This is a genomic window from Allomuricauda sp. CAU 1633 (assembly GCF_017313225.1).
GTDB lineage: Bacteria > Bacteroidota > Bacteroidia > Flavobacteriales > Flavobacteriaceae > Flagellimonas.
The window spans coordinates 115,344-173,014 of sequence record NZ_JAFLNE010000004.1 but is presented as its reverse complement, the minus strand read 5'-3'; the positions used below and the strand labels follow the sequence as shown (position 1 = coordinate 173,014).

General features: G+C 42.0%; 56 protein-coding genes (2 of these 56 cut by a window edge). 31 read left to right on the top strand and 25 right to left on the bottom strand.

The window, feature by feature from the left end:
• The 6 genes from J0X14_RS12865 to J0X14_RS12840 all read right to left on the bottom strand — a co-directional run.
• Positions 1–267: the start of a helix-turn-helix domain-containing protein gene (locus J0X14_RS12865; RefSeq protein WP_207098202.1), read on the bottom strand. It extends 615 nt beyond the left edge of the window; the window shows 267 of its 882 coding nt (coding positions 1–267); its start codon is at positions 265–267; its stop codon lies beyond the left edge, outside the window.
• A 151-nt stretch (positions 268–418) separates the two neighbouring features.
• On the bottom strand, positions 419–835 hold the full coding sequence (locus J0X14_RS12860) for a nuclear transport factor 2 family protein (protein WP_207098201.1): 417 nt from the start codon (positions 833–835) through the stop codon (positions 419–421).
• A gap of 59 nt (positions 836–894) precedes the next feature.
• Positions 895–1,353, bottom strand: a complete 459-nt coding sequence (locus J0X14_RS12855; RefSeq protein WP_207098200.1) for a YHS domain-containing (seleno)protein — start codon at positions 1,351–1,353, stop codon at positions 895–897.
• 39 nt (positions 1,354–1,392) lie between these two features.
• Positions 1,393–1,938 carry a carboxymuconolactone decarboxylase family protein gene (locus J0X14_RS12850; RefSeq protein WP_207098199.1) on the bottom strand — a complete coding sequence of 182 codons (546 nt, stop codon included), beginning with the start codon at positions 1,936–1,938 and terminating at the stop codon, positions 1,393–1,395.
• Positions 1,939–2,248: 310 nt separating this feature from the next.
• Complete coding sequence (locus J0X14_RS12845; protein WP_207098198.1) at positions 2,249–2,980, bottom strand: cysteine hydrolase; 732 nt, start codon at positions 2,978–2,980, stop codon at positions 2,249–2,251.
• A 148-nt stretch (positions 2,981–3,128) separates the two neighbouring features.
• Positions 3,129–5,219, bottom strand: coding sequence for an adenylate/guanylate cyclase domain-containing protein (locus tag J0X14_RS12840; protein ID WP_207098197.1), 2,091 nt, complete (start codon positions 5,217–5,219; stop codon positions 3,129–3,131).
• A 35-nt stretch (positions 5,220–5,254) separates the two neighbouring features.
• Between J0X14_RS12840 and J0X14_RS12835 the strand changes: the two genes are divergently transcribed.
• Complete coding sequence (locus J0X14_RS12835) at positions 5,255–5,980, top strand: JAB domain-containing protein (RefSeq protein WP_242528023.1); 726 nt, start codon at positions 5,255–5,257, stop codon at positions 5,978–5,980.
• A gap of 2 nt (positions 5,981–5,982) precedes the next feature.
• Here J0X14_RS12835 and J0X14_RS12830 read toward each other — a convergent pair whose 3' ends face one another.
• The 5 genes from J0X14_RS12830 to J0X14_RS12810 form a co-directional block, all read right to left on the bottom strand.
• Positions 5,983–7,008 (bottom strand): hypothetical protein, encoded by a 1,026-nt coding sequence (locus J0X14_RS12830; protein ID WP_207098196.1) that lies wholly within the window; start codon positions 7,006–7,008, stop codon positions 5,983–5,985.
• 2 nt (positions 7,009–7,010) lie between these two features.
• Positions 7,011–7,232 carry a KTSC domain-containing protein gene (locus J0X14_RS12825; protein WP_207098195.1) on the bottom strand — a complete coding sequence of 74 codons (222 nt, stop codon included), beginning with the start codon at positions 7,230–7,232 and terminating at the stop codon, positions 7,011–7,013.
• The gene (locus tag J0X14_RS12820) at positions 7,229–9,013 is read right to left on the bottom strand and encodes an ATP-binding protein (RefSeq protein ID WP_207098194.1); all 1,785 of its coding nucleotides are present in this window, start codon (positions 9,011–9,013) and stop codon (positions 7,229–7,231) included. The genes J0X14_RS12825 and J0X14_RS12820 overlap by 4 nt, the downstream gene beginning before the upstream one ends.
• Positions 9,000–10,277: an SIR2 family protein gene (locus J0X14_RS12815; RefSeq protein WP_207098193.1), complete on the bottom strand. Its 1,278-nt coding sequence runs from the start codon at positions 10,275–10,277 to the stop codon at positions 9,000–9,002. Before J0X14_RS12815 ends, J0X14_RS12820 begins: the two co-directional genes overlap by 14 nt.
• A gap of 170 nt (positions 10,278–10,447) precedes the next feature.
• Positions 10,448–13,573: a WD40/YVTN/BNR-like repeat-containing protein gene (locus tag J0X14_RS12810; RefSeq protein WP_207098192.1), complete on the bottom strand. Its 3,126-nt coding sequence runs from the start codon at positions 13,571–13,573 to the stop codon at positions 10,448–10,450.
• Positions 13,574–13,907: 334 nt separating this feature from the next.
• Between J0X14_RS12810 and J0X14_RS12805 the strand changes: the two genes are divergently transcribed.
• The gene (locus tag J0X14_RS12805) at positions 13,908–14,372 is read left to right on the top strand and encodes a hypothetical protein (protein ID WP_207098191.1); all 465 of its coding nucleotides are present in this window, start codon (positions 13,908–13,910) and stop codon (positions 14,370–14,372) included.
• Positions 14,373–14,403: 31 nt separating this feature from the next.
• Here J0X14_RS12805 and J0X14_RS12800 read toward each other — a convergent pair whose 3' ends face one another.
• Positions 14,404–15,612 (bottom strand): PQQ-dependent sugar dehydrogenase, encoded by a 1,209-nt coding sequence (locus tag J0X14_RS12800; RefSeq protein ID WP_242528022.1) that lies wholly within the window; start codon positions 15,610–15,612, stop codon positions 14,404–14,406.
• A 175-nt stretch (positions 15,613–15,787) separates the two neighbouring features.
• Between J0X14_RS12800 and J0X14_RS12795 the strand changes: the two genes are divergently transcribed.
• Together J0X14_RS12795 and J0X14_RS12790 are read left to right on the top strand one after the other, a co-directional pair.
• The gene (locus J0X14_RS12795; protein WP_207098190.1) at positions 15,788–16,297 is read left to right on the top strand and encodes a hypothetical protein; all 510 of its coding nucleotides are present in this window, start codon (positions 15,788–15,790) and stop codon (positions 16,295–16,297) included.
• Positions 16,298–16,453: 156 nt separating this feature from the next.
• Positions 16,454–17,101, top strand: a complete 648-nt coding sequence (locus J0X14_RS12790; protein WP_207098189.1) for a LytR/AlgR family response regulator transcription factor — start codon at positions 16,454–16,456, stop codon at positions 17,099–17,101.
• Between the two features lie 2 nt (positions 17,102–17,103).
• Here the strand turns inward: J0X14_RS12790 and J0X14_RS12785 are convergent, their stop codons facing one another.
• A complete protein-coding gene (locus J0X14_RS12785; RefSeq protein ID WP_207098188.1) occupies positions 17,104–17,658 on the bottom strand; it encodes a DUF4251 domain-containing protein in 555 nt (184 codons plus the stop codon).
• 94 nt (positions 17,659–17,752) lie between these two features.
• On the opposite strand from J0X14_RS12785, the gene J0X14_RS12780 reads away from it, so the two are divergent.
• A complete protein-coding gene (locus J0X14_RS12780; RefSeq protein WP_207098187.1) occupies positions 17,753–19,972 on the top strand; it encodes a carbohydrate binding family 9 domain-containing protein in 2,220 nt (739 codons plus the stop codon).
• On the opposite strand, the gene J0X14_RS12775 is transcribed toward J0X14_RS12780, so the two are convergent.
• Complete coding sequence (locus J0X14_RS12775) at positions 19,969–21,087, bottom strand: MFS transporter (protein ID WP_242528021.1); 1,119 nt, start codon at positions 21,085–21,087, stop codon at positions 19,969–19,971. The two genes, J0X14_RS12780 and J0X14_RS12775, sit on opposite strands and share 4 nt — an antisense overlap.
• A gap of 151 nt (positions 21,088–21,238) precedes the next feature.
• Between J0X14_RS12775 and J0X14_RS12770 the strand changes: the two genes are divergently transcribed.
• Positions 21,239–21,811, top strand: coding sequence for a Crp/Fnr family transcriptional regulator (locus J0X14_RS12770; protein WP_207098185.1), 573 nt, complete (start codon positions 21,239–21,241; stop codon positions 21,809–21,811).
• Between the two features lie 3 nt (positions 21,812–21,814).
• On the opposite strand, the gene J0X14_RS12765 is transcribed toward J0X14_RS12770, so the two are convergent.
• The 5 genes from J0X14_RS12765 to J0X14_RS12745 all read right to left on the bottom strand — a co-directional run bounded on the left by J0X14_RS12765 (position 21,815) and on the right by J0X14_RS12745 (position 26,578).
• Entirely contained in the window at positions 21,815–22,732 is a 918-nt protein-coding gene (locus tag J0X14_RS12765; protein WP_207098184.1) for an EamA family transporter, read from the bottom strand.
• 119 nt (positions 22,733–22,851) lie between these two features.
• Positions 22,852–23,181 (bottom strand): hypothetical protein, encoded by a 330-nt coding sequence (locus J0X14_RS12760; protein WP_207098183.1) that lies wholly within the window; start codon positions 23,179–23,181, stop codon positions 22,852–22,854.
• A gap of 152 nt (positions 23,182–23,333) precedes the next feature.
• The gene (locus tag J0X14_RS12755) at positions 23,334–24,026 is read right to left on the bottom strand and encodes an OmpA family protein (protein WP_207098182.1); all 693 of its coding nucleotides are present in this window, start codon (positions 24,024–24,026) and stop codon (positions 23,334–23,336) included.
• 4 nt (positions 24,027–24,030) lie between these two features.
• Positions 24,031–24,513: a lipocalin family protein gene (locus tag J0X14_RS12750; protein ID WP_207098181.1), complete on the bottom strand. Its 483-nt coding sequence runs from the start codon at positions 24,511–24,513 to the stop codon at positions 24,031–24,033.
• Between the two features lie 88 nt (positions 24,514–24,601).
• A complete protein-coding gene (locus J0X14_RS12745; protein ID WP_207098180.1) occupies positions 24,602–26,578 on the bottom strand; it encodes a thiamine pyrophosphate-dependent enzyme in 1,977 nt (658 codons plus the stop codon).
• Positions 26,579–26,690: 112 nt separating this feature from the next.
• On the opposite strand from J0X14_RS12745, the gene J0X14_RS12740 reads away from it, so the two are divergent.
• From J0X14_RS12740 to J0X14_RS12720, 5 genes are all read left to right on the top strand, one after another.
• Positions 26,691–27,641: an isopenicillin N synthase family dioxygenase gene (locus tag J0X14_RS12740; protein WP_207098179.1), complete on the top strand. Its 951-nt coding sequence runs from the start codon at positions 26,691–26,693 to the stop codon at positions 27,639–27,641.
• Positions 27,642–27,644: 3 nt separating this feature from the next.
• Positions 27,645–27,974: a translation initiation factor gene (locus J0X14_RS12735; protein ID WP_207098178.1), complete on the top strand. Its 330-nt coding sequence runs from the start codon at positions 27,645–27,647 to the stop codon at positions 27,972–27,974.
• A 123-nt stretch (positions 27,975–28,097) separates the two neighbouring features.
• Positions 28,098–29,030: a DUF1835 domain-containing protein gene (locus J0X14_RS12730; protein WP_207098177.1), complete on the top strand. Its 933-nt coding sequence runs from the start codon at positions 28,098–28,100 to the stop codon at positions 29,028–29,030.
• Between the two features lie 4 nt (positions 29,031–29,034).
• Positions 29,035–29,916, top strand: coding sequence for a nucleoside phosphorylase (locus J0X14_RS12725; protein ID WP_207098176.1), 882 nt, complete (start codon positions 29,035–29,037; stop codon positions 29,914–29,916).
• Between the two features lie 79 nt (positions 29,917–29,995).
• Positions 29,996–30,850, top strand: a complete 855-nt coding sequence (locus J0X14_RS12720; RefSeq protein ID WP_207098175.1) for a substrate-binding domain-containing protein — start codon at positions 29,996–29,998, stop codon at positions 30,848–30,850.
• Here J0X14_RS12720 and J0X14_RS12715 read toward each other — a convergent pair.
• The gene (locus J0X14_RS12715) at positions 30,840–31,247 is read right to left on the bottom strand and encodes a response regulator (RefSeq protein WP_207098174.1); all 408 of its coding nucleotides are present in this window, start codon (positions 31,245–31,247) and stop codon (positions 30,840–30,842) included. The two genes, J0X14_RS12720 and J0X14_RS12715, sit on opposite strands and share 11 nt — an antisense overlap.
• A gap of 72 nt (positions 31,248–31,319) precedes the next feature.
• On the bottom strand, positions 31,320–31,985 hold the full coding sequence (locus J0X14_RS12710) for a uracil-DNA glycosylase (protein ID WP_207098471.1): 666 nt from the start codon (positions 31,983–31,985) through the stop codon (positions 31,320–31,322).
• A gap of 162 nt (positions 31,986–32,147) precedes the next feature.
• Between J0X14_RS12710 and J0X14_RS12705 the strand changes: the two genes are divergently transcribed.
• The 5 genes from J0X14_RS12705 (at position 32,148) to J0X14_RS12685 (ending at position 39,439) form a co-directional block, all read left to right on the top strand.
• Positions 32,148–34,319: an endonuclease MutS2 gene (locus J0X14_RS12705; protein ID WP_207098173.1), complete on the top strand. Its 2,172-nt coding sequence runs from the start codon at positions 32,148–32,150 to the stop codon at positions 34,317–34,319.
• A gap of 230 nt (positions 34,320–34,549) precedes the next feature.
• The gene (locus J0X14_RS12700; protein WP_207098172.1) at positions 34,550–36,007 is read left to right on the top strand and encodes a Gfo/Idh/MocA family protein; all 1,458 of its coding nucleotides are present in this window, start codon (positions 34,550–34,552) and stop codon (positions 36,005–36,007) included.
• A 162-nt stretch (positions 36,008–36,169) separates the two neighbouring features.
• The gene (locus J0X14_RS12695) at positions 36,170–36,472 is read left to right on the top strand and encodes an ArsR/SmtB family transcription factor (protein WP_207098171.1); all 303 of its coding nucleotides are present in this window, start codon (positions 36,170–36,172) and stop codon (positions 36,470–36,472) included.
• 112 nt (positions 36,473–36,584) lie between these two features.
• Positions 36,585–37,385: a 4-hydroxy-tetrahydrodipicolinate reductase gene (gene dapB / locus J0X14_RS12690; protein ID WP_207098170.1), complete on the top strand. Its 801-nt coding sequence runs from the start codon at positions 36,585–36,587 to the stop codon at positions 37,383–37,385.
• A 197-nt stretch (positions 37,386–37,582) separates the two neighbouring features.
• Complete coding sequence (locus J0X14_RS12685) at positions 37,583–39,439, top strand: hypothetical protein (RefSeq protein ID WP_207098169.1); 1,857 nt, start codon at positions 37,583–37,585, stop codon at positions 39,437–39,439.
• A gap of 71 nt (positions 39,440–39,510) precedes the next feature.
• Here J0X14_RS12685 and J0X14_RS12680 read toward each other — a convergent pair whose 3' ends face one another.
• Complete coding sequence (locus J0X14_RS12680) at positions 39,511–41,121, bottom strand: thiol-activated cytolysin family protein (RefSeq protein WP_207098168.1); 1,611 nt, start codon at positions 41,119–41,121, stop codon at positions 39,511–39,513.
• Between the two features lie 312 nt (positions 41,122–41,433).
• Between J0X14_RS12680 and J0X14_RS12675 the strand changes: the two genes are divergently transcribed.
• The 5 genes from J0X14_RS12675 (at position 41,434) to J0X14_RS12655 (ending at position 47,026) form a co-directional block, all read left to right on the top strand.
• Positions 41,434–43,323, top strand: coding sequence for a hypothetical protein (locus J0X14_RS12675; RefSeq protein WP_207098167.1), 1,890 nt, complete (start codon positions 41,434–41,436; stop codon positions 43,321–43,323).
• Positions 43,324–43,402: 79 nt separating this feature from the next.
• A complete protein-coding gene (locus J0X14_RS12670) occupies positions 43,403–44,905 on the top strand; it encodes a S10 family peptidase (RefSeq protein ID WP_207098166.1) in 1,503 nt (500 codons plus the stop codon).
• A 67-nt stretch (positions 44,906–44,972) separates the two neighbouring features.
• On the top strand, positions 44,973–45,677 hold the full coding sequence (locus J0X14_RS12665) for a hypothetical protein (RefSeq protein WP_207098165.1): 705 nt from the start codon (positions 44,973–44,975) through the stop codon (positions 45,675–45,677).
• 260 nt (positions 45,678–45,937) lie between these two features.
• Positions 45,938–46,351 carry an EthD family reductase gene (locus J0X14_RS12660; protein ID WP_207098164.1) on the top strand — a complete coding sequence of 138 codons (414 nt, stop codon included), beginning with the start codon at positions 45,938–45,940 and terminating at the stop codon, positions 46,349–46,351.
• A gap of 252 nt (positions 46,352–46,603) precedes the next feature.
• Positions 46,604–47,026, top strand: coding sequence for a lipocalin family protein (locus J0X14_RS12655; protein WP_207098163.1), 423 nt, complete (start codon positions 46,604–46,606; stop codon positions 47,024–47,026).
• Positions 47,027–47,073: 47 nt separating this feature from the next.
• On the opposite strand, the gene J0X14_RS12650 is transcribed toward J0X14_RS12655, so the two are convergent.
• Positions 47,074–47,355, bottom strand: coding sequence for a hypothetical protein (locus J0X14_RS12650; RefSeq protein WP_207098162.1), 282 nt, complete (start codon positions 47,353–47,355; stop codon positions 47,074–47,076).
• A 308-nt stretch (positions 47,356–47,663) separates the two neighbouring features.
• On the opposite strand from J0X14_RS12650, the gene J0X14_RS12645 reads away from it, so the two are divergent.
• Positions 47,664–48,407, top strand: a complete 744-nt coding sequence (locus tag J0X14_RS12645) for a hypothetical protein (protein ID WP_207098161.1) — start codon at positions 47,664–47,666, stop codon at positions 48,405–48,407.
• A 122-nt stretch (positions 48,408–48,529) separates the two neighbouring features.
• Here the strand turns inward: J0X14_RS12645 and J0X14_RS12640 are convergent, their stop codons facing one another.
• On the bottom strand, positions 48,530–49,906 hold the full coding sequence (locus J0X14_RS12640; protein WP_207098160.1) for a hypothetical protein: 1,377 nt from the start codon (positions 49,904–49,906) through the stop codon (positions 48,530–48,532).
• Positions 49,907–50,146: 240 nt separating this feature from the next.
• Here J0X14_RS12640 and J0X14_RS12635 point away from each other — a divergent pair, with 240 nt between their 5' ends.
• The 5 genes from J0X14_RS12635 to J0X14_RS12615 all read left to right on the top strand — a co-directional run bounded on the left by J0X14_RS12635 (position 50,147) and on the right by J0X14_RS12615 (position 54,889).
• Positions 50,147–51,193 carry a DUF6090 family protein gene (locus tag J0X14_RS12635; protein ID WP_207098159.1) on the top strand — a complete coding sequence of 349 codons (1,047 nt, stop codon included), beginning with the start codon at positions 50,147–50,149 and terminating at the stop codon, positions 51,191–51,193.
• A complete protein-coding gene (locus J0X14_RS12630; RefSeq protein ID WP_207098484.1) occupies positions 51,190–51,927 on the top strand; it encodes a DUF6090 family protein in 738 nt (245 codons plus the stop codon). Before J0X14_RS12635 ends, J0X14_RS12630 begins: the two co-directional genes overlap by 4 nt.
• A gap of 35 nt (positions 51,928–51,962) precedes the next feature.
• Positions 51,963–52,715, top strand: a complete 753-nt coding sequence (locus J0X14_RS12625; protein ID WP_207098483.1) for a DUF6090 family protein — start codon at positions 51,963–51,965, stop codon at positions 52,713–52,715.
• A 63-nt stretch (positions 52,716–52,778) separates the two neighbouring features.
• Positions 52,779–54,401, top strand: coding sequence for a M28 family metallopeptidase (locus J0X14_RS12620; RefSeq protein ID WP_207098158.1), 1,623 nt, complete (start codon positions 52,779–52,781; stop codon positions 54,399–54,401).
• Positions 54,402–54,430: 29 nt separating this feature from the next.
• Positions 54,431–54,889, top strand: a complete 459-nt coding sequence (locus tag J0X14_RS12615; protein WP_207098157.1) for an SRPBCC family protein — start codon at positions 54,431–54,433, stop codon at positions 54,887–54,889.
• A 29-nt stretch (positions 54,890–54,918) separates the two neighbouring features.
• On the opposite strand, the gene J0X14_RS12610 is transcribed toward J0X14_RS12615, so the two are convergent.
• Positions 54,919–55,176: a hypothetical protein gene (locus J0X14_RS12610; protein ID WP_207098156.1), complete on the bottom strand. Its 258-nt coding sequence runs from the start codon at positions 55,174–55,176 to the stop codon at positions 54,919–54,921.
• Between the two features lie 162 nt (positions 55,177–55,338).
• On the opposite strand from J0X14_RS12610, the gene J0X14_RS12605 reads away from it, so the two are divergent.
• The 4 genes from J0X14_RS12605 to J0X14_RS12590 form a co-directional block, all read left to right on the top strand.
• Complete coding sequence (locus J0X14_RS12605; RefSeq protein ID WP_207098155.1) at positions 55,339–56,232, top strand: LysR family transcriptional regulator; 894 nt, start codon at positions 55,339–55,341, stop codon at positions 56,230–56,232.
• Between the two features lie 67 nt (positions 56,233–56,299).
• The gene (locus J0X14_RS12600; protein WP_207098154.1) at positions 56,300–56,707 is read left to right on the top strand and encodes a thiol-disulfide oxidoreductase DCC family protein; all 408 of its coding nucleotides are present in this window, start codon (positions 56,300–56,302) and stop codon (positions 56,705–56,707) included.
• A gap of 50 nt (positions 56,708–56,757) precedes the next feature.
• A complete protein-coding gene (locus tag J0X14_RS12595; RefSeq protein WP_207098153.1) occupies positions 56,758–57,171 on the top strand; it encodes a hypothetical protein in 414 nt (137 codons plus the stop codon).
• Positions 57,172–57,319: 148 nt separating this feature from the next.
• Positions 57,320–57,671 carry the start of a mucoidy inhibitor MuiA family protein gene (locus J0X14_RS12590; protein WP_207098152.1) on the top strand. 1,715 nt of this gene lie beyond the right edge of the window, so the window shows 352 of its 2,067 coding nt (coding positions 1–352); the start codon lies at positions 57,320–57,322; its stop codon lies beyond the right edge, outside the window.

Below are 57,671 nucleotides of genomic sequence, written 5' to 3'. Positions count from 1 at the left end.
AAAATTCAACACCACACCCTCTATTTTTTCCTTTTCCAAAAGACTAAAAGGTTGGTAGGGCGTTAGCGCAAACAGGGTGTCAGCCGTAAAATCAAACTCAGCGAAATCTATTTTGGCGGTGCCACTCCCCTTTTTTATCCAAATCAAGGAATAGTGATTGAGTCGTTGTAAGGAACAAAACTGGCAATCGTCCTCAAAATTGGAGAGTTTAAAGGCAAGGTTTCCAGTCTGTTCGTTGATGAGTGTGTTGGTGTTGAAAATATCCATGTTTGGTTTTATAGGTTGAATATTAATAATCAAGTTGTCAGGTCGAGCGCAGTCGAGACCTTATTTTATGCTAGTGAGATACAAGACTTCTCGACGTCTCCTTCGACTGCGCTCAGGATGACAGCTCGAAGTGACAATGTACTATAACTGCTTAAAGCCGTCGTTCGGTTTCGGTGATCGGCAGGTCGTTGATACTGGCGTAGCGTTTCTGCATCAGCCCATGTTCGTTGAACTCCCAATTCTCGTTTCCATACGCGCGAAACCACGCTCCTTCGGCATTTTGGTATTCGTATTCAAAACGAACTGCTATTCTATTGTCGGTGAAAGCCCAAAGTTCTTTCTTCAACTTGTAATTTTTTTCCTTTTTCCACTTGTCACTCAAAAAAGCGACCACTTCTTCCCGTCCATTAACAAACTGGGAACGGTTGCGCCATTCGGTGTCCACGGTATAGGCTTTGGACACTTTTTCAGGGTCTTGGCTGTTCCAGGCATCCTCGGCCAACTGTACTTTTTCTCTGGCCGTTTCCTCGGTAAAAGGAGGTAACGGAAATTTTTGTTCTATTGCCATTTTATGTGTTTTTAAGATGAAAAAAGGGCAAGCTGCCATAGCAACTTGCCCTAAGTGAATTATTTACTGTTCTTAACCTTTGGCCAACTGTCGTGCGCCGCTTTCTTCAACTCGGAAGTACGGGCACTCCAATCTGGGAAGGTGTTAAAAGGCTCCCCATTGAAATCACCATTGAAAAACAGATAGAGTTTGCCGTCGATCACATCAAATGTTTCAGGGTTGATGGGAAACTTAGCTTGCTTTTCACCAACACCCCAAGCGCAATACCCGCCAAATTGGGGTACATACATACTGGGCGATTGGGTAAAGGTGGCTTTGTTGGCCTTGCTGGCAAAGTAATAGGTTACCCCATCGTGCTTGGCGGCATAGGTTTTGTTGCCTTGTTTTGCCTCGCCAGAGAAATAGGATACGACATCATACCCGCCAATGGCTACGCCATCCTTGTTTACGGGGTCAACTTGGGCTTGTGCGGCAATTCCCCAAACTAGGGCCATTGCCAAAAGAACTACATTTTTCATTGTTTTCATGATTTTGGATTATATAAATGTGATTATGGATTACACAGTTTCTGCTTCCACCACCGGAAAATCGATAGCAGTGTTGGCCGTGTTATTGAAATAATTGGTGAATACGTTCAAGGCCACATGTGCCACGATTTCCCCCACTTCGCCATCGGTGTAACCAGCGGCTTTTACAGTCTCAACATCGTCAGAGCTTACTCTTCCGCGTTTTTCCACCAAGGTTTGGGCAAAAAACAGCGCAGCGGCCACTTTTGGGTCTTTGTTTTTCCCTTCGCGGGCCATGTGCAGGGTATCGGTATCAATGAGCACCAATTTCTCTCCGATAAAGGAATGAGCGGACAAACAGTAATTGCAGGTGTTGGCTTCGGCTACGGTCAAGGCGATCAGTTCGCCCAATCGACCACCCAAGGAACCTTTGCTCAAGGCGTCGCTTAGGTTGAGGTACCCTTGCAATACGGCTGGGGAATTCCCCATGGTGCGCATCATGTTGGGAACCATTCCCAATTTGCTCTGGATGCCGTTGAACAATTCCTTTGATTGCCCGGTGGCTTCCTTTGGATCTAATGCTTGTAAACGTGTCATAGTCTTGTCTTTTTTGTTATGAATTATTGATGGTACAAAGGTGCAGCGCGGGCGGCTGGGATAAAATGGACAAACTTCACCTCCTCTTGGACATTTTTCCCGAAATGGACTTATTCTGAAAAAACAAAGAGGGTATTGTCTAAAAAGCTTGTTCTCTGTCAGGTTGAGCCCAGTCGAAACCCAATAGGCTATCAACATACTTTAAGTTCTCGACTGCGCTCGAACTGACAAACTCAAACTATTATTACTTTTTAGACACCCTCTTTGTCATTCAACCGCACCATCACACTTCTCCTTAAACATTGTCTTTTTATTTCTTGTGCATTTTTAGCTCACTTACCAATTCTTGGGTGGTAAACACTTTGCTTGAAATCATTTTGTAATTGGTCTGGGCAGCTTGGTCGCCGTCCAATCCTGGGAGTTTGGCCGAAGCAGTGGCATCGCCCACCATGGCAACCTCAAAACCGTTCTCCACGAGTTCCCTCATGTGCGATTCGGCACAAAGGTTACCGGACATCCCTGCCAAGATCACCTTGTCAATTTTTTGCTTGCGCAATTGAAGGGCCAAGTCGTTGCTTTCTGAACCAAAAACCTTGTGTGGGCTGGTCACCACTACCCTGTCTTTGTTGATGTACTTTTTGTAGCGGGGCAACCAGTCGGCGCCGGAACCTTCAAACCCTTCAACGTTCAATTGGTCACCACGATCAAACATGGTAATGTTGTGCATGAGTTTCTCCAAGGTCCCCTCAAACTTCCAAACATGGTCGTGCTCGTAGTAATAGTGTGGGGATACAAAAACGGGGATGTTGTGTTCTTCGGCTAACTTAAAAATCGTTTCCAGGTTCTCAATGGTGTTGTTCTCCTGTACGCTCTGGCCTACGGCTCCCCAAGCCACGCCATCGGGACTGAGAAAGTCGTTTTGTGGGTCTGTGATTACAATGGCAGTATGCTCATCGATGGTAAAACCCGGTTCTGGTAATTGGGCAAAAACGCCCATAATTCCTGTTGTAAAAATTACGAATGTGTTGAATAAATTTTTCATGGTGTTGTACTTAAAAATGTTATACTTAAATTTTATGGTACAAAGTTGAAGTGATCTACAACGGGATAAAATGGACGAACCTCGCCACTAAATGGACGATTTTCCTTGCGGGGTAAAAGGGGTGTTGGGTGAAGGGTGTTGGGTTGGCTTATTCAGGCCAATGCATCTGATTGTAAAGCTTGGTATACCTTGGGTCTTGGGCTTTTTTGAATCGCTGTAAGATGTATTCGGTCTTTAGCCAGAGCATTTCCACGTCTTTGCGGTCGAAGGATTTTTGCAACCACTGAAAACCGGTTTCATCATCCTTGATGTAGAAATGGTACATGGCCAAAAACCATGCAGGGGAACCTGACATGCCCATGTTGTATTGATCTTCCAAAAGATTCAGTTTTTCCTGAATCTTGCTGGGATTTTCCTCTTTGTAGTACATTTCAATGGCATCATAATAGAGATGCACCGCAGCATTGTCCAGAAAATTAGTTTTAAGGATGTTATTCATTTCCATAAAGGACTCCATATTGCCCATGTTTAGGTGTACCATGGCCACATCACGGGTATAGAACAGGTCATGTTTGAAGCGACTGTCGCAACGGTTCATCAAACTGTCCGCCTTGGCCCAATCGCCAACGAGAAAATAGGCGCGTATCATCTGCGCAAATCCATTGCCCGCATCCGGGAAACGGTCAATGTAGTTTTCCGCATAATGAATGCTTTCGTCAAAACGACCCAGCATATTGTTATAAACCGAGTAGAAAGCCCCATCGGGAAAGGGTGGCAATATGGCCACTAGTGACAAATGTTCCTCCGAATACTCAAAATCATGTTCAAAGAAAAACTTGCTGACCAACAGATATTGCGAAGCCTCCAAGGTTGGTTTCAGCGCTATGGATTTTTCCAGGTAATCGGCGGCTCTAGTTCTCGATTCCTCTTGTTTAAAAAAACCCCAGATCATTCCACCAATGGTATAGATGCGGGCCAATCCCATATAGCCTTCGGCCCTGTTGGGCTCCAACTGGATCACTTTTTGATACAACGGCATGGCTTGGTACATGGATTCCTTGTCCATTTTATCGGTGAGGGCATCAGCACGGGCCAACAACTCATTTACATTCTTGTTGTCCATGGCCAGGTTTTGGGCGCTGCTTTTTTCCCTGTCCCGGTAATGGGCATTCAATTCTGAGGCAATGGCACCGCTTGCTTGGGATTGCAGCATTGTTGCCACATTGGCTCCAGAAACATGGTCATATCGTTCGGACCAGAGGTACATGCGCTCCATTGCATCGGCCAAGCGAAGGTCCAAATTGTAGAGACTGTCCGAATGATGCAGCGCACCCTCCAAAATATAGCCCACATTCAAGGTGGCGGCCATTTTTTGTAGGGGTTCGCCTTGATCCAAATAATCCTGGATCAAGGATTTGGGCACCACCTTTATCATCCCTACCCCATCGGACAGTTGACCAATAAGGTCATCGGTAATGGTTTCGCACAACACATCATTTTCTGAAATCCCGGTAAGATTCTGCACCGGTAGTACCGCAATGCTTCGGAGAAGCGCATCATCCGCAATGGGCAACTCTTTTTTGGCCAATGTAAAATAAAGTCCAGCCAAAATACAGAGTGCCAACACCAAAACACCACCCCATTGCAGCATCTTCCGATTATTGGAAAATCGGTTTCCAATGCCCTTAACATTGGAATGGGATTTGGTCTTTACATAGGCTTTTCGGTCTGGGACCACCAACTGATCGTCCACCAATGCATAAACGGGAACGGGTTCCTTTACATTCTTAAAACGAAAAACGTCCAAGAATCGGGTTTCAAATTTTTTATGGCTTCGCAACTGGTCGTTCACATGGTCTGAAAAGAAAACACTGCCCGGCACGCCCACCGATTCTATCCTAGAGGCCACGTTCACCGCATCGCCCATAATGTCATCCTCGGAAAGGACAATATCGCCCATGTGGATGCCAATGCGAACGGGAATCACCGGAGCCTGGCGGAACGCCTTTTGCAACTCCAATGCGCACTCCACGGCATCCAACGCACTATCAAAAACGGTGAGGGTGCCATCACCAAAATATTGTACCACGGTGCCTCGGTGTTTTTCGGTAAGTTCGTTAAAAAGCTTTCTGTGCCTACTCCGCAGGGTGAGGGCCCGCTGTTCATCCTCGTGCATGATGGCGGTGTACCCCTGCACATCGGTAAACATTATGGCGGTTAATTTACGGTGTATGCCCATGGATGAGGTTGGTTCTGCGTCTCTAAAATAGTGAAATGGCACCATACCCCGACGCCAAAGCCTGTATTGCACCCAAAAAAGGTGGTTCTTGGTTTTTTCACAGGCATGGTTTACCTTTCCAAGACCCAAATCACCTACCCATGAACGTACGGCTTACCCAAGAACAAAAGATCAAAGTGCTCAACGCCAGAGACATTTATACCATTATGCAGCAAATACTGCTGCGCGAAAACAAGATTCGCCGCAACCAAGAGCATTTTTGGGTGGTGGGGCTCAACAACGAGAACAAGATCTTGTTTGTGGAACTCATTGGCCTTGGTGCGCACAACCGGGTAAACGCCGACCCGCCCGATGTCTTTAGAATGGCCATCTACAAACTGGCCAACAAGCTGATCTTGGTGCACAACCACCCCAGCGGCAACCACGAGGTAACGGATGCCGATATTCTCTTTACCGACCATATGCTGAAAGCCGGGAAATTTTTACGGATTGACGTGCTGGACCATTTGGTGATCACCGAGACCGACTACACCAGTTTTGAAGACCAGGGTGTTATGGACGAACTGCGCAAAAGTGGATTGTTTGAGATTGTGGGACCCGAAAAGCAGGAATTGGAAGCTTTTAAATTGGAAACGGAACGGAAACGAGGTAAAAAAGAAGGACTTAAAGAGGTGGCCAAATCTTTAAAAGAAGGTGGCATGTCTGATGCCGACATTAAAAAGCATACGGGGTTGCCTTTAAAGGTGATTAGGGGGTTGTAGGATTACAATTCGTTGATTTCTTTTTCAATTAATTTGTATTTGTCCTTTACATCCTCTCCCATATAAAAATCGAGCAAATCTTTTTTGGTTAATGTTCCATCGTTCAAGAATTTTGAGAGATAGTCTTGATTGAATTCCATCAGCAAAATACTTTTTTCTAGTTGTTTTAATATCGCCTTGTTGTTCTCTATGTTGCCCTCAACCAATCTTTTAATATTGGTAATCTCATTGATGTCCTTAATGATGCGATTTACAATCATTGCCAAAACATCTTTATCCAAATCAACATTTTTTGCGTTGATAGCAATGTCCCTGGCTAGCATGTAAGCAATGGCGAGATTAGAATAATCTCCTTTTTGCGAATCAATGATGGCTATAAAGCCTATGGAATTGATATAACCCACATTCTCAAAAATTCTGAGAATACTATTGTCTACCAAGGAAATGTCAAAAACAATGATACTGACTTTTGAAGCTCTGTTTGCATCAGACTCAATGAGTTGACTCCATGCCGTATCATACTTTCGGGTAAAAACATCTTTACTTTCAATATTGCCAAGTTTAACGCTTTTGTCAAACTTGCATTCAATTGCAATTCGTAAATCCGAATCACCATTTATCCTACAAATGATGTCTCCTGTTTTGTTTCTTGGCAGATTACCAGCTTCATTGCCAGTTAAGAGCGCAACATCCTTAATTCTTCTCTCCTTAAAATATTCGTTTAAAAATTCCGCAATATCCTCTTCTGCCAAAGAACCCTTTATTGTTGTTTTATAAAAAAGTTCTTTCTTCATTTCAAAGATCATCTTTAAACTCTCCAACTCAGTACCTAACTCATTACTGGTTTTAGAAAGAAATGCTGAAAGGCGATCTTCCATCAATGCCAATACTCCAATATAAATTGTACGTATTAATTTCTCATCTCTTTCATTAGCTGGTATTTGATCAAAATAATTGAAAACAATTTCATTTTCTATTTCGAACTCTTTTATTTCAACTCTTCGTAACTTTTGGTTTAGATTTAGCATTATTACTCAATTCTTTCGTAAGGATACACATTTTTGAAATTGCGATGCAAATAAGATCCCACTGAAGGTGCTACTAAAAGGTTTTGATACTCACTTTCCGGGACTCCCTTATAAACATAAACCCCTCCCTTTAAAAATTTCACAAATACTTGTTGACTTTGCTCCTCATATCCGATACTTTCGATATTAGAAGAGACTACCGGAATCATTTCTGGATAACTCATGTTTTATAATTTTTATTTCGCCAAGATTTTACTAAACTTTTATATTCTTCTTCTGGTGCATCAATTTCATCCAACCACTTTTCTGATGGTTTTGGGTCTGAGCTTTTTGGTGCATTGGAGATTTTAAAAAATTTAACTCTAGAAGGTATTTTTACTGCTTCACCGGAAATTAAAGCTTCACCTGTTCGCAAACTTGGAAGTAAATCCACCATACTTTGTAATTCATCTTGTACTGCAGCTCTAATATGACTTCTATCTTTCGAATTATTCATTCTTAGGGCTACCATTGTTCCACATTGACTTAATACAGTTTCATCTAGTTCCGAAGGTCTTTGTGTCACTAACAATAAACCAACCCCATACTTCCTTCCTTCCTTTGCAATCATTTGAACTGTTCTGGAAGAAATTGAATGCTCACCCGCCTTTAAATAGCTGTGGGCTTCTTCCAAGACAATCATCAAAGGTTGATTTTTACCTCCAACTTTTGTGTTAGCGCCCCAAAATAATCCATCATAAATAATTTTTAATAGTGTTCCTGATATTGAAGACATTATTTCACTTGGTATACCTGATAGGTCTAAAATGGTAATTGGGGACTTATCACCTAACCATTTAAAAAACATCTTATCAAGATCTTCTTCTATTTTACCATTCAAATCGGGGGTTAATTTTCCGGGAGAAAAAAGAAAACTATAACTACTATCATTTAACTTATTTCTCATACTATCTAAAAACCCAAGTAACCCTTTTGCTTTATTATTTAAGTAAGGTGCTGCATTTCCTAAACCCGCTGGAGTATATTCATTAGAAATTAAATCATCTGCATTTCCGTTAACTGTCAAATCGCTTAAAACTGTCCTAGCAATATCTGTAAATGTTTGCTTTTCGAAGTCTATTAATTCAAACCAAAGCCTTTTTATACTGAATGGAATTGGTGAATCAGCTGTAATTGACTCCTTTCGGGTAGGTAATCCATTTTCTTTTGCACTTGCAACCTTGGATTCTACTACTTTTTCTCTAATGTACTCTTTGTTCTGATCTGATAAGGAGCCAGGAAAAACCCTCATTAGTTCATTAAAAGGCAACGCCCAAAAAGGAATTTCCAATTTACTTTCATCCTTTGAAGAATTGATTTCGATTACTTTAGAATGATTTGACAAAGCATCATTGTACTCACCATGAGGGTCAATTACTAAAATACGTGAACTCGGAAAGTTTCTATTTGCGATTGATTGCAATAGCACGGAAACAGAATTAGATTTACCGCTGCCTGTTGAACCAACAATCGCGCAATGCCTAGAAACAAGTTTATCCAAATCTATTTTTGCATCTAAAGTTTCAGATACGCTAATATTTCCAACTGTTATCGAATTTGCTTCTTCATATCCTCCATATATAATGTCCAAATCATTTATTGTAACTAAATGGACATTATCACCAGTAGTAGGGTATTGTGTTACTCCTCTTTCAAATTTTTTTCCGACTTGTTCGCCTGCAAGTACAATATTTATCCACCTGTTATTTTTTAAATAATCATAATCTTTAGCTACAGCTTCGCGTAAACTTTCTGGTATTGCCGCAGAGCCAATCTGAGTTACAATACCAAATAAATTTGCATACCCCAAGGGTATTCTAACAAATGACCCTATCTGACCAATACGGTAAACGACACCATCGATTATGGGCATATTTGATTTAATATTATCAAATAATTTTACTGAAATATTATTTCCGCTAATACTGTCAATCTCGCCAATTTCTGTAATTCTATTTCTTGACATTTTCTCCAAGCTTTTTTATTTCATTTTCATTAACCATAGAATTTAAAAAACTCACAAGCTTGCCAAAATCTGGTAAAATGAATGCACCTTTACCAGTCCAAATCTCCTTTCCTTTTTTTTCTTCTCCTAATTCATCATTTGAATCAAAATGAGCGTCTTCATCAAAATATAAATTTAGACTTACCGTATCATCAGGTGTTGGTTCAGATTTTAATAGCCATTCACCGTATTTGCACCCAATAACGGCACTTTTTGATGCGTACAATGAAATTTTGGGATTCTCATTGGCCATTTTTACAACTGCCGAATCTTCATTTATGGGGTCATATTTGTCATAAAACAATCCAATAACGTGTGAAGTTGTATTGGTCTTTAAAGCAGAAATAATTCTGGAATTAATATGCTCATCCCCCCATGAATAACCACATGTGATTAATATTGCGTCATCTTGCTTTAAAAAATTTGAAAGCCGGTCTAAAAGACTTTCATAAGGTTGTTTTTTCGAATCTTTATATTTTAATGTAGATGGGTATATTAAAATGTCCTTGTCATCTGGATTAACTCTCAGAATTTTCTCGGTATCTTTATCAAAATGCCAACCAAGTGAACCATGAATTTTCCACAATTTGGTTTGATTGGTTAAAAATGAAAAATCCTCAACTGATTCAGGGTTAAAAAACGGCCTTAGACTACCGCAAAATCCATCATAATAGGCAATTTCTTTATGCTCTAAACCAAGTTCAAACAAAAAATCATAATTTGTAGTAAATATTTCAATTGGAAATTTTCTCTCCGCTTGTCCAATCCAGTTGGCAAAATCTGTCTGGACTAATTCAACAACAGTATCCTTGTCAACTATACTGCCATCCTTAAGATGCACACTTACTTTATCCCGAATACCTTTCTTGATTTTACATATTAAATCTTCGAATTCTTGCTTGTTTAAGGAATTCAAGGTTGCACTACCAATAAATAAAGCCTTTTGTTCAAGGTTAGATAAAATAGTTTCTATGTTAAATTTATTTGAACCTAGCTCTTCTTCAATTTCGTTGAAAGCTTTTTTATACTTTGCCTCCTCACCTCCTAATTCAGTAACGATATCTTGAGTTAATTTTTCTATTGCTGGAACTGTAAGAGATTTTTCGTTCTTTTTAGTGAGAGAGCTTCCAGCACCAAATAAAAAACCAATCTTCTTCTTATCTGAAATTAGAATTTGTTGTATTCCACGAATATATTCAGACGGATCATGACTAAATTCACTCATAATATGTATTTATCCAGTTTACACCCAAATATATTTATTTTAACAAGTAACTCATTACAGAAAACCGCAAAAGGCATTAAAAATTAAATAGTTATAGGTTTGCCTTACTGGTAATAAAAAAGGGAAGACCCTTCGGCCTTCCCCTTCAAACACTATGCAACAACAAAATCTTAGGGCATGTACAGCTCCGGTAGCCCGGTGGTCTTGATCAAGGCATTTACAGCCGCCACCTCCTGAGTCTTAATTTTTTGTAGGTCCGCTTTTAGGCCGTCCCATTTTTTGAGGTAGTCGCGGGCCACCTCGCGGGTGCCTTGGGTCACGGGCAGGTTACCGCGGCCAATATCTCCCAAAAAGCCCTTAAATTTTACCAGAAGGCGCGCCTCAAACATATAGTTGTTCTGCTGGGTGCGCAGCTCTTTTTGCAAGATTTCGGCAATCCAGGCCTCAATGGTGGCATCCAGTTCCTTGCCCTTTGCCTTTAACTCGTCAGAGCTGGTTTCGTCCAATACAAAATCCAACTGCTGCTGTATCTTGCGCAGTTCACGCACGCCTTTGGCCATTTCGGTGGCCCCTTGGTAAATGGATTTGGAGATACCATCGCGCTCCACATAGGCGGCCTCCACATTGTCCACGCTCATTTTTATACGGGGATCAATGGTAATGGCAAAGTCCTGGGTCTGGGTAAAATCGCCAATGGTTAGTTTTACTTTGTAGTTTCCCGGGGCGGCTTCGTAAGCGCCCAAGCCACGACTGGTGGCAGTAACTTCCTTAAGACAATCAATCATGCCCACTTCCATATCCCATTCGTAACGGTGCGTTCCCGCGCTTCGCTTTAACTGGGGCTTTGTAAAGGCACTGCATTCAGTTTTTGGGGCAGCGGTATACTCGGAGTAGACCACTTCACCCTTGCTGTCCGTAATCTCTAGGGACATGGGGGTGTCCTTGGGCACTTCTTTGTTGAGCACGTAATGGATCTGCACTCCCTCGGGTGGGTTTTGCCCCGGTGTGTTACGTGCCGAGTAGGATATGCCGAGCAAGGCATCGGTATCTCTAGGCTTGTAGAGGTAGTAGTCCGCTTTGGCCACGGCATCCGATACTTGGTGCAACGGGGTCAGATCGTCCAAGATCCAAATGGCACGGCCTTGGGTGGTCACCACCAAATCCTTGCGCTGCACCCGAAGGTCGGTAATGGGCACTTCGGGCAGGTTGTTCTGTAAGGACATCCATTGTTTCCCCCCGTTAAAGGACACAAACATTCCGGTTTCGGTACCCGCATACAATAGATCTTTGCGATCAGGATCCTCGCGAACGCTCCTGGCAAAAGTATCGCCAGGGAGTCCGTTCACGATTTTTTCCCAAGAGGCTCCGTAGTCGGTGGTCTTGTAGATTTCGGGGGTAAAATTGTTCATTTTATAGCCTGCCATGGCAAAATACGCCGTGGCCGGGTCGTGTGGCGAAGGTTCCACCACATTGATGATGCCTTCCTTCAAGCCTTTTGGGGTCACATTGGTCCAGGTTTGTCCGCCATCTTGGGTCACGTGCACCAAACCGCAGTCCGAACCTACCCAAACCACCCCTTCGCGTAGGGGCGATTCCTCAATATTAAAGAGGTTGTTATAGCTTTCGGCCGTAATCTGCTCATTGGAAATGGGAATACCGCCCTTGCCTTGGTGGTCCTTGTTGTTTCGGGTAAGGTCCTCACTCATGGTTTCCCAGGTCACCCCACGATCGGTGGATTTCATGACATATTGGGAACCGTAGTAAATGGTGTTGGGGTTATGGGGCGATACCATCACCGGGCCGTTCCAGTTGGCGCGCAACTTTAGATTTTTGGGCTGCTCCCCACTGATGCGCTCCGGATAGGGACGCACCATGCGGTTATTGTCAATTTTACTGTCCCACTCCGTAAAATGGCTCGCAAAATAAGTGGAGTAAACATATCGTGGATTGTTCGGGTCCACCGCCACGGTGGAGGATTCACCGGCACGCATAATGTCCCAGTGCATTTGTCCGATACCATTGTCCATACTACGACTGTCAATGGCGATGGTACTGTTATCCTGTTGCCCGGAATAAACGCGATAGGGATATCCGTTATCAGTCAAAGCACGATAAAATTGCCCAGTGGGCTGGTTATAAATGGTTGACCACGATTTTCCACCGTTGAAGGTAATGGAGGCACCGCCGTCATTGGCATTGGCTATGACATTGCTATTGTTGGGATTGATCCACATATCATGATGGTCCACATGACTACCCACCATACCGGTATAGGTCTTGCCCCCATCAATGGATTTCATGGCGCGACTGTTCATCACCCAAATTTCATCTTCGTCATTGGGATCTGCAATGATGTGCATATAATACCACGCACGGGCAAATGTGGTGGGGTCGTTGGAAACTTGTTTAAAGGTTTCCCCGGCATCGTTGGAACGATACACCCCGCCTTCACGTTCCAAGGCCTCAATGGCCAAATACACCACCTCGGGGTTGGCTGGGGAAATGTCTACCCCTATTTTTCCCATCAACTTAGGAAGACCACTGGTGATCTCTTTCCAAGTTTTACCGCCATCGGTAGTCTTGAAGACCTTGCTTCCAGGGCCGCCACTCTGTACCACCCAAGGTTTCCGTTGAAAATCCCATGAAGTCACCATCATATAATTGGGGTCGGTGGGGCTCACCGTCATATCCACAATTCCTGAGGATTCGTTCACGTACAGTATTTTCTCCCAAGTCGCTCCCCCATCTTCAGAAAGATAGAGTCCACGATGTTCATCGGTGCCATAAGGGTTACCCTGTGCGGCAACATACACTTTATTGGGATTGGTGGGATGCACAAAGACCTCCCCAATATGTCGGGTGGCCTCGAGGCCTAAGTGCTTCCAAGTTTTTCCGGCGTCGGTGGATTTGTACATGCCGTCGCCATGCGAGGTCTTTACCCCTCGGATACAGGATTCTCCCGTACCCACATATACCACATTATGATCCGATGGAGCTACGGTGATATCACCAATACCTGTGGTATTGAAGTAGCCATCGGAAATATTGTTCCAGGTTTCACCGCCATCAGTGGTTTTCCAAACCCCACCTCCGGTGGCACCCATATAGTAGGTAAAGATGTCATCGGGGATACCCTCTATGGTAGTAGCCCTACCGCCACGGAAAGGGCCAATGTTCCGGTAGGTCATGGACTCGTAAAGGGTTTTACTGATGGTTGGCCCAGAAGCCTTACGCTGTCCAGAGCTGTAAAAGACCATCCCAAGGCCTAAGAAACAAAGGAGAATGTGTTTTTTCATGAGTTTGGTTTTAAGCGTTAATTTCTTTAGGTGACACACAAAGGTTGAGTCCCTATGTATAGGTTATGAAAATAACCAAACAGGGTGACAAGAAGATGAAAATTTTAAAAAACATCCCAAGATGCTGAATTGAACAGAATGTCATTTATCAATTGAAACTGGGTATCCATCAATTGAAATAGGGTGTCCGTCAATTTTCAATACCGATTATGGCTTATCCACCTTAGTTTGTCAAAAAAATACAAGAAAATGACTACGCTAGAAACCATAAACCTCTTACAGATGATTTGTTTGGGCCTTGTGGGCCTTATTCTTTACTTATTGGGCTTTCTGCATGGCGCCCACTGGGGAAAGAGAAATCGGATATAAACAATACGAAGCCCTATTATTCGTTTCAATAATTCCAAATCTACCTAAACCAAAAACTGTCATCGCTATTCCCCCAAACGAACCAGACCTACCAAAAATCCTAATCTTATGCCATAACGCCGACTATACCGTGCGGGTGGACGAACTCTGCAATGGGCAAATTCGCTATCAATGTTGGCACAAGCCAAAAACTGTTTTGGAACCTCCAAATCTTGTTTTGGAGGATGGAAGTATCCGGCAAAGTCCCAAAAAGGACAAAACCGAATATGTTTTTTCCTTCGGGGATTGGATTTATAGTGTTGAACGCATCGTATCCATAGGAAAATTTGCCTCTACCCACATATTTCTTGAGGTTTCCGATACAGAAAACCAGCGTAATACTTGGAAAATGGAGGATTTAACCCCTCCCAAATATTTGAAATATCTATGATGAAAATAGTACGTGTGCGATATCTGTATGATTAGCCACCGTACGTGACCCTGTAGATGGCATTGCCCTCATCATCGGAAATCAATAAGGAGCCATCTTCCATAAAGAGCAGGTCCACAGGCCTACCAAAGGCTTCCTGACTTTCATCATCCAGCCAACCATCGATAAAAGGCTCATAACTAACGGCCTCATTGCCGTTCAATTTTACCAATGTAATCCTGTACCCTATTTTCTTGGAGCGGTTCCAAGAACCATGTTCAGCTAAAAAGGCATGCCCTTTATATGATGAGGGGAACATGTTTCCTGTATCAAATTTTACCCCAAGCGCTGCAACATGGGGGCCCAAGGGTTGTACCGGGGGGACAAAATCGGAACAGGGGTGTTGACTACCAAACTCAGGGTCGGGAATAGTGCCAGCATGACAGAAAGGATAACCAAAATGTTGGCCCACTTCGGCCAATCGATTCAGTTCTCCCGGAGGGAGGTCATCCCCCATCATATCACGATTATTGTCTGTAAACCACAGCTCATCAGTATCGGGGTGCCACGTAAATCCAACGGTATTCCGTACCCCATGGGCCACAATTTCCCGGTTATTGCCATCTGCATCCATTCGGGTGATGGTGCCAAAACGCTCGTCCTCATCGGTTCGGTCACAGATATTACAGGGTGCTCCCACGGGAACATAGAGTTTGTCATCAGGGCCGAAGGCTATGTATTTCCAGCCGTGGTGGAATTCGGTTGGATAGTCATCATAGATCAATTCGGGTGTCGGAGGACTTGAAAGTGACCCCTCAATGTTGGAATATTTGTACAACTTGCTTACCGCAGCCACATACAATGCCCCATCTTTGAAGGCAACGCCGTTGGGTTGTTCCAAGTCTTCGGCAATGGTATAGACATCATCCACCTTAAAATCCCCATCGGTGTCCTTAAGGGCATAGACTTTATTTTCATTCCGAGTGCCCACAAACAAAGTCCCATCAGAACCTAGGGCCATAGATCGGGCCCCTTCTATCCCTTCGGCATAGGTGTCAATTTTAAACCCTTCAGGGAGGTTCAGACGATCCAAGGGCAATTTGGATGATGTTGGGTTATCACCATCAACATTATCTGGCTGGGATTGTTCGTCAGAAGCTGTATCATTCTTCTCCCCTTTCTTGCCATTGCAGGATACTATAAGGAGAGAAAAGAGAACTATGAAAATTGACTTTGAAGTGAATCGGATGGTCTTCATCATTGAAATTTTTATGGCGTTTTGGTTTCTTGGTGGATAAAGCTAAGGCAAAATCATCTAAATATTGGACTAAGCTAGAAATTTCATGCCGTTCTCGTACAAGTTTAGGACAAAGCAGGTTCTTGTAGTCCCAATGTTCCAAAAAATAAAGTCCTTTGGCACAACAAACAAAGACGTTATGGATCGGAAAACTTTTATTAAACGGAATTTGTACTTGGGCGGCATGGCAGTGGTAACACCATCCCTTCTTATGGCACAGCAAAGTACTCCCCAAGAAGAGCTATTTGACTACGACCTCATTCAAGAGTTTGTATTTGCTGCGCATAAGAGTCTCGAAGAAACGCAACGCATCCTCAAAAAATACCCCTTGCTTTTAAATTCCACCAGTCAATTTAAAAAAGGGGATTTTGAAACCGCGGTTGGCGGGGCGTCACACATGGGCAGAAAGGATATTGTGGATTATTTGGTGGGCAGAGGTGCCCGTTTGGATATCTTTAACTATGCATTTTTGGGCTATGATGATTTCATTAAAAAAATGCTGACCGATTATCCGCACTTGCTCAACTCCTACGGCCCACATGGTTTTACCCTTTTGCACCACGCCCAAGTCGGTGAGCGAAAGGAATTGGCCGATTGGCTCCAGTCTAAAGGACTCACGGAAAAAATATTTAAAGAGGTCTTTAGTTGACTTGCGACCAAATAGGACAAGACACTGGGCATTATCCGTATATTTGTTAGACACCTGATTTTTATGAAAATGCGGACAATTCCGAATGAAAGGCGATTTTATGTTTTATCCATAGTGCTGCTAGTCATCATTTTTGGGATTACATTGGTTCAAAACATGATTCGCTATAGTCACCACGATAGCTATAATCTGTGGACAAGTGTGGTATACCTCTGTTTCTCCATTCTATTTTTTCTTCCTTTTTTGGTGCTGTGTCTTTATATTTTAAAAAAGATTCAGATACGGTTTGAAAATTGGTTTTGGCCCTTGACCTTCCTCACTGCTTTTTGTTGTCTTATTGTTTTTTATCTCGTATCCAACATCATTCTGCACAGTTTTGGTTATTTTGATTTTTTCGTGGATGCCGATTATGCGGGATATTATTTTGGACGTGAGGCTTTGTACCATTTATTGTTTGTGCTCGGAACAGGTATATATGTTTATGTATCAAAAGAGAAAACCAGAACCATCAAGGTATTTAAGGGTCGAAAAACGGTGACGCTTACCATTGATTTGGTCCAATGGATAGAGGTTGAAGGGCATTATCTTAACTTTTACACCAAAAAAGAAACCTACATCAAACGGACCACCCTGGGGCAACTTGCCAAACAATTGCAACCCGATTTTATTCGGATTCACCGCAAGTATATTGTCAATAGGAACGAGATTGTGGCCATTGAGAAAGAAGGCCGTGATGAGTTCACCCTACTTTCTTCTGGAAAAAAACTGAAGATTGGGCCATCTTATAGCCCCATTTCGTGGTAGCCTTATTCCTCTTCAAATTCTGAAAGTGTACCCTCGTATCGTATTTGGGTTCTGTGCGAACTCACAATACTGAATGAACTGGCTCGCGATGGCATTAGCTGGGCCACCACTTGAAAGCTTTCTATGCCATTGTTAATATTAAACCGCATCGTATAGCCCATGGTCTTTGAGTTTCGTTCTATCTGAAGATTTTCAGGCGGCCCCTCAAACTGTATCCCTGTCCTTTGCGGGTCATAACCGCCAGACATTTGCCGTTCTCCATAATAGGGCAAATCAGCCTCAACTTGGTCCCCGACCAGCCTTAAATAACTTGCGTTTCCTGTAATGTCTATCCGGCTTGCATTACTTCCGTTGGGAAGCAGTTGAGCGTTTGAAATACTATTTAGAGCTTGGCTGGGCATAGGTCTGGCCCATCGGGCTTGGATTTCAAATGATCTATTCGCTACCAAATTGTCCAAAGCCTCTATTTCTTCAGCAGAAGCGGTTGTCTTGGTCCCTCCGCAACCCATAGCGGCCACTATCAATATCCATATCCCTAAATGCAGTAGTGTTCTCATTTGTTTCAAAATCAAAAGCTTACTACAAAATAATGAATCTCCCGAACATTTCTGATTTTAGAAGTATATTTAACAGCAAACCAGACCTCATTTTATGAAAAACCCCTTTGCAAAATTGTCATTTCTTGTTCTGCTGGCCTGTTCTGGTCACCTACAATCCCAACAAACTTCACCGCAATCCCAAACTGGAACCAAACCAAACTATTATGCCACTGTGCTGGAGGAGGATCCTGTTGTGGATGGAGAAATTATCAACGACCCGGTTTGGCAAATGATTCCCGCTATAACCGACTTGATCCAAATTCGGCCGAATTACGGTGAGCTGGTCTCAGAAAAAACAGAGGTTCGCATTGCCTATAGCAGTACCACCTTTTATGTTTCAGTGATTTGCTATGATGCTGATGCTGATGGTATTGTGGTTTCCGATTCACGTCGCGATGCTGACCTGAATGATGAGGACAGCTTTCTTTTTATCATTGACACCTATCACGATCGGCAAAATGGGTTCCTTTTTGGCACCAATGCCCAAGGTATGGAGTATGATGCCCAAATTGACAACGAGGGAAAAGGTAACTTCAATGCCAATCGCCAGCAAGGTGGAGTTATAGGTGGCACAAACATCAACTGGGATGCGACATGGAAGGTGCGCTCACAATTGGGTGACTATGGCTGGAGTGCCGAATTTGCCATCCCATTTCGTTCTTTGCGGTACGCACCAGGAGATAACAAGACCTGGGGGTTGAATTTCCAACGGAACATCAGTAAAAATACCGAAACGGCCTATTGGACTTCCCTTCCATTGGGTTTTGATATGAAACGATTGTCCTTGGCAGGGAATTTAAATGGGTTGAATCTTAGAAACCCCGGCAACCTGAAACTTATCCCTTATGTATTGGGTCAACATGTGAACGATAAAGCTATGGACGACACTGAAACCAATTTTGATGCTGGGGCGGATATCAAATACAGTGTTACGCCCAGTCTTACGTTGGACCTTACCTACAACACCGACTTTGCCCAAGTAGAAGTGGATGACCAGCAGGTGAACTTGGACCGATTCAACCTTTTCTTTCCTGAAAAAAGGGCCTTCTTTTTGGAAAATGCAGGTCAGTTTGGCGTGGGAAGCCCTGGCGAAGTGGATTTGTTCTTTAGTAGACGTATAGGTATTGGCGACGATGGTAGCTTGGTGCCCATTATTGGTGGAGCACGATTATCTGGTAAAGTGGGTCAGACCAACGTGGGCTTCTTGAGCATGTTCACCGATGATGTAGTAGAAGCAGCCATTGAAAAAAACAATTTTACTGTAGCACGGGTCAATCATAATTTTGGGGGCACCCGTTCTTCCCTCGGTGGTATTTTTATCAATAGGGCTGGTTTGGGCGAAATGGACGATGATTACAACCGCGTTTATGCCATGGATGGCAAATGGGGTATTGGCAACAAAGCCACAATAAATGGTTTTGTGGCAAAAAGTGTAACCCCAGGAATAGAAAATGGAGACCATGCATTTAAGTTATTGGGGAATTATGAGTGGGGAGGTTGGAACATTAATGCAGGGTATACCGAAGTGGGTGAAGGTTTTAATCCCGAAGTGGGCTTTTTGCAACGTACTGCCTTTAGGAAACCTGAGTTTCTGGTCTTTAAGGCGCATCGATTCAAAGACGCAGGAAAGTTGTTGGAAATTCGTCCACATGTTTCCTATCGCGGTTATTGGAATTTTGATGATGAGCTGGTCACTAGCTTTTTACATATTGATAATCATTGGGTTCTTAAAAGTGGGTTTGAAATCCATACCGGAATCAACTTTACTGCAGAACAGGTGTTTGAAGAATTTACCATTTCAGACGTTACCGTCCCAGTGGGCTACTATAATAATGAAGAGCTGCAGTTGGTCATAACCACCAATCCCAATACTGCACTTTCCTTTGATACGCGAACCATTATCGGGGGATATTTCAATGGGCACCAGATTACTAACAGCGGTACGGCCAAGTATCGGATTGGAGATAGATTCAATAGTTCATTGACCATGAGCCACAGCGATATTCAATTGGACACTGGTGATCTTACAGCTTTGGTAGGTGGATTGCGACTCTCCTATTCATTTACACCCCGAATCTTTATCCAAAGTTTGATTCAGCGAAACAATGTATCCAACATCACTTCGGTAAATGCCCGATTTGGTTGGTTACAAAATGCCAACACCGGTCTTTTTGTGGTTTTCAATGTGGTCAAGGATGATGACCTTATCGATGGCATCGATAATCAAACGTTCACCATAAAGTATACCCACCGCTTTGACATTTTAAACTAAGTACTGGTTTTTCTTTTTCTAAAATAGAGGTAACCGACCCCCAACAGCACTAGGACTGCAGAACCATAGAACGCATGGGGAATTCGGGCTACACTTTCCTGATAGTACCAGCCAGAAAATAGGGCTCCCAAGCCTATTCCTGCCTCCAAGGCAATATACATGGTAGCCATGGCCTTTCCTTTTTGTCCGGGTAAGCTTAAATCTATGGTCCAAGCGTAAATGGCTGGCGTAGCCACGCCCATAGCCAATCCGTAGATGCCCGCTCCCACCATCAACCCTGTGGGATTGTTGTAAATTCCAATCCATAGCTGGGCCAAAATCAACAGTATCAGACCCACTACGATTACTTTGGTTCTTCCATATCGGTCGGATAATTTCCCAGCCACTACCCTTACCAAAAGGGAAGAAATGGTAAAAACAATGAAGAACATCCCCTTATTGGCAAAACCAACGGCCTCTGTCCAATCTGGAATCAGCGTGAGCACCACTCCAAACCCTACATAAGCCAAAAAGTTGACTATGGCAGCGGGAAGGGCTTCAGGAGCAATGACATCGTTCCGTGAAATCTTGAGCAGACTCCAGCTAAACTTTTTTCGTTTTGGAAGAGTCTCCTTAAGGTTGAAAATCAACAGCAAGGCCAAAAAGGCCATGGCTGAGGAGCTATAAAACAAAACTTCATAGGAAAAATGCAGTTTTATGAAGCTACCTAAGGCAGGACCCAATGCCATCCCTGTACTGAAAGCAATGCCGTAAATGCCCATGGCTTCGCCCAATCTATGCTGGGGCACCACATCGGATACAAAAGTGGAAGCTGCAGTTGGGGTAAATCCCGTTGAAAAACCATGCAGCAACCGTAACACCAAAAATCCGGAAACTGTTGTGAGAATGGGATAAAAGAAGCCACAAACCAAACAAACAAAAGCCCCAAAAAGCATCACAGGTTTTCTACCGATGGTATCCGTAAGTATACCGCTGAAAGGTCGGGAGACACCAGCGGTAAATGTAAATAGGGCTATGATCAGTCCGATGTATTCTGCACCGCCCAGACTGGAGAGGTAAGCCGGAAGCTCTGGAATCAGCATATTGAAGCTGGCCGAGAAAAGCAATGACCCCATACAGATCAGAATAAATTTTGAGGAGTACATCTTACTTCCTGTCAATTTTGCGCTATGTCTGGCTATGGTCTTCACTCCTATTGTGTAATTTTATAGCAAAGAAATCGCAATCCATTTGTTTTAAAAAGGACATTTGTCCCACTGGTTAAAAATGATTCGTACCAATCCAGAACTAGTTGCTTATACCGAAAAACTTTTTCAACAAGGAAGTCATAATATCCATGAAGAGGCATTTGGTGCGAAGCATAAAATCATGGAGCAGGACCACCGGTACAGGAAGGTCTATTTAATTCGGGAAGGGATTGCAAAGTGTTACATCTCGGATGAAAATGGAAAGGAATTCATCCAAGAGTTTTTGGGTGAAGGCATGGAGTTTGGCGAATTGGAAGTATTCAGCAACAAATTGACCATCTGTTCGGTGGAATCCATAACACCTCTGAAGGTGTTTTCGGTTTCCCATGATGGTTTTCATCAACTTTTAAAGACTGACCCACATTTCAATATGCTCATCCTAAAAGCATTGGCAGATAAAATTCGATACAAAGCTCCCAGACACTCGTACCAACATGCCTACCCCATTGAGGACAATATTCTTCGGTTGAAAAAACTTTTTCCAGAGCTTACAGAGGTAATTCCCAAAAAAGACATTGCCAATTATATAGGGGTGACCACACGAAGTTTAAACCGGGCCCTCAAGGAATTAAAGGAAAAATCCGGAGCGTGACGATCATTGCTTGAACCGTTCAAAAATGGCCAAGGTCTTTTTGGTGTTGATAAAATATACACCTGTGAGCAAAACCACAGCCGCCACCACAGATTGAACCGTAATCTGCTCATCCAGAAAATACCATCCCAACAACAGGGCAACAATGGGATTGACGTAGGTTGAGGTGGCCACTTTTTCTGGCGAAACCGCTTTTAAGAGATAATTGAACGAGGTAAAAGCCAAGATGCTTCCAAAAATAACCAAGAGTACCATAGACCATTGTACTCGTGTACTCCAGTCCAAGGGCGAGCTCCACTCCTCGCCAAAAACTAAACTCATCAAGGCCAAAATAATTCCTGCCGTGAACATTTGATATCCGGTGTTTACAAAATAATTAGTGGGAAGTTCGGCACGTGCCACAAAAAGGCTCCCATACGCCCAACTCAGCATGCACACAAAAATCATGATCATGCCTGTTATGGAATCTTCCTGGGTTATTACCTGCTTTTGACTCACCAGTAAATAAATACCAACGATTCCCAACACCACTCCCACCACAGACATGGGCTGAATTTTTTTACCTTGCAAAATGCGCATCAGCAATAGAATGATGAGGGGCTGTGCTGAAATTTCCAAGGCAGCAAAACCACTGTCCACATACCGAAGTGCCCAAACCACTACCCCGTTTCCGAAACTCAAAAAAAGAATTCCTGCGATAACGGCGTTGATAAATTGTTTTTTGGTGATTTTGAGAGAAATCCCCAAGATTTTGGCCAAAATGAATATTAATGAACCCGCCGTTACAAATCGGCATGAAGCCAATAAAAATGGAGGCAGTTCTGTAACCGCAATCTTATTCAGCAGATAGGTGGAACCCCAAAAAACATAAATGGCAAAAAAGGCAAGGAATACCAGTGCGGAATTTGAGGATTTTCCCATAGCATATTATTAGGCGATTGCCTTGCAATATTACGCATGTTTGAAAGAGTACAAAACAGATTGCCCTTTAACTTTTCCAATAAATTGGAGTCATATGTAGATGGTGGAGGAAGAAAAGTTCAATGATGCTGTTGAGTGCCCAAGAGATATCCGGCAATGGCTTTTTCCAATTGTTTGAAACGCTCCAAATGAAGTTCAATTTTTTGCTTCAATTCCCTAGCATCATCTTTTTGGCTTTTTAATAGCTCTGCAATGTGTTCTTGATGCTTTCGGAAGGTCTTAAAACTGTTCTTTATCTCGTACAGTTTTTCAAAGCAGGACGGGTTATTGGGTTCGCAGGTATAGGAAGTCAATTTTTTGGAAAGTCGCTGTATCACCTTATTGTTCCGCTCCAAGCGGACCAAGAGTTCCTGAACTTGATGGGTATTTTGTTCGGCAACGGGAGCCATATTTGCGACTTCTAAATTTTCCTTTAAGATAGTGATTTTCTTACATTTTAGAATCTGCCCAATTTCAAATTATTGTTAATTAACATAGCGGATTACCATAAAAAAAGCCCGATGCAATACATCGGGCCTTCTGGTTATCTTGAAATTGGTTATTACCCTTTGGTCTGTTCATAGGCTTCCTCTTTCAATTCCTCACTGGCCATGATAGCCAACTCCACACGTCGGTTTGCCGCTTTTCCTTCCGCGGTATCATTGCTTTCACGCGGTTGCGTTTCTCCATACCATTTTGTGGTGAACCTGCCACTTGAAATTCCTTTGGAAACCAAATAGCTTGTTACCGACTCAGCTCTTTGCTGGGACAGCTTCCAGTTATACTCATCGCTTCCAGCACTATCGGTATGGCCTTCCACCAAAATAATGGATTTAGGGTATTCCATAAATATACCAGCCAATTTGTTCAATGTCTCTGCTGAAGTTCCTTTAACTTCGGACTTGTTGGTATCAAAATATACACCGGCATCTTCATTGAAGGTTACATTGATTCCCTCTCCTACACGCTTAACCTCTGCACCTGGAATCTCTTCCTCAATACGCTCAGCTTGGCGATCCATGCGGTTGCCGATGTAGCCTCCAGCAGCACCACCAACAACGGCTCCGATAATGGCACCAAGGGCGGTATTTCCACTTCCAACATTATTACCAATAATTCCACCGATAACAGCACCTCCACCGGCACCGATAGCAGCTCCTTTTTGGGTGTTATTGGCATTTTTCACTGCATCACAGCTTATAATTAGCGTTAGGGCCAAAAAAGCAGTTGTACTTTTTAATAAGATATTTTTCATGTAATTATTTTTTTGAGAATTCGTAGACTATGGTTACTGGTTGTCCGTCAACCGATACGTTGGATTTTAAGGTCATGGCTTGTTCCGTTAGGTTTACAATGTTCAAACGATAGCCATATCCCCCAGATATGTCCTTTCGGTTTTCATCGATAAACTTGAACTGCAACTGACTGCTGTAGTTCTGGGAAGGCTCAACCACGGACCATCTAAAAAAACGGTCGCCCCCGTTGCAAAGCGTGCTTTGGGCTATGGTATATCTACCGGTGCTGTTATTGTCCCGAAAGAACCAGTCACTGCCCTCAAAGCAAATATCCTCGGCATCATTAAAGATGACGGATTTAAAATTACCCGAATTGTTTTCATAAGAAATGTTGTCCAGGGACCAAGTACCACTCATGAGGTTCTGTTGGCTCCTTGCATTTTTGGAAACCGAGCACGACGCAAATACTATTCCCGCCAATGCAACAAAAAAGAATTGTTTTACCATAAGAATTTGGAGTTTTAGTTTACATATATACGTGTGAGACACCAGAATTAGTGTTTTGTTTTGTTAAAAAAACGTTAACACTTTTTTTCTAGTAAGCATAAAGGTTCAATAATTCTGATTCAAACCGCTGTTTGGGTAGATAGTTTTCCTCCAGCGCTTTGGCAAAGGGAACGGGAGTTTCCAAGCTTCCCACTCGCTTAACGGGAGCGTCCAAATACTGAAAACATTCTTCCATGACCATTGCTGAAATATCACTGGCTATACCGCCAAACAACGTATCTTCTTGTAAAATTATTAGCTTTCCTGTCTTTTTCACCGAAGTGAAGACAGTATCCATATCAAGAGGTTGAAGTGTTCGTAAATCTACGAGATCTGCGTCAATATTTGGATGTTTTTCCAATACTTCCATGGCCCAATGCACCCCAGCGCCATAACTGACCACGGTAATGGAGTTTCCAGTCCTTAGTAAATTGGCCTTTCCAAAGGGCAGGGTGTAATAATCCTTGGGAACATCGCCGTATACACTTCGGTACAGTCCTTTATGCTCAAAGAAAAGCACAGGGTTGGGGTCGTTGATGGCTGTATTCAACAATCCTTTAGCATCTGCAGGAAAAGCAGGATACACCACTTTGAGTCCAGGGGTTTTGGTAAACCACGCCTCATTGGTCTGGGAATGGAAGGGTCCTGCTCCCACTCCACCGCCACAAGGCATCCTAATGACCACATCTGCTTTTTCGTTCCAGCGGTAGTGCACTTTTGCCAGATAATTAACGATGGGATTGAATCCGGAACTAACAAAATCCGCAAATTGCATTTCAACAACTGCCTTCATTCCATTAATGGACAATCCCATAGCTGTGGAAACAATGGCAGATTCACATATAGGCGTATTTCGGACTCTACTCTTACCAAACTTAGAGGTGAAGCCTTCGGTAATTTTAAAAACCCCGCCATAATCGGCAATGTCTTGACCCATGATGATCAATTCGTTATGACGGTACATTGATTGTTCCAAGCCTTGGGAAATGGCATCTACAAAGCGAATATTCTCCAATTCTTCTATTGGTTCAATATGCTGGTAGTCAAAATATTGATAAACTTCATTTAACTCTTTAGTTTCATCAAAAGAAACTGGAGATTCGTCAAAAGCCATTTTCAAATTCTCATTGATTTCTTCGGAAATTTCCTCCTTAAGCTTTTCAATCTCCCCTTGGGAAATGATGTTTTCCTCCAAAAGAAAAGATTCGTAGTTGGCAATAGGGTCTTTCTTGGCCCATTTGTCCATCAGCTTTTCTGGAACGTATTTGGTGCCGCTGGCCTCCTCGTGACCTCGCATCCTGAAGGTTTTAAACTCCAATAGCATGGGGCGCGGCCGTTTTCGCATAGCTTTACAGAGTTCGTCCACCTTGGTGTAAACCTCCAAAATGTTGTTGCCGTCAATGATTCGGGATTCCATACCATAACCTTTGGCCCTATCTGCTAGATTCTCACAGTTGTACTGTTCATTAGTGGGGGTGGACAATCCGTATCCATTATTTTCGATGCAAAACAAAACGGGAAGGTTCCAAACTGAGGCAATATTCAAGGCCTCGTGGAAATCCCCTTCGCTGGTAGCACCTTCGCCCGTAAAGACAGCTGTGACCCGCTTTTTCCTTCCCAATAAATCGGCCAACGCGATTCCATCCGCTACTCCCAATTGAGGGCCTAAATGCGAAATCATCCCAACAATCTTATATTCTTGGGTGCCAAAATGAAAGCTTCGGTCGCGACCCTGGGTAAAACCACTCCGCTTTCCCTGCCATTGAGAAAATAATCGATGTAAGGGTATGTTTCGGGAAGTAAAAACCCCTAAGTTTCGGTGCATGGGAAGGATGTACTCTTCTGCTTTCAGGGCTTGGGTCACGCCCACTGAAATGGCCTCCTGCCCTATTCCACTGAACCATTTGGAAATCTTGCCCTGCCTCAACAAAATCAGCATCTTTTCCTCAATCATTCTGGGCTTTAGCATTCCCAAGTATAGGTCCCGTAACTTTTGGTGATCCAAATCCCCAATGTGATATCGCATATCTTGAAAATTCAACGGGATAAATGTAGTAAAAAAGCCATCCATCCCACTTCAAAATTCAGAACGTTCAGCATTATTCATTACTTTTGAACGTAATCAAAAAATTGATGGCATGAGTGCAATTCCAAGTGTAAACCTAGAAGATTTTGTATCTGGGGACCCCGTCAGAAAAGAAAAATTTGTCAAAGAGATAGGAGCTGCTTTTGAAGATATCGGATTTGTGGCGTTGAGTGGACATTTTTTGTCCGACCAGCTTGTGGAAGACCTTTATTCGGAAATCAAAAAGTTTTTTCAACTGCCCCAGGACGTAAAGGACACCTATGAGATTGAGGGCATTGGCGGTCAACGGGGGTACACCTCCTTTGGAAAAGAACATGCCAAAGGAAAAAAAGAAGGGGATTTGAAGGAGTTTTGGCATTTTGGACAGTATGTGGAGAGCAATCCAAAACTGGAAGCTGAATATCCGGACAATGTTACCGTGGCCGAACTTCCAAAATTCAATGCCGTAGGTAAGGAAACTTATAAAATGCTGGAAAAAACAGCCCAATATGTGCTTAGGGCTTTGGCTTTGCATTTGGGATTGGAAGAAACCTATTTTGATGAATACATTAAAAATGGAAATTCCATCTTACGGCCCATCCACTACCCTCCTATTACCGCAGAACCGAAAAATGCGGTGCGTGCCGCAGCTCACGGGGACATCAATCTAATTACCTTACTCATGGGAGCCCACGGGAAAGGATTGCAAGTACAAAACCATGAAGGCGAATGGGTAGATGCCATTGCCCAACCCAATGAACTGATGATCAATGTTGGAGACATGCTTTCCCGATTGACCAACAATAAATTAAAATCCACAATTCACCAGGTGGTGAACCCACCCAAGGAACTGTGGGGCACCTCCCGTTATTCCATTCCGTTTTTTATGCACCCCATTAGCGAAATGCCATTAAACTGTTTGGAGGATTGTGTAGATGAAAAACATCCAAAAGGATTTGAAGACACCACCGCAGGGGAATACCTTCATGAACGTTTGATTGAACTCGGATTGATAAAAAAATAAGATATGGACCTGCAGGATCAACTCAAGAACTTGTTTCCAGACCATGTTCCTGAGGAAAATACTGAAAATAAAAGTGAAAAGCCCGATTATTGGCTTCAAGACGACCCCATTATCTGCAAGTACGAAAAACGAAAAGGCAAACCTATCACTATTTTGGAAGGGTACAACGGAGCTGATTCGGATTTTAAGAAATTGACGAAGGACCTCAAGACCTTTTTGGGCGTAGGTGGAAGTTATAAAAACGATTCCATCATTATCCAAGGGGATTATCGTGATAAGATCATGGACTTTTTAAAAGACCATGGATTTTCCGTAAAAAGAGTTGGCGGTTGATGATTTCAACCCTTTTCCATGTTAAATCTGAATATTGAAAACCAATGTTTTATGAAAAAATTTTTGTGTTCTTGCTATAAATCTTACTTTTATTCTTCCTAACCAACGAAAACTGAACTGAAAATGAAATCACTGTTGCACATAACCAACGGGGACAGTTTCACGTCTAAATTACAATCGCTACAAGTACAGGGGGATATTATTACATGGAGGGAGATGCTCTGCGAAGGCAAAACTTTATGTACGGTTGGCAGTGAATCTTTCTGGAAAACACGATTTGAATTTTTAAACAAAAACTACAAGATTTCAAAGTCTTGGTTTGTTGAAAAAACACTGAAAGAGTATCGCTCGCTTTGTAATCACAAACAACAAGACCACATTGTACTTTGGTTTGAGTATGATTTATTCTGCCAAATCAATATGCTGGCTGTACTTAGCTGGCTGAAAACCCATAGAAGGCATGCCGAAATCTCATTGGTATGCAGTGGCAAAGAGGATGATACCGATAAATTTTATGGTCTTAGCGAACTGAGTGATGAAAAGCTCATTGAGCTTTATGAGAACAGGATTATGCTCACCCAAGACGATATAGAATATGCCGATTATGTTTGGCAATTGTACTGCAGTGATAATCCCATTCGCCTGGAAAACCTTATCAATAATGATGATTTCCAATTTGAATATCTTTCTGATGCGCTCAAAACCCATCTAAAGCGCTTTCCAACCATTAAAAATGGTCTAAACGAATTGGAAAATCACATTTTGGATGTTTCCGTCACACAAAAACCTAAATCCAAAAAGGAACTTTTAGGTAATTTATTGACCGATCAAGGATTTTATGGGTTTGGCGATTCGCAATATGAACGCATCATCACTTCCCTAAAACCCTTGTTCAATTCGTTCAATCCTGTCAAATTGACAAAGAAAGGTATGGAGGTGTTAGAAAATAAGAATAATTATTATTCTCAAATACGTGATAATCAATTATATCTAGGAGGTTCTTTAAAGTATAACTTCTTGTACAATACCGATACCAATCGTATTTTAAAGCTCTAGATATATGTCCTTAGGCAGCTCAGAATTGATTCTGAACTCTGATGGCAGCATCTACCATCTCAACCTTCTTCCCGAAGATATTGCAGATACCATAATCACTGTAGGTGATCCTGACCGTGTATCTCAAGTTTCCAAATATTTTGACTCCGTTGAACTGAAAAAGAAAAAACGGGAATTTGTTACCCATACCGGTAGTGTTTCAGGAAAACGGATTACAGTCATTTCAACAGGTATTGGAACGGACAATATTGACATTGTTTTGAACGAATTGGACGCTCTGGCCAACATTGATTTCGCTTCACGAACCATCAAGACAGAAAAAAGACAGCTCAGTTTTATACGGATTGGTACATCAGGAAGCATACAGCCAGACATCCCTATTGATTCATTTGTGTTGAGTTCCTCGGCTATTGGACTTGATGGACTTTTGCACTTTTATGACAGTGGACAGGCGCGCAACAGTGATTTGGAATCCAAGCTCAATGACTACTTAGATTGGGACACCCATAATATCAGACCTTATGCCGTGGATTTTGATGAAAAACTGGCATACCAATTTACATCAAATCGTATACGATTTGGAATAACAATCACAAATTCAGGATTTTACGGTCCGCAAGGAAGAAGTCTTCGACTGACTCCGGCTATACCCGAATTCAATGAGCGACTTGCAGCATTTTCCTATCAAAATCATCAAATCACCAACCTTGAAATGGAGACCTCGGCCATCTATGGATTAGCCAAACTACATGGACACCGAGCCATTTCGTTAAATGCAATTCTCGCGAATCGAGCCAATGGCGAGTTTTCTAAAAATGGGAGGAAAACAATTGATGAACTTATTCAATTTACATTGGAGAAAATAGCTTCTTCCGATTTGAACTAAAGTTTTGTTCACTTAATTTCCGTAAATTAAAAAGATACCAAGTGGAATCCATATTTTTAATCAACCTTAATAAAATCTTGTGAAGACCGTAAAAATAATTGGAGTTCCTGAGCACTTTAACCTACCCTGGCATTTGGCTATGGAAGATGGCGCTTTTGAAGATCGTGGCATCAACCTTGAATGGACCGATGTTCCCGAAGGAACGGGCAAAATGTGCCAACTTTTGGAGAACAATGAATCGGATTTGGCCATAATTCTCACCGAAGGTATCATCAAAAGCATTTCACAGGGAAATCCGAGTAAAATTGTCCAAGAGTTTATTTCCTCTCCCCTACTTTGGGGGATTCACGTTGCAGCAGATAGTTCCAGAAGTTCAATTCAAGATTTGAATAACGATAAAGTGGCCATAAGCCGTTTCGGTAGTGGCAGTCACTTAATGGCCTATGTAAATGCCCAAAATCAAGGATGGGACCCTGAAAAACTTGAGTTTGAAATCATAAATAACCTGGATGGCGCCATTAAAAGTCTGACCGAAGGTTCTGAGGCCTATTTCATGTGGGAACACTTTACCACCAAACCTTTGGTGGATAACCACACATTTAAATGGCTGGGAGACTGCCCTACCCCATGGCCCTGTTTTGTGATCGCTGCCACCGACTCGTTTTTAGAATCGCAACCCGGGGTATTAAAGCATATTTTAGAGGTTATCAATACCTACACAGAAGAGTTTAAGCAAATTCCGAGCATTGACCGCACTTTGGCCAACCGATATGACCAGAAGTTGGAAGATATTCAAGAATGGCTTTCCAAAACGACTTGGGGGCAAGAGCAATTATCGGAAGAAACACTCGAGGGCGTACAACAAAAGCTGTTCAGTTTAAATTTAATTGAAGAAATTAAACCAGCAGATACCTTTCTATATTCTAATCACTAAAAAAGTGCTTGGTAACCAATGCCCGAAACTTAATATCCGACAAGGGTTTCTGAACCATTTCCACAACACTGGGGTGCGTCATGGCCATGGCGTTATCATCCAGGTCCATTCCTGTAAGCACCACAATAACAACATCCTCCTTCAAGTGGTCACCAAACTTTTCCGTATAGACATCCAAGAACTCCCAACCATTCATGATGGACATATTCACGTCCAACAGCAATAAGCATGGCAAATCTTCTTTGGGGGAGGCTTTCTGTAAAAATGCAATGGCTTCCTTACCATTACGCGCTTTGTTTACTTGTAAAGAGCTGTCTAGTTGTCTTATAAAAAAGCTGTTGACCAAATTGGTGGTTTCGTCGTCATCTACCAATAAAATAGATTTCAATCTCTCCAAATCGGGACATTTCAGCTAAAGGGGCCAAACATACAGAATTCTGGACAATTACAAAACCTATTTAGCTGAACATCACCAATCTATGGATGACCTCCCCATTTTGGACAACAAACCATTGGTTTTGCTAAAATGTTGGTTGCCAAACCACAGCCCTCTATTGGCACTTAAGGGTGAAGGATGTCCCGAAGTAAGGATGTGGTGCTTAGTTTTATCAATCAAAGCCGATTTCTTCTTGGCAAAACCACCCCAAAGCAAGAATACAACCCCTTCCAATTTACTGGAAACGGTTTTAATCACAGCATCGGTGAATTGCTCCCAGCCTTTGTTCTGATGGCTTCCCGCATTATGCGCCCTTACCGTCAAAGTAGCATTAAGCAACAAAACCCCTTGATCCGCCCATCGCTCCAAATTGCCGCTCTTGGGATAAGGTTTTTCAACATCCACCTTTATTTCCTTGAATATGTTGACCAAGGATGGAGGGTGCGGAATACCATCCTTCACCGAAAAACATAATCCATTCGCCTGATTAGGTCCATGATAGGGGTCCTGTCCAATGATCACCACTTTGGTTTCTTGAAATGGACAATGATCAAACGCAGCAAAAATATCTTTACCCTTTGGGTAACAAGTGTGATTTTGATATTCATACCGCACAAAGTCGGTCAATTGTTGAAAATACGGTTTTTCAAATTCCGGTTGTAAATGCGCTTTCCAGCTTGGTTCAATGGAGACATCCATAGACTTATTCTTCTTCAATGGTGGACAAAATGGTTAAGCCCGCATCAAAACGGGTCAGCTCCAAATTTAGGGATTGAATCTAACTTAGGAAGAAAAGTCATGCCAAAAAGCAACTTTCCGTACCCGTCCAAAATTATATCTTTGCGCTGCTAGATGATGTAAATGCAAAAGATTCACCTAAAAACCCTTCAAGATTTAGAATTTCCCACCGTATTACAACAGGTTTCAACCCGTTGCAATACTGAATTGGGAAAAGAGATGGCACTGACCCTTACCCCCATTGATGGCAAAGAAGATTTGTTGGATGTTTTGGGGCAAACTTCGGAATATCTGGCATCCTTCTCCAACGACAATCGCATTCCGAATCACGGATTCGATAACATCAATGCAGAGTTATCACTTCTCAAAATTGAGAATAGCACTTTGGAGATTTCCGGATTTAGAAAGATTGGTGGAATCTGCAAAACTGTGGCCATCCATCAAAAATTCTTGAAGAAGTTCAAGGAATACTATCCATTGCTGAATAAAAAGTCAGGTGCGTTGGAAGCCAATACCGAAATCCCTGAAGCCATTGACCATGTCATTGACAAATTTGGTGAAATCAAGGATTCCGCTTCGGATGATTTAAAATACATTCGCTCCCAAATCAATGAGGTCCGGGGTAAAATCAACCAAAGCTTTGGCGCCGCTTTGACCCGTTACCAATCGTCTGATTTTTTGGATGATATCCGGGAATCTGTCGTTGAAAATCGGAGAGTTTTAGCTGTAAAAGCTATGCACCGCCGTAAAGTAAAAGGCACGGTGATGGGCAGTTCAAAGACAGGCAGTATCGTCTATATCATTCCCGATACCACCGTAGGCTACACCCGTGAGCTCAATAATTTGGAGTTTGATGAAAAAGAGGAAATACAGCGAATTCTCAACCAACTGACCGATACCATTCGTCCTTTTGCACCGTTGCTCAGGGAATACCAATCGTATCTCACGGACATAGATATCACAGCTTCCAAGGCCAAATATGCTTCGGAAATGGATGCGTTGTTGCCAGAAATCAGTGAAGAACGGGAATTATCCCTACGGGATGCCTACCACCCCTTGCTCTATCTAACCAACAAGCGCAAGAATCAAAAAACGTGGCCACAGACCATTCAACTGCATAAGGAAAACCGAATCATCGTAATTTCGGGGCCCAATGCAGGTGGAAAAAGTATTACCCTTAAGACCATTGGACTACTGCAGGTGATGCTCCAAAGTGGTATGCTGATTCCAGTTCATGAACGCAGTACCGTTTGTCTTTTTGACAAAATTTTGACAGACATTGGAGACAATCAATCTATTGAAAATCATTTAAGTACGTATAGTTACCGACTCAAAAACATGAACTACTTCTTAAAGCGGTGCAACGAGAAAACCTTATTCCTTATTGATGAATTTGGAACGGGAAGTGACCCCGAATTGGGTGGCGCTTTGGCGGAAGCGTTTTTGGAAGTGTTTTACGAGCGTGAAGCATATGGCGTCATTACCACCCACTATGCCAATCTCAAGGCCTTAGCCGATGAACTACCACATGCCACCAATGCCAATATGCGTTTTAATTCCCAAACCTTGGAACCCACCTTTCAATTGGTTTTGGGCGAAGCGGGAAGTTCTTTTACGTTTGAGGTGGCCCAAAAAAATGGAATCCCCTACTCTTTGATCAATAAAGCCAAGAAAAAGATAGAGCGTGGTAAGGTTCGGTTTGATGCCACGATTGCCAAATTGCAGAAAGAGCGGAATAAAATGGTGCAAACCGGTTCCAAATTAAAGGAAGAGGAAACCAAGGCCCGTGAAGAAGCGGATAAATTGGAGCAACTAAATTCAAAAATCAAATCAAAGTTGGAGAGCTACCAGGAGCTGTACGATCACAACCATCGCATGATTCAATTGGGCAACAAGGTAAACACCGCTGCGCAACAATACTTCATCAACAACAAAAAGCGGCCTTTGATTTCAGAACTACTTCGGATTGTGGAAACTGAAAACAGCAAGCGCAAAAAAACCACAGCACGCAAGGCGAAGGAAAAGCAACAACAGCAACAACAAGTCGCCCAAGAACTGGAACAGAAAATCAAAAAAGTGCGAGTGGAGAAAAAGGTGGAAAAGAAAAAAGCCATCCAAAAAGAGAAAAACAAACCTCGACCTGTGTTTAAAATTGGGGACCGCGTACGCCTTATGGATGGAAAGGCCGTCGGCAGTATCGACACTTTAGAAAAAGGCAAGGCGGTGGTCAATTATGGGATGTTTACCACCAATGTAAGCGTGGATCAATTGGAATTGGTGGAGGCGAAAAAATAAAACTTCTACGTAAAAGTCGTTCTTATATCCCTCCTGACCTTCATGAAATGAACACACAGATCCCTAAGAGTTGCCAAAAATCATCAAAATGATGTTTGATTGACAAGTTGACCACATCTTTTATCTCCTTCGGCATAGATTCTTTGTCCTCTAGCGAAAACTAATCAATTCCCATGCTTATTTCCGCTATCTTGTAAGCATCATTCTAATTTAAGACACGCACTACGAACATGAATCAAAAATCCAACCCCTCAGGCAGAAGAAACTTTATAAAAAACACGGCAATCGCCTCAGGCATTTTTATCGTGCCACGCCATGTCTTGGGCGGGCCAGGTTATTTGGCGCCCAGTGATCGCTTACATTTAGCGGCCATCGGTTCTGGTGGCAAAGGAGCTAGTGACATAGCCAACGCCTCCGTAAATGGTCGGGAACGGGTAGTGGCTCTTTGCGATACGGACTTTTCCGGGTCTGCAAAAAGTACAGTGGAAAAGTTTCCCAAGGCAAAACTGTTCAACGATTATCGAGAAATGCTGGATAAGGTAAAAGGCATTGATGCCGTGACCATCAGCACCCCAGACCACGTGCACGGACCGGCTGCGGCCTATGCCATGGAACGTGGCAAACACGTATACGTACAAAAACCGTTGACCCATAACATCCGCGAAGCACGAATGTTGACCCAAATGGCGCGGGACAAACAGGTCGTGACCCAAATGGGCAACCAAGGTGGTTCCAATCCACTGTTGGATATGGTTCAAAAATGGGTCGATTCGGGAGCATTGGGAAGAATCACCAAAGTGGAAATTTGGACCAATCGCCCAGTTTGGCCACAGGGATACGCCATGCCAGAACCCAATCCTGATATGAAACCCGAACATTTGTATTGGGATTTATGGTTGGGCCCTGCACCGGAGCGACCTTATATTCCAAATCTTCATCCCTTCAATTGGAGAGGTTGGTGGGACTACGGAACAGGTGCCTTGGGTGATGTAGGCTGCCATTTGATTGATATTCCATACAGAACTTTGAACCTTAAATATCCAACCGCTGCGGAATGCAGTGTGGGGACTGTATTTTCGCAAATGTGGAATCCTGATTACCATCCGGAAGGTTGCCCTGCCACTTCATTCATCACCTTAAATTATGAGGCTACCGAAAAAACAGGCGCGCCTTTGACCATGACCTGGAGCGATGGAGGTATACGCCCCTCTCACCCAGAAATCATCCCTGCCGATAGCGATATAGGTGGTCCTGGAAGTTATAATGGAGTACTAATCCATGGCGAGAATGGAGTGATTTCCACCAACATCAATGATAGCTCTCCTTTGACACCCAAATTGTATTTAAATGATGGTACCACCGAGTTTGGTCCTGAAGTTGAAGAAATGCCAGAACCAGAGTACGGGCACCAACGCAAATGGGTTGATGCCTGTAAAGCAGGTTTTGGAAGTCCAGAACATTTGGAGCTCACCTCCTCTTTTGATTATGCTGGCCCCATGACGGAAACCGTATTGATGGGTAACTTGGCCATTCGAAGCTATATGTTGCAAAAACCCAATGCTGAAGGCAATATGGAATTCTATGGTCGTAAAAAGTTGCTTTGGGATGGGGAAAATATGAAGGTTACCAACTTTGAAGATGCCAACCAATTCGTTACCCGAACCTACCGTGAGGGTTGGGAAGTCTAATAGTTTACCAAAATTTCAGTTTATATTGGGGCCTCTTTGTGGCCCCTTGCCTTTTCATAAAACCCCCATATATCTATGATTCATTTAAATATATGATAATCAATTACCCAGAATTCCTTCATTTCATTTTTATATATCGGTAATTATAGATATGTTTGCATCATGGATATTAAAATAGCGACTGAAATTGGGAAATGCCTTTCCAATCCAACACGAGTGCAAATCATGGAATGGCTGAAAGAACCAGAAAAGAATTTTCCACCTCACGAAACATTGCAGCACTTTAATGATGGGGTTTGTGTAAGCTATATTCAAGAAAAAGCAGGACTTTCCCAATCTACAGTTTCCACCTATTTGAGCAATATGGAAAAATGCGGCTTATTGGTTTTAACAAGATATGGGAAATGGTCTTACCTCAAAAGAAATGAAAAAATCATACAGGAGTATATCGATTTTATACGCTAAAATTTTATTATAACATATCTATATTTTGCAATATAACAAACTATTAATCCTGATTTTTACTTGATGATTTCAAGTATCATCTCAGCTGAAAAATTAAACTAAAACATAGACTATGATAAAAGTATTTATTGCAGGTGGAACCGGATGGGCGGGTTCTGAATTGAGTAAGGGCGTGTTCAACAATAAAAACATGGAGCTTGTTGGAGCACTTTCCAGAAAACATGCGGGCGAAAACCTTGCAGAAATTCTTCAATTAGGAACGGGGATCATTCCCGTTTTTAATAGTATGGAGACCGCATTGGCCAAAGTAGATTTTGATGTTTTGGTGGAATATACAAAACCCGAAACAGCCAAGAACAACATCCTAATGGCTCTTCAAAAAGGGAAAAAAGTTGTTGTTGGAACTTCTGGACTGACCGATATGGATTATACCGACATAGAAAAAGCTGCAATAGAACATAACACTTCGGTTTTGGCCGTTGGAAATTTTGCCCTTACCGTGGTCCTTCTTCAAAAGTTCTCTGAAATGGCGGCTAAGTACATTCCAAATTTTGAAATCATAGATTATGCGCATGAAGACAAAATTGATTCTCCTAGTGGAACAGCGCGGGAATTGGCACACCGACTTTCAAAAATCCAAAAACCCACCAAGTTTGTGGCTGAAAATGAACTTGTTGGCGAAAAAAATAGTCGGGGCGCAAATCTCAATGACGTACAAGTGCATTCCGTCAGATTGCCCGGTCATGTCATTTCCATAGAATCCATTTTTGGGCTTAAGGATGAGAAATTATCCATTCGTCATGATTCAGGTGCCAGTGCAGAACCGTATGTGAAAGGTGCTCTTTTGGCCATCGAAAAAGTTGGAAGTTCTGTTGGTTTAAAAAGAGGTTTGGACAGTGTAATGAAATTTTAGTAGAAGTCACATCAATTAAAAAAACACGTCCCCTGCCCCTACTTTTGTTGATAATTCTGCATAACCCTAACACATAACCCATTGATTGTTAGGGAAATTTACACGAAATTAGGCCTTAATTATAGACTCTACCCAATTTTTTGGGGGATTCAAACTCAAAAATTTTAACTAAAAACAAACCTTTTCGTACTGCAATCATGAAAATCACTAAGCTCGTACTTGTACTCCTTATTTCCTTCGTAAGTTTTAATCTGTTTTCACAAGGCAATTACCAAAATTTTAGAACATCAGTCTATACCCGAGCCTATGAGGTCCAAAAAATGGAAGACCCCAAATGGCTGGATTCCACTTGGCAAGTCATATCGTCCCAGTTGAAAGTGGATAAGATTTATTTGGAAACCCATCGCGATTTACTCATTGTGGATAGCAAAATCTTGAAAAAAGCCACCAAGTTTTTCGAAAAGCAAGGTATTGAAGTTGTGGGCGGCATTACCTACACCATTGATGAGAGCAATCAATTTGAGACCTTTTGCTATACCAATCCGGAACATCGCCAAAAAGCCCAAGAAATTATTGAGCATTCAGCGGCCCACTTTGATGAGGTCATTTTAGATGATTTTTTCTTTACAAGCTGTAAATGTGGCTTGTGCGTGGAAGCTAAAGGCGACAGAAGCTGGAGTGACTATCGGCTGGAGCTCATGACCGATGCTGCCAAAAATGTCATCTTGGGGCCTGCAAAAGCCGTGAATCCAGATGTGAAAATCATTATTAAATATCCCAATTGGTACGATCATTTTCATGAGCTGGGTTTCAATCTCGAAACAGAACCCAAACTCTTTGATGGGCTCTACACCGGAACAGAAACTCGGGACGCTGTGAGGAGCAATCAGCACCTTCAACCCTATTTGGGCTATCTGATATTTCGGTATTTCAACAATCTAAAGCCCGGCAAAAACGGCGGTGGTTGGGTTGATACTGGTGGTATGCGTTTTTATGATCGCTATGCTGAACAACTTTGGCTCACCATCTTGGCCAAAGCCCCCGAAATGACCCTGTTTGATTATAGGCAGTTGCTAATTCCGCTACGAGAGGATTGGATTCCTGAATGGAAAGACGAACAGGTCAGTTTTGACTACAATGGCTTTTTGCCCCTCAAATCCAATGAAACTATGGCTAAAACGGCGTTTCATTCCCTGCAAACCATTGACAAGATTGCAGGAAAATTAGGAACTCCCTATGGCATAAAAAGTTATAAGCCTTTCCATTCAAACGGGGAGGACTTTCTTCAAAACTATTTGGGGATGATTGGTATTCCCATGGATATTGTTCCTGAATTTCCTGCTAAGGACGAGATGATCATCCTCACTGCCCAGGCCCAAAAAGATGACGACATCGTAGAAAAGATTGAACAACGTTTGTTAAACGGAAAAGATGTCATTATCACATCAGGCTTATTGAAAGCATTACAGGACCGTGGCATCCGAAAAATTGTGGATTTGGAATACACAGACCGTAAAGCCATCATCACGGATTATCTGATCGGCAGGAATATGGTAGAAGGTGAAACCCCAATTACCATTCCTCAAATCGAGTACTTTACCAATGATTCTTGGGAAATGATTTCTGGTTTGGACGATGGTTTGGGTTGGCCCCTGTTACATCAAGGTAAATATGCCGATGCAACATTATATGTTCTAACGACCCCCGAGAATTATGCAGACCTCTACAATTATCCAGAAGCGGTATTGAATCAAATCCGAAATCTCGCAACCAAATCTTTGGATGTAACAATTAACGGCCCCTCAAAAGTATCGCTCTTTTTATATGACAATGATACGTTTGTGGTGGAATCTTTTAATGACAAACCTGTTGAAATACATGTGGTGATGACGAAAAAAGTAAAATCGATTACAAATATCCCTACAGGAGAAAAGCTACAAATGGAAGTAATTCCCGAAGTAAAATTCTGGGGACGCGTTTTTGCTCCAGAAAAATATAGCTATTCTGTACAATTGCCTTCGCATTCATTTAAAGGGTTTAAAATTGATAAGTAATGGATAAACAACAGCCGGCATCAAATGGTTGAACCCCACTTGAGCGGCCGACTGCGCTTTTAAAACCTAATTTATTTGATTCGGGTTATTTTAAAATGTGCGGTGATGCCCGCATTGAAATCCAAGGTGTAGGTTTGCTCTTCATTTATTACCAATTCGTCGAGTTTCACTGTGCCGGTATGTTCGCCCAAATTGGCATTGCCTAAAAGACCATTGTAGTCATACAGGTTTCCGTAGTATTCAATCTGGTCCACGGCCATATTGGGTCGGTAGGGTTTCAGCACATACACTTCGCCAATGGTGTGGGTTTTATCATTTTGCACATCCACAAAGTTTGAAGTGCCTCTACTCCAATACGGACCATCATCAATATCATTGTTGTTAATGTCCAAATAATCTGTGCCTACTTTCATTTTCATGTTCAAACTACCGTTCACTTCGGTATCCGATGGTTGGCTTCCTGTTATTTTATCGATAGTAACTTGAAATTCCGGGTACGCCACATCACAATCCCGTATTTGATATTCCGTGGACAGAACCACTTTGGCCGCTGGAAAACCTTCCTTAACATAGCTCAACTTATAGGCCAAGGGAGCTCCAGGGGAGTCTTTGGAGTAATTGCCTCCTTCAGCGATATACTCATAGATTTGGGCCGGGTTGTTCTCAACACCACTTATCGCTTGCGCAGCACTTTCACCCGACCCGCCAATGATCAACGCTTTGATACTGGAGTTGGTAATGATTTCTTTGGATTCCACATCCAATTCAAATTCACCTTCTTTTTTGCCGGCCTCTATAGCTGCATCAAAAGCACCTTTTACCTGTGATATCGTAGAATCGGATTCAATGGTATACAACACCATTCGACCATACGTGACTGAAGACACATACACTGGATTGGTGGTTCCCAAGCTTTCCAGATTGGGAAGATTGGTAAACATATCGCTTGGGGATTTCCCCGGGGAATCCAAATCTAACGTAAAGTAACGCTGAAGAAACTTTAGTACATATTTGTTTTTGTACGAAGAATTATTAAAATCAAGATTGGCCGAAACATCTTTCGTGGCATCCCTATAGTTGGCCGCAACGGCTACGGAAAGGTGTTCTTCGGAATACACTTCCGATTCGGTAACCACAAGTTGTGCAGGAGTGGCCCCAGTCACTTCACGGTTCAACAATTCATTGATGCCATCCCTCACCTCACTGAGTTTGTTCGGGTCATTAACGGTAACACTGGACTCCCCCGTGATATTGCTCAGCGAAATGGACATGGTGATAGGGGCCCTATCCGCACTGATTCGGGTATATTCTCCCGTGGGTATGGACTCTCCTTTTAACATGGAACCCGGATAAATAACATCCGTGGTGGGGTCCAAGGTGAACAATTCATTAAAACCGGGAGCACCTTTGTATGTCCGGGTCACACATTCCAGTGCAGTGTCCTCGGTATCGCGTTCAGGGTCGGTGGCGGCGTCTTCTTGAACAGAAGTCTCAGCGGGTTGGTTAAAAGCTTGAAGTTGTGCAACAGCCGCATCGAACTCTGCTGCTTCATCGTTGGAGAATTTGGGCTGTTCGGGTCCCGGTTCAACTTCATCTTTACTGCAGCCGTTACAGGCCATAAACACCAGACTCAATATAGAAACATAAAGTCCTAAGGTTAGGGGTGATTGTTTTGTTTTCATAACTATTTGGTTTTAAGGGTTCAACACTGCCGAAATTAGACCCCAATCACCCACCAGCCTATTTTTGGGCATGGACAAAGTATGGACAGCTCTCATAGATTCCATCAAAACCAAGCATGGACAGCACGTTTTTACAGAATACACCTTTCATCTATAAAACCCTTTAAAATCAATACTTAGCAGAGATTAATCACAAAAAATGCCCCGAAGATTTCATGGACTTTTTATGGACAACTGGAATTTTGAGCATAGAAACGACTGTTCGTCCAATGGAATTAATCGGTATCTTGGTAAAGCAATCAACCTCCCGCCATGAAACGATATTTCTTGCTCTTTGCCTGTTTTTTGATGACCCAATTTGGCATGTATGGTCAATATGATGCCAGTCCACAGCTTATTGACAGTTTATTGAACGCACTGCAACAATCTCCCATTGATTCATCCCGTACCCCGATTTTGGTCAATCTATGGAGAGCACATATCAACAGGGATATCGACAAAGCCTTTGGCTACGCAGACCAACTCATTGACTTGGGAAAGAAACTGGACAACGTTCCCATTCAACATACCGGGTACCAACGAATGGGAATCGCCTATTCCTATATTGATGATTATCCGTCTTCCAATAATTATTACCGGAAAGCCATGGAACTGAGCGAAAAAGCCCAAGAGTATAGCTCTACCGCCGCCATGCAAATCAACATCGCCATAAACCATTCTATCATGAGTCAGCATGACAGTACTTTGTTTTATGCCAACAAGTCCATAGAGAATTTTGCAAAGGAGCAAGACTCCACAGGAATTGCCGCCTGTTATAATGTTATTGCTGGAATGCATTTCGCCAAAGGTGCGTATCGATTGTCCTTGGAAAACAACCTAAAGGCCATGGATATTTATGACCGATATGACGACCGGAATAGTTTAAAGGATGCCATGCGGGGAATTTCCAGAAATTATTTAAAGATGCGCGATACCACAAACGCCATCAACTATCTGTTACAATTGGAACAAATGAACAGGCAGGACAATGACAAACATGGCATTATTGCCTCCCTTACCAATTTGGGAAATATATACTTGAATAAAAAGGATAGTCTGGAAACTGCCAAAAAACAATTCGATGAAAGTTGGGAGCTCTCCCAAAGCATGAAATATCCATTGGGCCAGATAAATACGCTATTCGGATTGGGGAGGTACTACCAACTAAAAGGCGAATTTCCTGAAGCCAAAACATACTTTAAAAGGTCCCTTTTCCTAGCGGATTCAATAGGTCAAACAGGAAACGTGGTTCTCAACCAAATCCATTTGGCCGAAATTACAACAGAAGAGAATGCACTGGTCGAAGGAGCCTCATGGGCCCAAAAGGCCCTATCCCTGGCAACAGCAAACGAACTGTTGGAAAATCAGGCCAAGGCCAATCAATTGTTATCGGAAATAGCCAATAAACAAAAAAAGGAAGGTTTGGCATTGACCTATTTTAAGGAATACAAAACCCTGAATGATAGCATCTACAATCTTGAAAACGGACAACGCCTCTCCGAACTCCAGACCATCTTCGAAACCGAGAAAAAAGAAGCCGAGATTGCCCTTCAAGAAGAAGAAATCAAAACATTGAACCAAGAAGTTGAAATAAGCAACCTACGGAAAGGATTGTATGCCGGGGGCATGGCCTCTGCCCTAGCCCTCTCGGGTTTGTTGGTATTTGGATTTCGGCAGCGGATGAAGAAAAACCGCATTGCCCGTGAAAAACAGGAGGAAATCTACAAGCAAGAAATCGCCCATAAAAAGAAGGAACTCACCAGTCAGACCCTACATTTGGTACAAAAGAACACCTTTATCCAAGAGTTGATGGAAAACCTGGAGAGCATTAAAAACTCCCCGGAAAAATTCAAGATGGAATTTCGGCGGATTGTGATGCTGCTCAAAAAGGAAAATGCTTCCGACAAGGATTGGGAGGTATTCAAAACCTACTTTGCTGAAGTGCACAACGACTTCGACCAAAAACTAAAGACGCTCTACCCAGATATTTCAGAAAAGGAAATTCGTTTGGCGGCCTTTTTACGCATGAACCTCACCACCAAAGAAATTGCAGCTACGCTGAACGTGCTCCCGGACAGTATCTTAAAATCCAAATACCGGTTAAAAAAGAAATTAGGATTGGACAAAGAGACAGATTTGACTACTTTCTTAAATACGTTGTAGATCAATAATTTTATTTGCAGACCGCCTTAAGTCAAATATTTAGACTTATTTTAAAGGTCTAAACCAAAAATCAACCTTAATGAAAAAATTAATCCTGGTATTTGCATTCGTTTTCTTTACAGTTAATGCATTTTCACAAGAAAAAGAAACTCAAAAGGACATTCCCGAAGCCGAAACATTTACTTCCACCCAGTCGGTTACCATTAATGGCCGAACTACACAATTGGCCACGGAAACAGGTACAGTTCAGCTAAGGGATGAAAATGACGAACCCATTGCGTTGTTTGGTTTTACACATTACCAAAAGACAAATCCATCCAATAATCGACCCATTGTATTTGCTTTCAATGGAGGTCCATTATCAGCCTCTTTTTGGCTTCATTTTGGGGTATTGGGCCCTAAACGAATTGAAACCAACGACCCTTCGTATTCCAAACCTGCTCCGTACAAGGTGGTTAATAATGAATTTTCCATTTTAGATAAGGCCGACTTGGTTATGATTGATCCCATTGGTGTTGGTTTCAGTAGACCTGTGGGTGATGCCAAATGGGAGGATTTTTGGGGCGTTGACCAAGATATTCGAAGTATTGGGCTCTTTATTGAACAGTTCCTTATAAGAACAGGCAAAATGAATTCGCCAAAATATCTTTTGGGTGAGAGCTATGGCACCTTCAGAAATGCAGGGTTGGTCAAACACCTTCAGGATAAGGGTATAGCTATGAACGGGGTGGTCATGGTTTCGGCAGTATTTGACTTGCAGCATCTGCTTTTTGGACCAGGTGACGATACCGCTTACCTGATTCATTTTCCAACCTATGCTGCTACGGCTTGGTATCACAATAAAGTAAAGAACAAGGGAGAAAATCTAGAATCCTTTTTGGATGAGGTTCGTGCATTCACTCAAAATGAATATGCCCCGGCCCTGCTTAAAGGCGACCAGTTGAGTGCCTCGGAAAAAAATGCAATGGCCCAAAAATTGGCAGACTATTCAGGGTTGAGTCAGGATTTTTATCTAAAGGCAGATTTAAGGGTCACCAATGAAGAATATTTTCAGGAATTGCTGAGAGACGAAGGCAAAACGGTAGGAAGATTGGATTCCCGATATGTGGGAATCAACGAAGACCCTTTGTCTCAAAACTCGCTAACAGACCCACAAAGTGATGCGATTTCCACGCCTTACATTGCCGCATTCAAGGATTATCTGTACAATGACCTAAAGGTGAGAAAAGATTTAACCTACACTACCACTGCTGGGTCACGTAAAGGTTTTAAATGGGACTGGAAGCACAATGGAAACATTATTTGGAACATGCAAGTTGCCACTACTACCCTACCTGACATGACTTCGGCCATGAAGCGAAACCCCAATCTCAAAATTTTGATTTTAAATGGGTACTACGATTTGGCTACCGTATTTTTTGGTGTGGAACATTCCATCAACCATATGGGCTTGGATGCGGATCTGAAGAAGAACATCATTATGAAATATTATGAAGCAGGCCACATGATGTACACACACCTGCCTTCCATGGAGAAATTCAAAAATGATGTAGATGAATTCATCGATGAAACTTCCAATTAAAGAACCTTAAAAAAGAACTTAGAAGCTTTCCCCCAGTAGTTAATTCCGTATTTAGCAATTTCTTGGTATGAAAGCCACTTCAGAAAACCGATATTTTATCTTTTCGGCCATTTGGTTTATCCTCATCGTGTTTTGGGGGTTTGCGCCGTCCTTCTATCTCTCCAAATATTTTGATAACCCCGAACCGATTCCCGCTTATCTTGTGATTCATGGAATTTCGTTCACCCTTTGGGTCTTGCTGTACGCGGTGCAAGTGTTTTTAATCCGTTACCGAAGCTACAAAACACACATGACCTTGGGTGTCCTTGGAATTGTCATCATGGCTGCAATGATTCCAACCGGTTTCTTTCCCGTCGTCTACAAGGCCTATGTGGGTACCAACACCGTCGATTCGGCGGGGCACAATGTATTTCGTCTACTGTCTGCCTATATCCTGTTCGGTTTTGCATTTGTCTACCGAAAAAAAGCCTTTCTGCACAAGCGGCTGATGCTGGGCTGCATGGTAATGTGCACCAGCGCTGCTATTTTTAGGGTGTCCTTTGATTTTGGCCTTCAAGCAAGCCAGTTGTTCAACAAGGGGGTACAGATTTTCCCGGCAGCCGTTTTGTTTCTTTTTGACTTTGTAAAGCTCAAAAAAGTAGTGTGGGTCGACTTAATTACACCCGTACTCGTTCTGGGTATCTTCTTTTTTGCCGATTACTTCTGGTTATCCTCAATGGGAGCCGGATTTATGGACATATTGGCAACCCTTTTCGTAAAACCATTTCTTTAGTTCAGACTACAGATTTCAGATATCAGATTTCTGACCTCAGACTTCGGACTTCTGACCTCTGACCTCTGACCTCTGACCTCTGACTCCTGACTCCTGACTCCTGTCTCCTGTCTCCTGTCTCCTGACCCCTGACTTCTGACCCCTGACTTCTGTCTCCTAACAATTAACACCTTACACTACCCCATGCCAAAAAACCTAATCGAATTATAACTATATTCACTTGCACAATTTTATAAAATCATCACACTAAACAACAGCATATGAAAACAAAAACCACACTCCTAGCCCTAGCCCTGATTATTCTATTGGGATTTACGAAAAATGAAGCCGCCGATTACCCCAAAATTGAAAAGGGCATGATCAAAATGACCATTTTCTACCCCAATGGCGAAGACGTAACCTTTGATATGGACTATTACATCAACAACCACATGGCCATGGCGGCCAATCTTATGGGCGATGACCTAAAAGCCATGATGATCGACAAAGGCCTCTCGGGCGGCGCACCGGACAGCCCCTCCCCTTATGTAGCCGTAGGCTATTTCTATTTTGAAAGTATGGAAGCCTTCCAAAATGCCATGGGACCCATTGGGGACAAACTACGGGCCGATGTTCCAAACTACACCAACATACAACCGGTCATCCAATTTAGTGAAGTGCAGACCGCGCAGTGATTTTCTAAGAAGTTAGATTTCAGACATCGGATATCAGACAACAGACCTCTGACTTCTGACCTCTGACCTCTGACTTCGTACTTCAAACTTCGTACTTCACGCATTGATGCGTTCAATACACTCCCAAAGTCCCTTGGCAAAGAGGGCATTTTTTCCTTATTGTTCAGTAGGTTATCTATTTGTTTTCGGAAGCAACAATATAGCGGGTTGTATGCCGTTCTTGTACCCTAACCCCAAATAAATACTAGCAAAATGATTAAAAAAATCTACTTTTCCTTGTTGGCTATGAGCCTTCTTTTTGTTTCCTGTGACAACGACGAAAATGAAACCCCTCCAGAAGAAAACAATTCCACCACAGAGTTACTGGGTATATGGAATTACGCTGCTTATATTGATAATGAAGGGGAACTGCCCGCTACCGATTGTGAACAAAATCAAATCATCGACTTTCAAGAAAACGGAGTGTTCCGTTTCACGTACTACGATGATGGCTCCGGCACCTGTGAACAAAACCAAGATGCAACGGGAAATTGGGAGGAAGTGTCTGAAGGTGTCCTGGAATTGGACTACGGAAATGATGATGTCTACGAAGTGGAATACAGCATTGCTGGTAACACCCTGACCCTTACCATTGATGAGGGCGAAGGCGAATACCAGGAAGTGTACGAAAAATAAACAAACTGCTTACCAAACCAAGAAAGGCCCTTTTTAGGGCCTTTTTTTTATTCTGTAATCTTCTCAATACACTCCCAAAACCCCTTTACGGTAAAGAGGGCATCTTTTTCGGCCTCATCCAAAGGTTCATGGGAATGGTAAATGGTAATATCGTGGAGCAGTTTTAGGGATTTTACCAGATCGGGGCCATCCAGGTGATCGGCATACTCCAAGAGTTGCACTTGGGCCGGGGTGAGCCATTGGGAAATTTTAGGCGCGCTTTGCGCTTTGTCCTTTGCAATATCTTGTTTGCAATGTGGACATTGATTTTGACTTTCTCCGTTTCGCATAATAGAGTAGGTTAAAAAAGTTAAACAAATGAGGATAGGTCACCGCGAAACGTATCAAAGCTATGCCCTGAATGGTCTAGGGACTCGCACCCATTTGCCTATCCTTTATCTTCTATTTAAGACATGTAGAGGTTGGAGGGCAATAGAATAAAAAATACGTTTCGCACTCCAAATATACATTTTAAAAGGTTACAAGTTGATAACTATTTGAAAGCTCGGTTTGTAAAGGATTGGTTTTGAGAAGGAAATGAGTGAAATTAGCCAGGATAGGTATTTTACATTCAAATAAACAAGTTGCTAGTAATTAGATGAAAAAAGAACTAATAAAAATAAATGAGAACTTTGAAAACCAAATTGACTCAGTAACTGAATTAATCCAATTTGACAAGCAAATAATGGATTTTTGTCTTCATCATCTGAAAAGTCTGAATGATAAATTAAAAGATGGAGCTCCTAAAATTAATAATCCATATTATTTAGCGGATAATGCAATAATGGCATTAGAAGGAATTAACAAAAACAAATCCTTTACAAAACACTATAGCATAATCTATAATCAATGTTTGGTACTGTTAGTTTCTCATTTCACATTGACCATTGAAAAAATCTTTTCAACTGTTTTAAAATTTCAATATTCAAATGATAAACTTCCTAAAAGCGCTAAAAATCAAATACAATTGACTTTAGATGAAATTGACGAAGTCAATCAAAATCCGAATCTTTTGAAAAAATTACTTGTCGCCAAAAAGAAACTGACTTTTCAAAACATCGAAAATGTTATTAAATCATTCGAGAATTATTTAGGGATTAAAATTGATAAAGACCAAAAATTAGACGACATAAAATTTGCATTTGAATGTAGACATTTAATTGTTCACTCAATCGCAAAAGCCGATGAAAAATTTATAAAAAACTGCAATTCGATACGAAATCGAAGTATAAAAAAAGCTGTTTATCTGGACGAAGAAATTCGATTTACCAAATCTGAATTGGAATTTGTTAAATTTTCAATGCTTTTATTTATGCAAGAACTGATAGAAAAATTAAACTAATAAAAACTACTTGCAACAATGCATAACCACAATTGCGAGGGATTAGAACTACCCCTCCCACAAGATTGTATCTCCCCCACCTGCTTTTACCCAGAAATGGGTGAACTTAAGCTACCCAAACGTTAGTATGTGAAACTAATGGATTCTATGGTATACTCCTTTATTTCATTTGGTGAAGGCGGAACTATAAATTGGCTGGATACAAAATCGTGATAGGACTCAGCTTGTAAATAAAGTGTTGGCCCTTGAAATTCCAACTCATCGATTTTCATTAAATCATATTGTTCCGTAATGGTCTCTGGTACCTTTAGGTTTTTTGGAAAATTATTTTGGTCTGAATGGACAACCCATCGGGTATTTGCACATATTTCGGCATAATTACTTCCCCAGGTATTAATTTTCCTGATATAATTCACATCAGTGCTCATTTCAAAATCAGCGATTTGAGTATTGGAAACAGATAAAGCAGGTTCACTGGGGATTTCAATCTGCGGTTTTGGCCCATATCCAAGATATTGATAACCAAAGTTCTCAAAGCTTATTATAAAGTTGGTTTTATAATAGTCAAACTCGTCTAAAAATCCAATGGGTATAGGGTCTTGTATATCCGTATTTAGGATTTCTTGAATCACATAACCTGAATCATTGGTTCTATTTTCTCCTTTAACCTGTCCCGACAAGCTAAATACATTAAAACGATTTGGAGGATATGCAGGTAGGTAGGCATAAGAATCATATTCTTGGAATTCGTCAAAACTAAAGTTCAAAGTTTCATCGATCATGGGGCTTTCAAAAAACTTATATTTTAGGTTCAGTTCCTCATCCATAATAGATACGAGATACTTGGCATCTTCGTCATAAAGATCCAATCCACTGAACTCTATTTGTAAGGCGGTATTGGCGGTATTTTTTTCAGCAATGGCGGAAGCAGAAACTCTACGCCATGGTACGGATACAAAACTGCTGTCAAAGAGTCGGAAGCCATCCGTACCTGGAATATCAGCTACCTTAAGTTTAAATTCCCCTATCGTTCCAGGTGTATCATTGTCTACCATTCCTTGATTTGGGTAGGACCAAATGCTTCCTTTCCCAATTTCAGGATAGGTTTGCAAGTAATGCTCGGCATATTCATCACATCGATCTGATTCTAGAAATCGGACTTTAAGTAGCGTAACAGAAAAACTATCAGGAATGCTATCGCTCCTTTTATCAAAAACCAATTGATCTCCCTTATCAAAAGAACGAAAGTCCAATAATTCACCCTCGCCATCATGTAATATCAGCCAATCTTTCTGTCCAACCTCAGGTTGGAAGGACTCATCTGTGGTAAACGTAAAATACACCTCTTGCGTCAGTACCGGTTCCTCAGGTGTTGGTTCTTCAGGGGTTGGTTCAACTACATCCTCTGGGTCAAGCTCATTGGTTGGGCTTGGGTCTTTGGAGCAATTGATGACAATAAAAGAAAGAAGGAAAAGTAAAATAAAATTGAGGGACTTCATTTGGTGTTAGGTTATTTTTCGCAATACAACTTATGGGAAAATAAATGTACTGATTAAACAACTAACGTTGTAATATAGATGTCCCTTTTTGATATAAGTATATATTTTGTAGACAATCAACATGTTGTTTTGCCCCTACGCACGCATAATCGTTTCTTGTGGCCCACTTGCTTTTAAGCCAGAAATAGGTGAACTTAGGGAGCCCCTTTACGTTTTTATGACCAAACCAACCAAATATCCATGATTAAATTCTTTAGACGGATACGTCAACGACTGCTTCAGGAAAACCGATTTACCAAATACCTCCTTTACGCCATTGGGGAAATTGTGCTTGTGGTCATTGGAATCTTGATTGCGCTCCGAATCAATAATTGGAATGAGGAGCGGAAACGAAAAGAAAACTATCAAGCTACTATTGAGCAGATCTACAATGTGTTGGAATTGGAGAAACAGGAATTACGTTCCAATATTAAGGGATTGGACCTGCAACAAAGGTATGCAGATAGCCTCTACAACTATTCCGATTCCCTAAACATTGAGCAAATTCCAGGGCTTCTTTTTTATATGGAGTCTGAACCTGATGTCTTTACTACATCCATAGCCTTTCATATTCAAAACATGGTTGTCAACCCAAAGGATAAAAGTGAAAACTTGCTGGCGCGAAATCTGACCAATTATCTGTCCCAGTCTTCTTCTGATATTGCTGTAAGTGAAAACCCCATTTCAACAATTTTAATCAAGGAAGGCTTACCTGTCCCAGCCGTTAATTTTGGATATTCGCTCTTAATGGGAACGTTGAACGACCCAGGATACTTCAAGAAAAAAGATTGGGAGAAGGCAAAAATGCTACTCCAAACACAAGAAATTAAAACTGGCTTGATTCAACTTGCCCAACAAAAAGACTTTGAAAAAAATGTATTTGCACAATTGGCTGAAATGGCAACCAATTCGATGGCCCAAATTCAAAACCTGTATCCCGATGTTAGGCTGCTCTATGAAAATATTGGAATCGTTGGAGATGGTACATCCTATAAAAACTGGAGCAATGATGTTTTTTTGATACAGGTGGACGAAAAGAATGCGATTTGGGAGGCCATTGTCGACTTAAACGGTGAAGACATTAAGATCAGGGAAAACAAAAGCTGGAATGTAAACTGGGGAGGAGCCACTTTCCCAAAAGGAGAGCTGGAATGGTTTGGCCCCAATATCCCAACGGAAAAGGGAAAATTTCGACTTGTAGTCAATCTCTCTGAAAAGAATTATGAATTTATTCCTGTAGCCCAATGATCAAATTCTTTAGAAAAATCCGCCAAAAATTACTTTCAGAAAATAAGTTCAGTAAATACTTGCTCTATGCTGTTGGTGAGATTGTACTGGTGGTCATAGGTATTTTGATCGCTTTGCAAGTGAACAATTGGAATGAAAGCCGAAAGAATGCTATTGTCCGAAAAAACTATTCCATTTCCTTAATCAGTGATTTTAAAAAGGATAGTTTAGACCTTAACAACCTAATTGTTAGGCTTAAAGCGGACAGTACGGTATTTGAGGTGATTCAAAAACGAATCAAAGCCTCGCAATCCGAACCTGATACCATAGCTAAACTCTTCCGGTATAAATTTCCCTTTTTAGTACGGGTAGATTATAGTTTTAACAACACCACGCTCGTAAGTTTGGTGGGCAACAATACGGTACACTATCCTGCAGATATTCGTCAGTCCATGGCAACGCTTATTAAAGAACAAAATGATTTTATAAATGCCAATACATCCATGATTGATAAGTACTTTGATATTCTAAATGAGAAATCTTCTTATCCGTTACAAGGCTATTTTTTTGATGGCGGAACTGAAATACAAGACAAAATATGGGCCCAAAACGACCCTTTGGTCTTGGCGGCAGATTTTGAGCGGTTGGCGGATTATAAATTCGCCTACACACAATTGATTCTTCGATTTTCTCAGCATATTCAGGATTATACCCATACTTTAAAAGAAGACCTTCAAACATTGGAAGGCATATAAAAATCTGAAGTTTAGAATAAATAACCCATACAATTATGATCAAGTTCTTTAGACGGATACGTCAACGACTACTTCAGGAAAACCGATTTACCAAATACCTCCTGTACGCTATTGGGGAAATTGTGCTTGTGGTCATTGGAATTTTAATTGCACTTCAAATCAATACTTGGAACGAAAAAAGAATAGAAAACAACAAAAAGCAGTCCCTAATGAAAGGGATCATAGAAGATATAAAAATGGATACGCTGTATTTTTCGTATAGCATAGAAGTCTATGAGCGGCAAAGTAAAAACAGTATTGAGTTGCTAACTGATTCCGTATTTTTAAATATCAAGACAGACTCTTTGTTCAGGAAACTTCCATTAACCAACACCTCTTTCTATGTGAATTCCCAAACTTTTGAGAAAATAAAAAATACAAGTTTGTCCAATTTATCAGGCAACCCCGAGTTGGACAATGCCATTGGGGTTTATTATATTTCATCGGCCAAGGATACTCAGGAACAAATGAATTGGGAAACAAACGAAACTGGGAAAGATGAAGATTTTTGGTTCAATCAAGTACAAATTGAAGCCCCAAATACAGCAACACCTTCATTTTCAGACAACGTTCCCTACAAACAAAGCGAGGCCAAAAGAAAGCAACTATTGCTGAAAGCCATAAACTCCATTGAAGGTAGAAGCAAGATTAGAAGGGCTTTATATCGGAAACAATTGATTTTATCAAGTTTACGAGAGCGGAACGAGTTTGCAAATTGGCTAATTTCAGAGCTGGAGAAGAATTTGTAACCTACAAATAACGGAAGTACAACAAAATTTATAAATAAACCTCACATTCAATTTATACCACCCATGATAAAAAAGTATCTAAAAATTTTAGTGGTCGCCCTACTTTTCGGCGGCTGCGCAAACGAGAAAAAATCAGAACCTACCCCCGTTGAAGTGGACCAAGTCACCCTAGCCCACCACTTGGAACGTCTGGCATCCGATGAATTTCTGGGAAGAAAGCCCTTCACCGAAGGTGAGACCATCACCGTGAACTATCTAAAAGACGAATTTGAAAAATTAGGGCTACAACCCGGTAATGGCGATAGCTTTTTTCAAGATGTGCCAATGGTGGAAATTACGGGAACGCCCACGGAAAAAATGGTGATTTCCGGTAAAAACGGAAGTTTTGATTTAGAACGCCTGAAGGATTTTGTGGCCACAACCAATAAACCCGAAACCAAAGTCAGCCTTGAAGATTCCGAACTTGTTTTTGCAGGCTACGGCGTTGTGGCTCCCGAATATGGATGGAACGATTATGAGGGTGTTGACTGGGAAGGCAAAACAGCCGTGGTCTTAATTAATGACCCCGGTTTTCAATCTGGGGATTCAACCTTATTCAAAGGCAATGAAATGACGTATTATGGCCGTTGGACCTACAAATATGAGGAAGCAGCCCGGCAAGGTGCAGATGGACTTATCATCATCCATGATACCGAACCCGCCGCGTATGGATGGAATGTGGTAGAAGCTGGCTGGAGCGGTGCCCGCTTGACCATTGAAAGTGATGCACCCCTTTTGGATGTGGAATCCTGGATAAGCGGAGAAAGTGCCACCAAAATGTTTGATGCCTCTGCCATGAAAGGTCAAGATTACAAAACCTTGGCTCGAAACAAAGATTTTAAACCCGTTCCGCTGGACTTGACGGTTTCGGTAGGGATTTCCAATGAAATTAAAAAAGACGTCTCTAAAAATGTAGTGGCCCTGCTGCCCGGTACAGAGCAAAAAGATGAATTTATCATCTACTCCGCACATTGGGACCATTTTGGTGTTGGAAAAGTTATAGACGGGGATTCCATCTACAATGGTGCTGTGGACAATGCCTCGGGAACCGCCGGTCTATTGGCTATCGCGGAAGCCTTCAAGAAAAGCGGTGAAACCAAACGCTCTTTGGTCTTTATCGCCGTTACGGGTGAAGAACAAGGCCTATTGGGTTCCGCCTATTATGCCGAAAACCCGATTTACGAGCCCGGGAAAACCGTGGCCAACATTAATATGGATGCGCTTGATAGTCCCGGAAAAATGAAGGATTTGACCATTACCGGGTATGGACATTCTGAAATGGATGCATATGCCAAAGAAGCTGCCGAAAAACAAAACAGGTATGTTATCCCGGACCCAGAGGCGGAAAAGGGATATTTCTTTAGGTCCGATCATTTTAATTTTGCCAAAATTGGGATCCCTGCCCTGTATGCAAGTGGCGCCTATGAAGGCTTTGATATCAGCATTGAGGACATCAGAAAGTATAATGATGATTATAGGATGTACAAGTACCACCAACCTTCCGATGAATATCATGCTGAAACTACGGAATTAAGTGGTATACAATTGGACCTTCAGTTGCTGTTTAATGTGGGCCTGAAGTTGGCCAATGAAGCCTATTTTCCAAAATGGTATGAAGGCAGTGAGTTTAAAGCTGCCCGGGACTAGCAAATACGAAATGAATTGAACACTACACCATGAAAAAAATAACATTTAGTGCCCAAATAAAAGCCCCCGCCCAAAAAGTTTATGAAGCCATGTTAGGGTTAAACGACATCACCACCTATGAACAATGGACGGCTGAATTCAACCCCACTTCCACCTATGAAGGCAATTGGACCAAAGGCGAGAAAATGTATTTTGTGGGAACGGACGAAAATGGCAAGCGTGCGGGAATGATTTCCGAAATTGCGGAAAACAAACCCGCCGAATTTGTATCCATAAGACACATTGGCATGTTGGATGGCGAAACTGAGATAACCTCTGGGGAACAAGTGGAACCTTGGGCAGGAAGTTTGGAAAACTATTCATTTCAAGAAAGTGACGGCATTACCACCGTAACCATTGAAATGGATACTGCAGAGGATTATATTGACTATTTTAATGGAACCTGGCCCAAAGCACTAAACTCACTTAAAAAGATTGCGGAAAACTAAGGCATCCCTTATCCCGCGTCAGTTTTAGTCTACTTGTCACTATCCGTGAGTAGCAATTCCTTCAGTGCCGTATATGAACCCTCATACTCCCAATAAACCAACCGACCAAATCCGTATGAGGTAAGGATATACTTTTCACTAACTGATTGGATTCTATCCACTCGAAGGAGTTTCTTGGTGGGCTTTTCTACAATGACCTCTTCCAGAATTTCCTTGTTTTCGGCATCAAAACCATGCGATACCAGATGGTTTTGGACCACAATCTCTATAAACTTAGGTGTTCTCATCTTTTGAATAGTTGGGCTTTCACATCCCTCTAGCACAATAAGGAATACAAAAACCAAGGGATACGTAATAAAATGCTTCATCTTTTTTTTACAAAGATGCTGGATGTTATTTGATAATAAAAATAGAATTTTATACATTAACTGATACTTAAAAAGTATCACATGCAACTGCGACATATCCACTATTTTCTAACCCTGGCCGAAGAACTCCACTTTAGAAGAGCAGCAGAAAAGCTCTTTATTGCACAACCTGCCCTCACCCGTCAGATAAAAGACCTGGAAGAACAGTTGGGTACAGTACTTTTTAAACGGGATAAGCGAAATGTTTCCCTCACACCTTCTGGAAAGTTTCTTCAGCAAGAAGGCTATCAGCTATTGAAAAAGGTGGAGATGATCAAATCTTCCATAGCTGATATGGGATCAACATTGACCGGTGCCATAACCATCGGCTGTATTGGCTCCGCCATGACACACATTTTGCCCAACCTTATCCATGAGATGGCAGGGAAATTTCCAAAAATGAAGGTGAACATTGTGGAAACCACCACCTTGAATCTCGTCAATCAATTGCTGGACGGACAAATAGATATCATGATAGGCAGACCCCACAAAGAAATGGCCCATGTGCATTCTGAAAACATTTTTACGGACACTACACTTCTGGCGATTGCATCCAATAGTAAATGGAACATAACGGAAAGTTCAAAAGTATCCGAATTGAAAGATGTTCCTTTTTTACTTTTCCCAAGAGCTGCTGGAACCTTTTTTCGAGATGAGATTATCAGTACGTGTGGCCGGCATGGGTTTTCCCCACAGATACAGCATGAAAGTATCAATGCTTTCTCACTTTTAAAATTGGTAGAAAAGGATATTGGAGTATCACTAATGCCCAAAAGCATAACACAAGGCTACAACCTACAGGTAAACTATTTGGAAATAGACGAACTCAACATTCCTTTGGATATGGTTGTCTCCTACCGCACAGACCTGAAGGACGAGTTGCCCAGAACCATTGCTCAAATAATTAAAAGGCACCTAGCTGAAGGGGCAAATTGAATTGCAAAACTCCACTCACTCCCGTTTCTCTCTAGGCTTTCATACCAAACCTCCGTATCTTTGTGGTATGGAAGAGGGCAAGAAAATTATTCTTTTCGACGGAGTGTGCAACCTCTGCAACGGTTCGGTCCAGTTTGTGATCAAACGGGACAAAAAGGACCTGTTTCGCTATGCGGCCCTACAAAGTGAAATTGGCGAAAAGCTGATCGCAGAACGCAAAATCGATATCAGCCAAGTGGATTCCATTATCCTCATTGAACCAGGGGTGGCCTACTATACCAAATCCGATGCCGCATTGGAGATTGCCCAAGACCTTGGTGGACTTTGGAAATTGACCGCGGTGTTCAGCTGGATTCCCACCTCCATCCGTAATGCCATTTATGACTTTGTGGCCCGAAACCGCTACAAATGGTTCGGCAAACAAGAATCTTGTATGATTCCCACCCCTGAGTTGAAGGCTAAGTTTTTGGGGTGATGTAATCACGCAACGCATAAATGGATACTACATCTTATCCAAAAAAGCACATGAAGCACCTCTTAATACCATTCATATTTGGAATATTTCTTTCCAACTGCGATAATGGTGATGATGCGCCCAAAAAGGATGCGCTTACAGGAACTTGGAACGTGCAGCACATCAGTGGTGGATTTGCGGGTATCGATGATGATTATGAATCTGGCGTCATTGTATGGGCTTTCAGTGCAGAAAACGGTACACTGAATGTTGAAAACAAAAACGAAGCTGATGTTATTTACGATGGTTTCCCTACGGGTAGTTATTCCTACGCCATTTTAACCGTGGAAGGTGAGCAGTTTTTGGAAATCGATGGTCAAGAGCAATTTGGAATTGTTCTTTCAAGCGGACAGATGCTCCTTGACGCGAATAAAACATCAACAGGAATGGGAGCGGATGGTTTTCAAATTGTGCTAGTACCCTAACCGCTGTTATTTGCCCTTTAAAGTCCAATTTTTGGACTGACTCATTGAAACGGTGCTTTCGCTAAACCGAATTCGCCCGTTGCGCATTCCTTATTTTAATTGAGCAGTGTCATTGCTAGGTTTGGAACAACATTTAAATCCGACCATTATGAAAACAATAGCTCTATTCTTTCTATCCATCCCCCTTTTACTATTTCCCAACACACAAAAACAACCTTCCAAAATAAAGGAAGTGACCGTTTACCTTAGCGGAGCACAAATCACTAGAACCGCAGAATGCCACTTAAACGAAGGCTCCAATGAAGTTATTTTTGCTGGACTTTCCCATAAAATTGATGAGAGTAGCATTCAAATTTCTGGACTCAATGCCGTGTCCATTCTTTCCATTGCCTACAACATCAACTATTTAGAAAAATCCGAGAGCAATCCCATGGTCAAAGAGTGGGAAGATAAAATTAAGACGTTGGAACATAAAATTGCTTTGCTCAAAAACACCATAT

What these genes read in the sequence shown, in the direction of transcription:
- J0X14_RS12860 (WP_207098201.1), bottom strand. Translation starts at nt 835, where the DNA reads ATGGCAATAGAACAAAAATTTCCGTTACCTCCTTTTACCGAGGAAACG.
- J0X14_RS12855 (WP_207098200.1), bottom strand. Translation starts at nt 1,353, where the DNA reads ATGAAAAATGTAGTTCTTTTGGCAATGGCCCTAGTTTGGGGAATTGCC.
- J0X14_RS12850 (WP_207098199.1), bottom strand. Translation starts at nt 1,938, where the DNA reads ATGACACGTTTACAAGCATTAGATCCAAAGGAAGCCACCGGGCAATCA.
- J0X14_RS12845 (WP_207098198.1), bottom strand. Translation starts at nt 2,980, where the DNA reads ATGAAAAATTTATTCAACACATTCGTAATTTTTACAACAGGAATTATG.
- J0X14_RS12840 (WP_207098197.1), bottom strand. Translation starts at nt 5,219, where the DNA reads ATGGGCATACACCGTAAATTAACCGCCATAATGTTTACCGATGTGCAG.
- J0X14_RS12835 (WP_242528023.1), top strand. Translation starts at nt 5,255, where the DNA reads ATGGCACCATACCCCGACGCCAAAGCCTGTATTGCACCCAAAAAAGGT.
- J0X14_RS12830 (WP_207098196.1), bottom strand. Translation starts at nt 7,008, where the DNA reads ATGCTAAATCTAAACCAAAAGTTACGAAGAGTTGAAATAAAAGAGTTC.
- J0X14_RS12825 (WP_207098195.1), bottom strand. Translation starts at nt 7,232, where the DNA reads ATGAGTTATCCAGAAATGATTCCGGTAGTCTCTTCTAATATCGAAAGT.
- J0X14_RS12820 (WP_207098194.1), bottom strand. Translation starts at nt 9,013, where the DNA reads ATGTCAAGAAATAGAATTACAGAAATTGGCGAGATTGACAGTATTAGC.
- J0X14_RS12815 (WP_207098193.1), bottom strand. Translation starts at nt 10,277, where the DNA reads ATGAGTGAATTTAGTCATGATCCGTCTGAATATATTCGTGGAATACAA.
- J0X14_RS12810 (WP_207098192.1), bottom strand. Translation starts at nt 13,573, where the DNA reads ATGAAAAAACACATTCTCCTTTGTTTCTTAGGCCTTGGGATGGTCTTT.
- J0X14_RS12805 (WP_207098191.1), top strand. Translation starts at nt 13,908, where the DNA reads ATGGCGCCCACTGGGGAAAGAGAAATCGGATATAAACAATACGAAGCC.
- J0X14_RS12800 (WP_242528022.1), bottom strand. Translation starts at nt 15,612, where the DNA reads ATGATGAAGACCATCCGATTCACTTCAAAGTCAATTTTCATAGTTCTC.
- J0X14_RS12795 (WP_207098190.1), top strand. Translation starts at nt 15,788, where the DNA reads ATGGATCGGAAAACTTTTATTAAACGGAATTTGTACTTGGGCGGCATG.
- J0X14_RS12790 (WP_207098189.1), top strand. Translation starts at nt 16,454, where the DNA reads ATGATTCGCTATAGTCACCACGATAGCTATAATCTGTGGACAAGTGTG.
- J0X14_RS12785 (WP_207098188.1), bottom strand. Translation starts at nt 17,658, where the DNA reads ATGAGAACACTACTGCATTTAGGGATATGGATATTGATAGTGGCCGCT.
- J0X14_RS12780 (WP_207098187.1), top strand. Translation starts at nt 17,753, where the DNA reads ATGAAAAACCCCTTTGCAAAATTGTCATTTCTTGTTCTGCTGGCCTGT.
- J0X14_RS12775 (WP_242528021.1), bottom strand. Translation starts at nt 21,087, where the DNA reads ATGGGGTCATTGCTTTTCTCGGCCAGCTTCAATATGCTGATTCCAGAG.
- J0X14_RS12770 (WP_207098185.1), top strand. Translation starts at nt 21,239, where the DNA reads ATGATTCGTACCAATCCAGAACTAGTTGCTTATACCGAAAAACTTTTT.
- J0X14_RS12765 (WP_207098184.1), bottom strand. Translation starts at nt 22,732, where the DNA reads ATGGGAAAATCCTCAAATTCCGCACTGGTATTCCTTGCCTTTTTTGCC.
- J0X14_RS12760 (WP_207098183.1), bottom strand. Translation starts at nt 23,181, where the DNA reads ATGGCTCCCGTTGCCGAACAAAATACCCATCAAGTTCAGGAACTCTTG.
- J0X14_RS12755 (WP_207098182.1), bottom strand. Translation starts at nt 24,026, where the DNA reads ATGAAAAATATCTTATTAAAAAGTACAACTGCTTTTTTGGCCCTAACG.
- J0X14_RS12750 (WP_207098181.1), bottom strand. Translation starts at nt 24,513, where the DNA reads ATGGTAAAACAATTCTTTTTTGTTGCATTGGCGGGAATAGTATTTGCG.
- J0X14_RS12745 (WP_207098180.1), bottom strand. Translation starts at nt 26,578, where the DNA reads ATGCGATATCACATTGGGGATTTGGATCACCAAAAGTTACGGGACCTA.
- J0X14_RS12740 (WP_207098179.1), top strand. Translation starts at nt 26,691, where the DNA reads ATGAGTGCAATTCCAAGTGTAAACCTAGAAGATTTTGTATCTGGGGAC.
- J0X14_RS12735 (WP_207098178.1), top strand. Translation starts at nt 27,645, where the DNA reads ATGGACCTGCAGGATCAACTCAAGAACTTGTTTCCAGACCATGTTCCT.
- J0X14_RS12730 (WP_207098177.1), top strand. Translation starts at nt 28,098, where the DNA reads ATGAAATCACTGTTGCACATAACCAACGGGGACAGTTTCACGTCTAAA.
- J0X14_RS12725 (WP_207098176.1), top strand. Translation starts at nt 29,035, where the DNA reads ATGTCCTTAGGCAGCTCAGAATTGATTCTGAACTCTGATGGCAGCATC.
- J0X14_RS12710 (WP_207098471.1), bottom strand. Translation starts at nt 31,985, where the DNA reads ATGGATGTCTCCATTGAACCAAGCTGGAAAGCGCATTTACAACCGGAA.
- J0X14_RS12705 (WP_207098173.1), top strand. Translation starts at nt 32,148, where the DNA reads ATGCAAAAGATTCACCTAAAAACCCTTCAAGATTTAGAATTTCCCACC.
- J0X14_RS12700 (WP_207098172.1), top strand. Translation starts at nt 34,550, where the DNA reads ATGAATCAAAAATCCAACCCCTCAGGCAGAAGAAACTTTATAAAAAAC.
- J0X14_RS12695 (WP_207098171.1), top strand. Translation starts at nt 36,170, where the DNA reads ATGGATATTAAAATAGCGACTGAAATTGGGAAATGCCTTTCCAATCCA.
- dapB (WP_207098170.1), top strand. Translation starts at nt 36,585, where the DNA reads ATGATAAAAGTATTTATTGCAGGTGGAACCGGATGGGCGGGTTCTGAA.
- J0X14_RS12685 (WP_207098169.1), top strand. Translation starts at nt 37,583, where the DNA reads ATGAAAATCACTAAGCTCGTACTTGTACTCCTTATTTCCTTCGTAAGT.
- J0X14_RS12680 (WP_207098168.1), bottom strand. Translation starts at nt 41,121, where the DNA reads ATGAAAACAAAACAATCACCCCTAACCTTAGGACTTTATGTTTCTATA.
- J0X14_RS12675 (WP_207098167.1), top strand. Translation starts at nt 41,434, where the DNA reads ATGAAACGATATTTCTTGCTCTTTGCCTGTTTTTTGATGACCCAATTT.
- J0X14_RS12670 (WP_207098166.1), top strand. Translation starts at nt 43,403, where the DNA reads ATGAAAAAATTAATCCTGGTATTTGCATTCGTTTTCTTTACAGTTAAT.
- J0X14_RS12665 (WP_207098165.1), top strand. Translation starts at nt 44,973, where the DNA reads ATGAAAGCCACTTCAGAAAACCGATATTTTATCTTTTCGGCCATTTGG.
- J0X14_RS12660 (WP_207098164.1), top strand. Translation starts at nt 45,938, where the DNA reads ATGAAAACAAAAACCACACTCCTAGCCCTAGCCCTGATTATTCTATTG.
- J0X14_RS12655 (WP_207098163.1), top strand. Translation starts at nt 46,604, where the DNA reads ATGATTAAAAAAATCTACTTTTCCTTGTTGGCTATGAGCCTTCTTTTT.
- J0X14_RS12650 (WP_207098162.1), bottom strand. Translation starts at nt 47,355, where the DNA reads ATGCGAAACGGAGAAAGTCAAAATCAATGTCCACATTGCAAACAAGAT.
- J0X14_RS12645 (WP_207098161.1), top strand. Translation starts at nt 47,664, where the DNA reads ATGAAAAAAGAACTAATAAAAATAAATGAGAACTTTGAAAACCAAATT.
- J0X14_RS12640 (WP_207098160.1), bottom strand. Translation starts at nt 49,906, where the DNA reads ATGAAGTCCCTCAATTTTATTTTACTTTTCCTTCTTTCTTTTATTGTC.
- J0X14_RS12635 (WP_207098159.1), top strand. Translation starts at nt 50,147, where the DNA reads ATGATTAAATTCTTTAGACGGATACGTCAACGACTGCTTCAGGAAAAC.
- J0X14_RS12630 (WP_207098484.1), top strand. Translation starts at nt 51,190, where the DNA reads ATGATCAAATTCTTTAGAAAAATCCGCCAAAAATTACTTTCAGAAAAT.
- J0X14_RS12625 (WP_207098483.1), top strand. Translation starts at nt 51,963, where the DNA reads ATGATCAAGTTCTTTAGACGGATACGTCAACGACTACTTCAGGAAAAC.
- J0X14_RS12620 (WP_207098158.1), top strand. Translation starts at nt 52,779, where the DNA reads ATGATAAAAAAGTATCTAAAAATTTTAGTGGTCGCCCTACTTTTCGGC.
- J0X14_RS12615 (WP_207098157.1), top strand. Translation starts at nt 54,431, where the DNA reads ATGAAAAAAATAACATTTAGTGCCCAAATAAAAGCCCCCGCCCAAAAA.
- J0X14_RS12610 (WP_207098156.1), bottom strand. Translation starts at nt 55,176, where the DNA reads ATGAGAACACCTAAGTTTATAGAGATTGTGGTCCAAAACCATCTGGTA.
- J0X14_RS12605 (WP_207098155.1), top strand. Translation starts at nt 55,339, where the DNA reads ATGCAACTGCGACATATCCACTATTTTCTAACCCTGGCCGAAGAACTC.
- J0X14_RS12600 (WP_207098154.1), top strand. Translation starts at nt 56,300, where the DNA reads ATGGAAGAGGGCAAGAAAATTATTCTTTTCGACGGAGTGTGCAACCTC.
- J0X14_RS12595 (WP_207098153.1), top strand. Translation starts at nt 56,758, where the DNA reads ATGAAGCACCTCTTAATACCATTCATATTTGGAATATTTCTTTCCAAC.